This is a genomic window from Curtobacterium sp. APC 4022 (assembly GCF_030407555.1).
In the GTDB taxonomy this organism is placed as follows: Bacteria; Actinomycetota; Actinomycetes; order Actinomycetales; family Microbacteriaceae; genus Curtobacterium.
Map to the genome: position 1 here is coordinate 1 of NZ_JASDDD010000015.1, position 57671 is coordinate 57671.

51 protein-coding genes and 1 pseudogene are annotated in these 57671 nt (G+C 71.2%); 24 read left to right on the forward strand and 28 right to left on the reverse strand.

Annotated elements, in window-relative coordinates:
* The 15 genes from QL987_RS06870 to QL987_RS06940 form a co-directional block, all read right to left on the reverse strand.
* On the reverse strand, positions 1-1195 hold a 1195-nt coding region (locus QL987_RS06870; protein WP_290156898.1), incomplete at its 3' end, for a hypothetical protein.
* The gene (locus QL987_RS06875) at positions 1192-1968 is read right to left on the reverse strand and encodes a C40 family peptidase (RefSeq protein ID WP_290156899.1); all 777 of its coding nucleotides are present in this window, start codon (positions 1966-1968) and stop codon (positions 1192-1194) included. The genes QL987_RS06875 and QL987_RS06870, both read right to left, overlap by 4 nt.
* Positions 1965-2390: a flagellar FliJ family protein gene (locus tag QL987_RS06880; RefSeq protein ID WP_290156900.1), complete on the reverse strand. Its 426-nt coding sequence runs from the start codon at positions 2388-2390 to the stop codon at positions 1965-1967. The genes QL987_RS06875 and QL987_RS06880 overlap by 4 nt, the downstream gene beginning before the upstream one ends.
* On the reverse strand, positions 2390-3733 hold the full coding sequence (locus QL987_RS06885) for a FliI/YscN family ATPase (protein WP_290156901.1): 1344 nt from the start codon (positions 3731-3733) through the stop codon (positions 2390-2392). The genes QL987_RS06880 and QL987_RS06885 overlap by 1 nt, the downstream gene beginning before the upstream one ends.
* Entirely contained in the window at positions 3730-4350 is a 621-nt protein-coding gene (locus QL987_RS06890) for a hypothetical protein (protein WP_290156902.1), read from the reverse strand. Before QL987_RS06890 ends, QL987_RS06885 begins: the two co-directional genes overlap by 4 nt.
* Positions 4343-5380, reverse strand: coding sequence for a flagellar motor switch protein FliG (gene fliG, locus QL987_RS06895; protein ID WP_290156904.1), 1038 nt, complete (start codon positions 5378-5380; stop codon positions 4343-4345). The genes QL987_RS06890 and fliG overlap by 8 nt, the downstream gene beginning before the upstream one ends.
* Positions 5377-7053: a flagellar basal-body MS-ring/collar protein FliF gene (gene fliF / locus QL987_RS06900; RefSeq protein WP_290156905.1), complete on the reverse strand. Its 1677-nt coding sequence runs from the start codon at positions 7051-7053 to the stop codon at positions 5377-5379. Before fliF ends, fliG begins: the two co-directional genes overlap by 4 nt.
* Positions 7053-7394, reverse strand: a complete 342-nt coding sequence (fliE, locus tag QL987_RS06905; RefSeq protein ID WP_290156907.1) for a flagellar hook-basal body complex protein FliE — start codon at positions 7392-7394, stop codon at positions 7053-7055. The genes fliF and fliE overlap by 1 nt, the downstream gene beginning before the upstream one ends.
* Positions 7394-7789: a flagellar basal body rod C-terminal domain-containing protein gene (locus QL987_RS06910; RefSeq protein ID WP_111044204.1), complete on the reverse strand. Its 396-nt coding sequence runs from the start codon at positions 7787-7789 to the stop codon at positions 7394-7396. The genes fliE and QL987_RS06910 overlap by 1 nt, the downstream gene beginning before the upstream one ends.
* Positions 7786-8130: a flagellar basal body protein gene (locus tag QL987_RS06915; protein WP_221851975.1), complete on the reverse strand. Its 345-nt coding sequence runs from the start codon at positions 8128-8130 to the stop codon at positions 7786-7788. Before QL987_RS06915 ends, QL987_RS06910 begins: the two co-directional genes overlap by 4 nt.
* A 157-nt stretch (positions 8131-8287) precedes the next feature.
* Positions 8288-8683 carry a hypothetical protein gene (locus QL987_RS06920; protein ID WP_290156910.1) on the reverse strand — a complete coding sequence of 132 codons (396 nt, stop codon included), beginning with the start codon at positions 8681-8683 and terminating at the stop codon, positions 8288-8290.
* Entirely contained in the window at positions 8673-9155 is a 483-nt protein-coding gene (gene fliS, locus QL987_RS06925; protein ID WP_111073320.1) for a flagellar export chaperone FliS, read from the reverse strand. The genes QL987_RS06920 and fliS overlap by 11 nt, the downstream gene beginning before the upstream one ends.
* Positions 9156-9172: 17 nt before the next feature.
* Complete coding sequence (gene fliD / locus QL987_RS06930) at positions 9173-10573, reverse strand: flagellar filament capping protein FliD (protein WP_290156911.1); 1401 nt, start codon at positions 10571-10573, stop codon at positions 9173-9175.
* 122 nt (positions 10574-10695) lie between these two features.
* Entirely contained in the window at positions 10696-11910 is a 1215-nt protein-coding gene (locus tag QL987_RS06935) for a flagellin (RefSeq protein WP_290156912.1), read from the reverse strand.
* Positions 11911-12041: 131 nt separating this feature from the next.
* Positions 12042-12860 (reverse strand): sigma-70 family RNA polymerase sigma factor, encoded by an 819-nt coding sequence (locus QL987_RS06940; protein WP_111073685.1) that lies wholly within the window; start codon positions 12858-12860, stop codon positions 12042-12044.
* A 378-nt stretch (positions 12861-13238) separates the two neighbouring features.
* Between QL987_RS06940 and QL987_RS06945 the strand changes: the two genes are divergently transcribed.
* Genes QL987_RS06945 through QL987_RS06965 form a run of 5 tightly spaced genes read left to right on the forward strand, consistent with a single transcriptional unit; the run spans position 13239 to position 17354 of the window.
* Positions 13239-13724, forward strand: coding sequence for a flagellar protein FlgN (locus QL987_RS06945; protein ID WP_111073317.1), 486 nt, complete (start codon positions 13239-13241; stop codon positions 13722-13724).
* 2 nt (positions 13725-13726) lie between these two features.
* On the forward strand, positions 13727-15178 hold the full coding sequence (flgK, locus tag QL987_RS06950) for a flagellar hook-associated protein FlgK (protein WP_290156913.1): 1452 nt from the start codon (positions 13727-13729) through the stop codon (positions 15176-15178).
* A 2-nt stretch (positions 15179-15180) separates the two neighbouring features.
* Positions 15181-16065: a flagellar hook-associated protein FlgL gene (flgL, locus tag QL987_RS06955; RefSeq protein WP_290156914.1), complete on the forward strand. Its 885-nt coding sequence runs from the start codon at positions 15181-15183 to the stop codon at positions 16063-16065.
* On the forward strand, positions 16062-16454 hold the full coding sequence (locus QL987_RS06960; protein ID WP_290156915.1) for a flagellar assembly protein FliW: 393 nt from the start codon (positions 16062-16064) through the stop codon (positions 16452-16454). The genes flgL and QL987_RS06960 overlap by 4 nt, the downstream gene beginning before the upstream one ends.
* A 51-nt stretch (positions 16455-16505) precedes the next feature.
* Positions 16506-17354 (forward strand): hypothetical protein, encoded by an 849-nt coding sequence (locus QL987_RS06965; protein ID WP_290156916.1) that lies wholly within the window; start codon positions 16506-16508, stop codon positions 17352-17354.
* Positions 17355-17454: 100 nt separating this feature from the next.
* On the opposite strand, the gene QL987_RS06970 is transcribed toward QL987_RS06965, so the two are convergent.
* Positions 17455-18423, reverse strand: a complete 969-nt coding sequence (locus QL987_RS06970) for a beta-ketoacyl-ACP synthase III (RefSeq protein WP_290156917.1) — start codon at positions 18421-18423, stop codon at positions 17455-17457.
* A 61-nt stretch (positions 18424-18484) separates the two neighbouring features.
* Positions 18485-18877, reverse strand: coding sequence for a ChaB family protein (locus tag QL987_RS06975; protein WP_111073313.1), 393 nt, complete (start codon positions 18875-18877; stop codon positions 18485-18487).
* Positions 18878-18999: 122 nt separating this feature from the next.
* Here QL987_RS06975 and QL987_RS06980 point away from each other — a divergent pair, with 122 nt between their 5' ends.
* Positions 19000-19971, forward strand: a complete 972-nt coding sequence (locus QL987_RS06980) for an aldo/keto reductase (protein ID WP_290156918.1) — start codon at positions 19000-19002, stop codon at positions 19969-19971.
* Positions 19972-19997: 26 nt separating this feature from the next.
* Here QL987_RS06980 and QL987_RS06985 read toward each other — a convergent pair whose 3' ends face one another.
* Together QL987_RS06985 and zapE are read right to left on the reverse strand one after the other, a co-directional pair.
* A complete protein-coding gene (locus QL987_RS06985; RefSeq protein WP_290156919.1) occupies positions 19998-21272 on the reverse strand; it encodes an ammonium transporter in 1275 nt (424 codons plus the stop codon).
* 187 nt (positions 21273-21459) lie between these two features.
* The gene (zapE, locus tag QL987_RS06990) at positions 21460-22530 is read right to left on the reverse strand and encodes a cell division protein ZapE (protein WP_258376604.1); all 1071 of its coding nucleotides are present in this window, start codon (positions 22528-22530) and stop codon (positions 21460-21462) included.
* A gap of 148 nt (positions 22531-22678) precedes the next feature.
* Between zapE and QL987_RS06995 the strand changes: the two genes are divergently transcribed.
* From QL987_RS06995 to QL987_RS07045, 11 genes are all read left to right on the forward strand, one after another.
* A complete protein-coding gene (locus QL987_RS06995) occupies positions 22679-23590 on the forward strand; it encodes a sulfurtransferase (RefSeq protein WP_111073310.1) in 912 nt (303 codons plus the stop codon).
* Entirely contained in the window at positions 23587-24036 is a 450-nt protein-coding gene (locus QL987_RS07000) for a SufE family protein (RefSeq protein WP_221851947.1), read from the forward strand. Before QL987_RS06995 ends, QL987_RS07000 begins: the two co-directional genes overlap by 4 nt.
* Before the next feature lie 143 nt (positions 24037-24179).
* Entirely contained in the window at positions 24180-29591 is a 5412-nt protein-coding gene (locus QL987_RS07005) for a DUF6531 domain-containing protein (protein ID WP_290156920.1), read from the forward strand.
* Entirely contained in the window at positions 29591-30304 is a 714-nt protein-coding gene (locus QL987_RS07010) for a hypothetical protein (protein ID WP_290156921.1), read from the forward strand. Before QL987_RS07005 ends, QL987_RS07010 begins: the two co-directional genes overlap by 1 nt.
* Positions 30301-30858: a hypothetical protein gene (locus QL987_RS07015; RefSeq protein ID WP_290156922.1), complete on the forward strand. Its 558-nt coding sequence runs from the start codon at positions 30301-30303 to the stop codon at positions 30856-30858. Before QL987_RS07010 ends, QL987_RS07015 begins: the two co-directional genes overlap by 4 nt.
* Before the next feature lie 204 nt (positions 30859-31062).
* The gene (locus tag QL987_RS07020) at positions 31063-31830 is read left to right on the forward strand and encodes a hypothetical protein (protein WP_290156923.1); all 768 of its coding nucleotides are present in this window, start codon (positions 31063-31065) and stop codon (positions 31828-31830) included.
* Between the two features lie 180 nt (positions 31831-32010).
* On the forward strand, positions 32011-32382 hold the full coding sequence (locus QL987_RS07025) for a hypothetical protein (RefSeq protein ID WP_290156924.1): 372 nt from the start codon (positions 32011-32013) through the stop codon (positions 32380-32382).
* A gap of 159 nt (positions 32383-32541) precedes the next feature.
* Complete coding sequence (locus QL987_RS07030; RefSeq protein ID WP_290156925.1) at positions 32542-33396, forward strand: hypothetical protein; 855 nt, start codon at positions 32542-32544, stop codon at positions 33394-33396.
* On the forward strand, positions 33393-33803 hold the full coding sequence (locus QL987_RS07035) for a DUF6188 family protein (RefSeq protein ID WP_290156926.1): 411 nt from the start codon (positions 33393-33395) through the stop codon (positions 33801-33803). The genes QL987_RS07030 and QL987_RS07035 overlap by 4 nt, the downstream gene beginning before the upstream one ends.
* Before the next feature lie 38 nt (positions 33804-33841).
* Complete coding sequence (locus QL987_RS07040) at positions 33842-34237, forward strand: DUF6188 family protein (RefSeq protein WP_111073298.1); 396 nt, start codon at positions 33842-33844, stop codon at positions 34235-34237.
* A gap of 47 nt (positions 34238-34284) precedes the next feature.
* A complete protein-coding gene (locus QL987_RS07045; RefSeq protein WP_290156928.1) occupies positions 34285-35082 on the forward strand; it encodes a hypothetical protein in 798 nt (265 codons plus the stop codon).
* A gap of 182 nt (positions 35083-35264) precedes the next feature.
* On the opposite strand, the gene QL987_RS07050 is transcribed toward QL987_RS07045, so the two are convergent.
* Complete coding sequence (locus QL987_RS07050) at positions 35265-36458, reverse strand: alpha/beta fold hydrolase (protein ID WP_290156929.1); 1194 nt, start codon at positions 36456-36458, stop codon at positions 35265-35267.
* A 115-nt stretch (positions 36459-36573) separates the two neighbouring features.
* On the opposite strand from QL987_RS07050, the gene QL987_RS07055 reads away from it, so the two are divergent.
* The 4 genes from QL987_RS07055 to QL987_RS07070 all read left to right on the forward strand — a co-directional run bounded on the left by QL987_RS07055 (position 36574) and on the right by QL987_RS07070 (position 42024).
* Entirely contained in the window at positions 36574-37170 is a 597-nt protein-coding gene (locus tag QL987_RS07055; protein ID WP_221851915.1) for a DUF3000 domain-containing protein, read from the forward strand.
* Entirely contained in the window at positions 37163-38545 is a 1383-nt protein-coding gene (locus QL987_RS07060) for an HRDC domain-containing protein (protein WP_253462892.1), read from the forward strand. Before QL987_RS07055 ends, QL987_RS07060 begins: the two co-directional genes overlap by 8 nt.
* Positions 38546-38671: 126 nt before the next feature.
* Positions 38672-39883, forward strand: coding sequence for a thiolase family protein (locus QL987_RS07065; RefSeq protein WP_204607990.1), 1212 nt, complete (start codon positions 38672-38674; stop codon positions 39881-39883).
* 2 nt (positions 39884-39885) lie between these two features.
* Positions 39886-42024 (forward strand): 3-hydroxyacyl-CoA dehydrogenase NAD-binding domain-containing protein, encoded by a 2139-nt coding sequence (locus QL987_RS07070; RefSeq protein ID WP_290156932.1) that lies wholly within the window; start codon positions 39886-39888, stop codon positions 42022-42024.
* A gap of 139 nt (positions 42025-42163) precedes the next feature.
* On the opposite strand, the gene dxs is transcribed toward QL987_RS07070, so the two are convergent.
* From dxs to dut, 5 genes and pseudogenes are all read right to left on the reverse strand, one after another.
* The gene (gene dxs, locus QL987_RS07075; RefSeq protein WP_290156933.1) at positions 42164-44092 is read right to left on the reverse strand and encodes a 1-deoxy-D-xylulose-5-phosphate synthase; all 1929 of its coding nucleotides are present in this window, start codon (positions 44090-44092) and stop codon (positions 42164-42166) included.
* A gap of 174 nt (positions 44093-44266) precedes the next feature.
* Positions 44267-47104 (reverse strand): aconitate hydratase, encoded by a 2838-nt coding sequence (locus tag QL987_RS07080; RefSeq protein WP_290156934.1) that lies wholly within the window; start codon positions 47102-47104, stop codon positions 44267-44269.
* A 128-nt stretch (positions 47105-47232) separates the two neighbouring features.
* Entirely contained in the window at positions 47233-47997 is a 765-nt protein-coding gene (locus QL987_RS07085) for a DUF3159 domain-containing protein (protein ID WP_111073289.1), read from the reverse strand.
* Positions 47998-48037: 40 nt separating this feature from the next.
* Positions 48038-48757, reverse strand: a complete 720-nt coding sequence (locus tag QL987_RS07090; RefSeq protein WP_290156935.1) for a DUF3710 domain-containing protein — start codon at positions 48755-48757, stop codon at positions 48038-48040.
* Between the two features lie 122 nt (positions 48758-48879).
* Positions 48880-49308: pseudogene (gene dut / locus QL987_RS07095) on the reverse strand (dUTP diphosphatase); the annotation flags it as partial.
* A gap of 76 nt (positions 49309-49384) precedes the next feature.
* Here dut and QL987_RS07100 point away from each other — a divergent pair.
* Positions 49385-49849: a DUF3093 domain-containing protein gene (locus tag QL987_RS07100; protein ID WP_111073682.1), complete on the forward strand. Its 465-nt coding sequence runs from the start codon at positions 49385-49387 to the stop codon at positions 49847-49849.
* A 72-nt stretch (positions 49850-49921) separates the two neighbouring features.
* On the opposite strand, the gene QL987_RS07105 is transcribed toward QL987_RS07100, so the two are convergent.
* Complete coding sequence (locus tag QL987_RS07105) at positions 49922-50221, reverse strand: DUF4193 domain-containing protein (protein ID WP_110825450.1); 300 nt, start codon at positions 50219-50221, stop codon at positions 49922-49924.
* A 254-nt stretch (positions 50222-50475) separates the two neighbouring features.
* On the opposite strand from QL987_RS07105, the gene sepH reads away from it, so the two are divergent.
* Positions 50476-51501 (forward strand): septation protein SepH, encoded by a 1026-nt coding sequence (sepH, locus tag QL987_RS07110; protein ID WP_111073286.1) that lies wholly within the window; start codon positions 50476-50478, stop codon positions 51499-51501.
* Between the two features lie 115 nt (positions 51502-51616).
* Here sepH and QL987_RS07115 read toward each other — a convergent pair whose 3' ends face one another.
* The gene (locus QL987_RS07115) at positions 51617-52768 is read right to left on the reverse strand and encodes an alkaline phosphatase family protein (RefSeq protein ID WP_290156936.1); all 1152 of its coding nucleotides are present in this window, start codon (positions 52766-52768) and stop codon (positions 51617-51619) included.
* A gap of 43 nt (positions 52769-52811) precedes the next feature.
* On the opposite strand from QL987_RS07115, the gene QL987_RS07120 reads away from it, so the two are divergent.
* Positions 52812-55298: a DNA topoisomerase (ATP-hydrolyzing) gene (locus QL987_RS07120; RefSeq protein WP_290156937.1), complete on the forward strand. Its 2487-nt coding sequence runs from the start codon at positions 52812-52814 to the stop codon at positions 55296-55298.
* Between the two features lie 39 nt (positions 55299-55337).
* Here the strand turns inward: QL987_RS07120 and QL987_RS07125 are convergent, their stop codons facing one another.
* Positions 55338-57521, reverse strand: a complete 2184-nt coding sequence (locus QL987_RS07125; protein WP_111073284.1) for a DNA topoisomerase IV subunit B — start codon at positions 57519-57521, stop codon at positions 55338-55340.
* Positions 57522-57671 lie beyond the last annotated feature (150 nt).

Consider the following 57671-nt stretch of genomic DNA (forward strand, 5'->3'; position numbering starts at 1 on the left):
CGCGGACGGTGACGGGGCCGAGGGCCTCCGGCGTCAGCTGCACGGTCAGGACGTGCTCGCCGGGGCCGGCGTGCGCGAGGGTGAACAGGGGGCGTGCGAGCTGCTGGGCGACCGGCTGCGGTGCGGTGGCGGGCAACGTCGGGGCCGACGGGGCTGCGGTGGACGTGCTGCTGACGGTCGCCGTGGTCGCGGGGACGGCAAGGACGACGGGCGCGTCGACGGGCGCGTCGACGGTGCCGGGGCCGGCCGGGAGGCTCGCCCCACCCTGGTCCGCGCCGGCTGCGGTCGGGACGTGGCTGGCCGGGGTGGCGGCCGTCCCGGCTGCGGCTGAGGCGGCCTGCGCGCCCGGGAGCGCGGCGGCTGTGTGCCGGACCGCGGGGTGCTGGCCGGCCGCGGTCACGGTCACTGCTGCTGCTGCCGGTTGTCCGGCGGGAGCGGTGGGCTGGGCTGCGGCGGTGGCACCGGACGCGAGGGCGGCCCCGGTCGGTGCCGTGGCCGGAGTCCCGACGACGCCGGCCGCCGGAGCGGTGGACGAGGCGGCGGAAGCCGTCGCGGACGACGACGCGGTCGGGGCCGCCGGAGCCGTGCTCATCGCGGCAGCGACGAGCGACACCGTGTTCAGCAGGGCCGCGTTCGACAGTGCCGGGTTCGACAGGGCCGGTGTCGGCGTGCCGGTCCCGGCGACCGCGGTGTGGTCCGGTGTCTCCGCGGCCGCATCATCACCGGTCGTGGCGGTGGTCGCGGGCGCGGCGACCGTCCCCGCTGCTAGGTCTTGTTCGACGACACCCTGAACGGTGCCCGTGCCCTCGCCGGCCAGTGCGGCGGCGACGCCCGGCGTGAGCACGTTCGCGACGGACTGAGCGACGGGCTCCGTCGTGGCGGCGTCGCTCGTGACGGCGTCGTCGTCGTCCGTGGCTGCACCGGTCGCGGCAGCCCCCGGGTTCCCGGTCGTCGGCGTGACGAGTCCGGCGGCGCTGGCCGTCGGGCTCATGACCGTCGCAGATGGGGTGCTGTTGTCCCTGGTCGGCTCCGGTCGTCCCCGGTCGCGCTCGGCCGATCCGGACACCGCGGACAGCGCGGCTCCGAACTCGGCGCCGGACCGGGCCTCGGCAGCGCCGGAGCGCTCCCCCGCCCCGCGCGGCCGCATCACGGCCGGCACCGGTGTCAGCGGCGCACCCGTCAGGAGCGCGTTCATGCGGCGCTCCGGGCGAACAGCGACTGCAGCGCGGCCATCTGCATGTCGGTGGTGTTCGTGGCGCTCGGCGCACCGACCGAGCGGGCGACCTGCGCGGCGGAGGTGACCGCAGCCTCCTGGCCGGACGGCACGATGCGACGGATCGTGGCGATGTCGGAGTCCTTGTACCAGTTGTCGACGATCCGGACGTCCTTGCCGGGGTGCGGGGCGTGCAGGACCTTGCCGTCGCCGACGTAGATGACGATGTGTCCCTCGCCCTTGGGGATGATGAGGTCGCCGGGCTGCGCCTGTGCCAGGGACGGCACCGCGACGCCCATGTCGGCCTGGTCCGGCACGACCCGGGGCATCGTGACGCCCAGGTCCTTGAACACGGTCTGCACCAGGCCCGAGCAGTCCATGCCGGCGCGGGTCTCGCCGCCGAACACGTACGGCACGCCCAGGTACTTCTTCGCGGCGGCGACGACGGCGTCCCCGGTGGCTCCGCTGCCGGTGGCGAGGGTGCCACGACCGGCGTCGACGGAGGTGGCGGGTGCGGCGGTGGACGCCGCTCCGGCTCCCGTGGTCCCAGCGGCCGTGGCGGCGGAACCGTCGGCCGTCCCGAGCGCGGAGCCCGAACCGGCCCCGCTCTGGGTCGCGAGGGCGTCCGCGAAGGTGGAGGCGGCCGCGGACGACGCGGCGGCAGACCCCGCGGCGGTCCCCGCGGTGCCGCTCTGCAGCGTCTCGATCTGGCTGCGGATCTCACTGATCCGCGACAGCACGGCGTCGATGCTCATCGGTGTCCCCCCTCGGTGCGGCGACGGGCCGCGATCTCGTCGAGTGCGTTCTGTTCGGTGCGCAGGTCCTCGGCGGTGACCCGGGTGGTGTGCTGGCCCTCGAGCTTCTCCAGCCCGAGTGCCGAACGGCGTGCGGCGTTGTAGGTCTGCTGCGCCTGGTCGGCGTCGGCGCGGCGGGAGCGGACGACGGCGTCGAGTTCCTCGAGCATCCCTCGGGTCGCCGCACGGGCCGAGGCGACGGCGCTGAGCGTCGCCGCGTCGGTGATCGTCGACGGTTCGTCGTCCAGGGTGCGGCGTGCGGCCATCCGGGCGTCGGCGGCGTCGCGGACCCGGCCGTTGGCGTCGGCGAGGGTCGCGGCGGCACGGTCCTGCTCGGCGTGCCGCAGGCGCAGGAGTCCGGCGAGCGGGAAACGGCGGGCCATCAGAGCACCCCTCCGCCGACGCCGAGGGTGCGGACGAGCCCGGCCAGGCGCTCCCACGACCCGGCGGCGGTGACCTGCTCGGCCATGCCCTGCCGGAGGAAGCCGTCGATGGCGTCCTGGTGGTCCACGGCGGCGTCGACGAGCGGGTTCGTGCCGCGCTGGTACGCGCCGACGTCGAGCAGGTCCTGCGCGGCGCGGCGTGCGGCCATGACCTTCCGGAGCGCGGTCGCGGTCGCACGCTGCTCCGACGTCGTCACCTTCGAGGCGACGCGGGAGATCGAGCCGAGGGCGTCGACGGACGGGAAGTGCCCGGTGACGGCGAGCTTCCGGTCGAGCACCACGTGCCCGTCGAGGATGCTGCGCGCGGCGTCGGCGATCGGCTCGTTGTGATCGTCGCCGTCCACCAGGACCGTGTAGATCCCGGTGACGCTGCCGACCCGGTCGGTGCCGGCCCGCTCGAGCAGTCCGGCGAGCACCGAGAACGTCGAGGGCGGGTAGCCCCGGGTGGCCGGCGGTTCTCCGACGGACAGACCGATCTCACGCTGGGCCATCGCGACGCGGGTGAGCGAGTCCATCATGAGAACGACGTCCTGCCCGGCGTCGCGGAAGGACTCCGCGATGCGCGTCGCGACGAAGGCGGCACGGAGGCGCATCAGCGCGGGCTCGTCGGAGGTCGAGACGACCACGATCGAGCGCGCGAGGCCCGCAGGCCCCAGGTCGTCCTCCAGGAACTCCCGGACCTCGCGGCCGCGTTCGCCGACCAGGGCGATCACGTTCACGGCGGCGTCGCTCCCCCGCGCGATCATCGACAGCAGCGAGGACTTGCCGACGCCGGAACCCGCGAACAGGCCCATGCGCTGCCCGCGGCCGACGGTGGTCAGGGTGTCGAGCACCCGGACGCCGAGCTGCATCGGGGTGTCGATCCGGGTGCGGGCCATCGCGTTCGGGGTGTCGTGGTCGAGCGGCACCCAGGCATCCGCGGCGAGCGGGCCACGGTCGTCGATCGGCCGCCCGAGCCCGTCGAGCACCCGCCCGAACAGCCCGCTACCGGTCGGCACGAGCACGGGGCGGCCGGTCGAGCGGGCCGGGGTGCCGGCGGTGATGCCGGTGAGTCGGCCGAGGGGCATGCAGCGGACGCCGGTGGCGTCGGTGGCGACGACCTCGACGGCGGTCTGCGGGGCACCCTCGGCGCCGACGGTGATGACCTCGCCGACGTGTGCGTCGAGTCCGGCGATGGTGAGCCCGAGGCCGACGGCGCTCGTCACGGTGCCGACGCGCTGCGGCCGGGCGGCGTGGAGTGCGTCGTCGAGGCCGCGCGGACGCAGCAGGGTCGCGGCGGTCACCGGGTCCCTCCCAACGCGACACGGGCCCGGGCGAGGGCGGCGTCGATCCGTGCGTCGAGCAGTCCGTCGGGCAGGTCCACGACGGCGTCGCCGTCGCGCAGCGTCGGGTCGGCGACGACCGGCACCGGGACGGCCAGGTCAGCGACGGCGGCGGCGTCGGCCGGGCTCAGCCGGACCGCGGTCACGACGGGTGCGGCGGCCACGTCGAGCGCCCGCCGGAGCGTCGCCTCGGCCGCGGCCGACGGGCCGCCGACGACGGTGGGGTCGGTCCGGGAGGCCCGCACCGCGTACCCGACGACGGCCTCGGCCAGGTCGACGGCCGCGCTGGCGACGGACTCCTCGGCGGCGGCGAGCACCGGCGCGACCCGGTCCCGGAGCGCCGCGGCGGCCCGTTCGAGGACGGCGAGCCGGTCGACGACGAGCGACTCGAGGTCGGCGAGTCGAGCGGCGTGCTCGGCGTCCATCCGGGCGCGGATCGCCTCGGTCTCGACGTGCGCGGCCCGGAGCCCGGCGGCGTACCCGGCAGCGTGGCCGCGGACGTCGGCGCTGGCGGCGCGGCGGGCCAGGGCGGCGTCGGTGATCACCGGGAACGCCAGCGGGGCGAAGGGCTCAGTCAACGAGCTCGTCCTCCTCGGTGCGGTGGACGGTGATGACGCCCTGGGCCTCGAGCTCGCGGACCGAGCGGACGACCTCGGCACGCGCCTCCTCGACCTGCGACACCCGGACCGGGCCCATCGACTGCAGTTCGTCGTCGAGCAGTTCGCGGTTGCGCTCGGACACGTTCGCGCGGATCGTCTCGACGACCGGCGTGGGCGCCCCCTTCATGGCGGTGGCCAGGGTCTTCGAGTCGATGCCGCGGAGCACCTGCTGGATGTCGCGCGACTCCAGCTTCACGATGTCCTCGAAGGTGAGCATCCGCGAACGGATGTCCTCAGCGAGTTCCGGGTCACGGGCCTCCAGACCGTCGAGGACGGCCTTCTCGGTGGCGACGTCCGAGCGGTTGATGATCTCGACCAGTGGTGCGATGCCGCCGACGACCTCGACGCTCTCGCGCGGCGAGACGACGGCGCCGGCGCGTGAACGCAGGACGCCGGCGACGATGCCGACGGACTCGGGTGTGGCGGTGCCCATGGTGGCGAACGCCTGCGCGACGTCGGTGCGGACTCGCTCGTCGACGCCGGCGAGGACGGCGCTCGCCTGCGCCGGCCCCAGGTGGGCGAGCACGAGGGCGATGGTCTGCGGCAGTTCGCCCTCGAGCAGGGCGATGACCTGCCCGGGTTCGGCGTCGTCGAGGAACTCGAACGACTGGCCGGCGAGGTTCGACGCCAGCCGGTCCATCACGCCGGCCGCGCGCTCGGCGCCGAAGGACGCCTCGAGCAGACCGAGGGCGGTCTCCTTGCCGCCGCGACGGCTGGTCCGGCCGGTGCGGGTCAGGCGGTGGAACTCGCCGAGCGTGCGGTCCACGACCTCGTCGTCGACCCGGCGCATCCGGACGATCTCCTGCGAGATCTCCTCGGCCTCCAGCTCGGTGAACTGCTTCATCACCTCGGCGGCACGCTCGGTGTCCATCTGCATGAGGATCAGCGCGACCTTCTGCGCCCCGGTCAGCGGTCGGTCGGTGCCGGGCGCGGGGACGACGGCGCTCACACCGACGCCCGGTCGTCGAGCAGCCCGCGGAGGAGCTCGGCCGTGCGCTTCGGGTCGCGTTCGGCGAGGGCGGCGATGTCCTGGCGTCGACGTTCCGCGGTGATCTCGTCCGTGGTCAGGACCTCGGTCGGGGCGTCGTCGTGGGGCAGCGCCTGGAGCGCCACGGTCGGGGCGTCGCCGGCGGCGAGTCCGGTGCGGACGTCGGCGGGTTCGACCGCCAGGGGCAGCGGGAACGCCTCGCCGAACGCGTCGAGTTCGCCGAGGTCGACCTGCTCGCGCTGCTGGCGGCGACCGCGTCGGGTCAGGAAGACCATCAGGGCGATGAGGGCCAGGACGATCCCGACGACGATGCCGGCGGTGCGGATCGCCGACCAGAGCGCCTCCTGCTGGTCGGCCTGCTGCTGTGCCTCGAGCGCCTTCGCGGCGTCGTCGGCGGCGCTGGTGTCGAAGTCCATCATCGCGACCTTGACCTGGTCGCCACGGGTCGCGTCGACGCCGGCCGCGTTCGCCACCAGGTCGTTGATGCTCTGCAGGTTGACGCCCTGCACCGACTTCGCCTTGGAGTTCAGTGCGACGGAGATCGTCTGGCGGTCCATCGCCCCGGCCGGGATCTGCGTGGTCTCGGTGGTCTTGTCGACGGCGTTGTTCTTCGTCGCGGACTGGTTCTCGTACCCGCCGTCGCCCGTACCGGTCCCGGTCTTGGCGGTGCCGTTCGGGACGGCGATGTTGTCCGGGCCGAGGACCCCGGTCGCCCCCGCGCCGGCACCGCTCGCACCGGCGCCGTACTGCTCCTTCGTGGACGACTCGTTGAGCGCCACCGGGCCGGTCGTCGGCGTGGTGAAGGACTCGGTCGTGCGGGTGCCGGAGTTGTCGCTCATGGTGGCGGCGACGACGACGCTGGCGTTGCCCGCGCCGAGCGTGGTGTCGAGCAGGTCCTGGACCTTCTTGCTCGTCGCGGCGTCGTAGTCGGCGGCCTGGTCGGTGCCGGAGCCGGTCGCACCGGTGCCCACGGCCGACAGGGTCTGGCCCTTCTGGTCGACCACCGAGACGTCGGTCGGCTGCATGCCCTCCACCGCGGCACTGGTGAGGTGCACGATCGCCTGGACCTGGTCGGTGTCGAGCTGGGCCCCGTTCTTCGTCGCGATGAAGACCGACGCGGTGGGGTCCTTCTCCTCGGACACGAAGACCGACTTCTTCGGGATCGCCAACTGCACGCTCGCGGTCTGCACGCCGTCCATCGCGGAGATCGTCTTGGCGAGCTCGCCCTCGATCGCGCGCTTGTAGGTGACGTCCTGCTGGAACTCGGAGCTCGTGACGCCCATCGTGTCGAGCAGCGAGTAGCCGCCCTCGTTCGACGACGGCAGTCCGTTCGACGCGGCCTTCAGCCGCTCCGTGTAGACCTTCGACTGCGGCACGAGGATCGTCGCGCCGCCATCGGTGAGCTGGAACGGCACGCCGTCGGTGGTGAGCTGGTCGGTGACCGAACTGGCGTCCGCCGCGGCCAGGCCGGTGAACAGCGGTGCGTACGACGGCTTGCCGAGCCAGGACGCGAGCGCGATCCCGCCGAGCACGAGCGCTGCGACGCCGATGATCGCGATGGTCCGCTGTGCGGCGGTGAACCCCTTGACGTACGCGCCGAGTCGGCCGAGCACGTTCTGCATGCCGGCGGGCATCAGGCCTGCATCCGCATGATCTCGTTGAACGCGTCGACGCCCTTGTTGCGGACGGCGGCGACGAGTTCGAGGGTGACCTGGGCGCGGGTGGACGCGATCGTGGCGTCGTGGATGTCGTCGAGGTTGCCCGTGACCGCCTTGAGCGCGAGCGTCTTCGAGTCGCTCTGCAGCTGCTGCAGACCATCGACCGCGTTGCCGAGGGACGCGGCGAAGCCGCTGCCACCGGTTCCGTCGGTACCGGAGGTGGCCGAGGTGCCGATGTCGCTGCTCGTCCCGGAGACCGAGGTGAGCGCGTTCGTCATGGCGTTCGTGGTGACGCCGTTCACGCCGTCGATGGGCATCAGTTCTTCCCGATCTGCAGTGCCGCCTCGTAGGCGGTCTTGGCACGGTCGACCACGGCGGCGTTCGCCTGGTAGCCGCGCTGGGCCATGATGAGGTCCGCCATCTGCGTCCCGAGGTCGATGTCCGGCATCCGGACGTAGCCCTCGGCGTTCGCGAGCGGGTTGTCCGGGTCGTAGGTCACGCGTCCCGCGGCGCTGCCGAACGCGGCGCCCTTGACGTAGGCGCCGGAGACGCCGTTGCCCTCCTGGACCTCGACGTAGCGGGCCTGGAACGCGGAGTCGTCCATCGAGCGGACGGTGTTGACGTTGGCGATGTTGTCGGAGATCGCGTCGAGCCACTTCCGGTGCACGGTCATGCCGGTGCTCGCGATGCCGATCGCGTCGAAGGTCGTCACGAGTTGGTCCGCATCGCCGCACGGACCTGGGTGAGCTCGGAGTTCATCGCCTGCGTCGCGAACTGGTAGCGCAGCACGGTGTCGACGTTCGAGAGCGTCTCCTCGTCGAGGTTGACGTTGTTGCCGTTCGTGTTCGTCGGCTCGAGGCTCCGCGCGACGGTCGGCGCGGTGTGGCCGTTGCCCTCGACGACGGACTTCGCGAGCGCGTCCTCGAACTGCACCTTCTCGGCGTGGTAGTTCGTGGTGTTGATGTTCGCGATGTTGTTCGCGATGACGCGCTGGCGCATCGACAGACCGTCGAGTGCGCTCTGCAGCGCGGCAGACGTCACGGAGTCGAGCACGGATGGGTCCCCTCGTCGGGCGCCGTCCGGGGACGTCGCCGTGGCGGTGGTGGCCGATCCGTGGCCGGGTGGTCGAGCGATCCGTGCTCGACAGGGGCTATCGGCGGCGGTCCCGAGCGGTGTTAGCGCTCGCCCCGAACGGGGGCCGGTGCGCCGGCTACGCGCTCGCGTCGAGGTAGACGGCGGCCTGCGGGGTGCGCGTGGCGTCCACCGCACGGAGCGCGCCGAGGTGCTCGAGCGTCACCCGTCGGGCGTCCTCGACGGCGGTGATCCGGTCGCGCTGCGCGGCGAGCAGCCGGGAGGCACGCCCCACCAGGTCGCGCGGGACCGGTCCCAGCCCGGTCGGCGCGGACCAGGGGGTCGCGGTGCCCGCGGTGGTGCCGTCGACGGTCGTGTCGGTGCCGGTCGTGTCGGTGCCGGTCGCGTCGGTGCCGGTCGTGTCGGTGCCGGTCGCGTCGTCGAGGGTCGCTTCGAGGTCGGCGAGGGCCGCCTCCCAGCGGGCGTGCGCCGTCGTGTCCTCGGTGGACCGAGGTGCCTCGGCCTCAGGCGACACCGAGCGCCCCGCCCGCGGTGTGCTGCGGCGCGACCGGGGTCGCCGGCAACGCGGCCGCGGCGTCGTGCCACGCCTGGCGGAGCGGGTCCAGGATCCGGATGCAGTCACGGGTGGCCTGGACGTCGCGGTGCACGTTCGCGGTGATGAGCGACGTCGACGCGTAGTTGTAGACGGCGAGCAGTCCCTCGCCGCCGTCCCACACGTCGATCTTCAGCGTCGAGGACAGCTCCCCCACGATGGCCTGCGCGTGCAGGAGCTGCTCGCGGGCGGCGTCCCAGTCGGCGGCGACCTGGGCGCTCTCGGCCCGGTGCAGGTCGAGCAGCAGCCGGTCGTAGAGCATCGTGACGAGCTGGGCCGGCGTCGCCGACAGCACCGCCTCGTTCGTGTACTGGGCGCGGCGCTGGTCGGTGACGGTGCGCGGCTTCGCGGCCTGCCGGAAGGCGGCGGACCCGCTCAGGTCGAAGGCGTTCATGACGGTTCTCCTACGGCTCACTGGGACAGCGACGAGAGCTGACCGGCGAGCCAGCTGGACTGCGACTGCAGTTTGCTGAGGCTGGTCTCGAGCGCGGCGTACTGCGTCTGCAGCGTCGCCCGGCGCATCGTCAGTCGGTCGGTCCACGAGTCGATCTGCGTGTTGAGGTCCTTGACCACGGACTGGTTCCCCGCGATCGCGGTCGTGATGGAACCGGTGTACTTGTCGCTCGCGGCGGTGGCGGCGTCCGAGACGGCCTGCGCGACACCGGACATGATCGCCTGCGTGCCGACGGGGTCGGCGGCCAGGGCCTTCTGGAACGCGGCGGCGTCGAAGTCGAAGTCGCCGTCCTTCGAGATGACGATGCCGATCGACGACGGTGACTTCCCGTTGACCGGGGTCGACATCGCACTCGTCAGCCGCTGGACGGCCGACCGCGTGGTGGCGTCGCCGAGCAGGACACCGGCGGTGGTGCTCGTCGTCCCGCTCGTCGGACTGGTCGTGCTCGTCACACCGGTGTTCGACGAGTAGTACGACGTGACCGCGTTGAGCGCGTCGACGAGCCCGGAGGCCACGGCCTGCGCCTTGGTGCTGTCACGACCGACCGTCACCGTGGTGGGGTCCGTCGACACCTTCGACACCGTGACGCTGACGCCGGGCAGCAGGTCGGCGAACGTGTTCGTCCCACTCGTGATGGTCTGCGCCGCAGCCGTCCCGCCCCAGAGCGTCACCGATGCGTCGGAGGCCCGGGTGACGACGGCCGCACCGGGCTCGGCGAGCACGTCGGTCGCGGTGCCCGCGGTGACGTCCGCGGCGGTCCCGCGGTGCAGGGTGAACCCGTTCGCGGCGCCCGTCGCGGTGCTCGTCAGCTGCAGCCGGTAGAGCTTCGTGCCGCTGGCGTCGGTCCCCGCGGCGACCTTCGTGGCGGTGACCCCGGCCGCGGAGCCGTTGATCGCCGTCACGGTGTCGTCGAGCGAACCCGATGCCGGCGTCACGGTGGTGCTCGTACCGTCCGGCTTCGTGAACGTCAGCGCCGACGCGGTGTCCCCCCAGGACGACATCGCGGCGGTGACACCGACCTGCGCGGCGGCCGTCTGACCGACCGTGAAGGACACGGAGCCGGCGGTGGCGGTCGCACTCGCCGAGACGGTGGCGTTCGCGGCGCTCGACGACGCCGTGAACAGGTCGAGCGAGCCGGGCTTCGCGGCGGCCGCGGCCTTGGTGGCCAGGGACTGCACGAGCCCGTTGATGGTCTGCAGCGACGAGATGAAGGAGTTGGTCGTGGTGACCTTCGCCTTGAGCAGCGTCTGCGGGACCTGTTCGACGCTCATCAGCGAGTTGATGAGGTCGGTGGTCTTGAGCCCGGAGACCAGACCGTCGATCGCGAGCGAGCTGCTCGTCGCGGACGTGGTGGACATCGCTGGCTCCCCGGTGGTCGGCGGCTCGGAGGACGGGTGGACCGACCAGGTTCAGTCGGCAGGGGTGGACGCCACCACCGTGGAGCACCCGAACGGCTCCGCGGTGGTGGCGACCGGTGCGACTAGCGGAGCAGCGACAGGACGCCCTGCGTGCTCTGGTTCGCCTGCGCGAGCATCGACGTGCCGGCCTGGCTGAGGATGTTGTCGCGCGTGTACTTGACCATCTCCTCCGCCATGTCGACGTCGGTGATGCGGGACTTCGCCGCGGTGAGGTTCTCCTTGGCCACGTTCGTCACGTTGATGGCGTGGTCGAAGCGGTTCTGGATCGCACCGAGGTTGGAGCGAGCCGAAGAGACCGACGCGATCTGCTTGTCGATCGCGACGATGGCCGCCTGAGCGTGGTCTGCGGTGTCGAACTGCAGACCAGTCGTAGCGTCGCCGGCCTTACCGGAGAACGTGGCGGTGTCGCCGTCCAGCGGGCTCGTTTCGGCGACGGTGCCGCCGTCGACGGCACGAACGTTGACCCCAGTGGTGGCGCCGTTGGCGTCCTTCACCGCGGTGGCGGTGTAGGCCTTCGAGAAGTTCACGTCTCCGTTGAGAGCGGTGACGAACTGGTCGACGGTGCTGAAGGCGACGTCCTTGTTGTCCTTGTCCACGCCCGCGTTCAGCGCCCCGGTCGTGATGGTGGTCGTCGAGACCGGGTCAGTTCCGCCCTTCGGCGTGACCGACGAGGAGAACGAGAAGGTCTTGCCAGTGAGGTCGCCGAGCTTCGACGTGTCAATGGTGAACGCGGTGCCCTCAGACTGCGTCGCCCCGAGGCCGTCGACGACCTTCTGCACGTTGGCACCCGACAGGTCGACCGCGATCTGGCTGTCGCTGCCGGCGTTCGCGCCGACCTGGAACTTCAGCGTGCTGTTGTTGTTCAGCAGCGAGGTGCCGTTGAAGTTGGTCGACGTGGCGATGCGGCCGAGCTCCTTCTGGAGCTGCCCGACCTCGGTCTTGATGGCGTCGCGCGACGTGGCGTTGTTCGAGTCGTTGCCAGCCTGGACGGCCAGGTCGCGCATGCGCTGGAGGATCGAGTGGGTCTCGGTGAGGCCACCTTCAGCGGTCTGCACGACGGAGATGCCGTCCTGCGCGTTGCGGGCGGCGACCGTGAGGCCACCGACCTGGGACTTCAGTCCCTCGGAGATCGACAGACCGGCAGCGTCGTCGGCAGCACGGTTGATGCGGAGGCCGCTCGAGAGCTTCTCGAGGGACTTCGACAGGTCGTTCTGCGTCGCGTTGAGGTTCCGGTACGTGTTGAGTGCCGAGAGGTTGGTGTTGATGGACATACCCATGATGTGTTCCTCCGTGAAACTGGGCCGATCGTCAGTCCGTCCGTGGGCTGACATGTGTCCCTCTCGGCCGTGTGGCAGGAGGCGTTAGACGATCCGTCGGACGATTTCGCCGCCGTCGGACCGTCGGACGGTCAACTGGCCGCGACCCGCCCGACCGCGGTCGCGTCCTGCACCGCGCGGGTGATCCCGGCGGCGGCGTTCGTGGCGACGCGGGCGAGGTACGCGCTCCGTCGGGCCGCGGTGGTGCGGGACGCCGGCTCGGGTGCGAGCCCGCCGTCGCCGTAGTGCTCGGCGAGACCGTCACGGAGCAGGCGCATCGCTTCCGACCGCTGCTGCGAGACGGCGGAGTGGGTGATGCCGAGCTCGGCCGCGACGTCGGTGACGGTGCGGTCGCCGAAGTACACGGCCTCGACGATCAGGCGCATCCGGTCGGGCAGCGCCTGCACGGCGGCGACCAGGTAGCGACGCTTCTCGGCCTCGAGCAGGTCCTCGCCCGGCAGCGGCAGGTCGGCGGCGACCGTGTCGTGGACGGTCTCGTCGATCGGGCTGACGGTGCGGGCGGCGTCGGTGAGCGCGTCCACGGCGGTCTGGCGGTCGACACCCATCGCGTCGGCGATCTCCTGCGGGGTGACGCGACGTCCGAGACCGGCGGAGAGCGCCTCCTGGGTGGCGAGGGTCTCGCGGATGCGCTTCCGGGTGCCGCGGCTGGCCCAGTCGCCGGCGCGAAGGTCGTCGGCGATGGCACCGGTGATGCGGGTACGGGCGTAGGCGCCGAACGGCACACCGAGGGTCGGGTCGAAGGCGTCGGCGGCCTGCACCAGGGCGACGGAGCCGACCTGTCCGAGGTCGTCGCGGCTGAGGTGTGTGGCGCGGGCGCAGGTCTCGGCGACGATGTAGCCGACGAGCGGCAGGTGCTCGACGATCATCGCGTTGCGTGCGGTGCGGTCCATGGTGTTCCCCTGGTCGTCCTGTGTGGCTGACCCGTCCGTGGGCATGACGAACGCCGGCGTCGGGACCGCCGGGTACGTCGGAGAACCGCGGGGGTCCGTCCCCGCGGTGCGCTCATGCCTGGACGCGAGCCCTGGACACGAGTCGGGGTTGTCCCCCGGTGCTGATCTCGAACCTATCGGCTGCCTGAGTGCTCAGGGAGTCCCTCTCCGTACCCAGTGCGGGGGTGGGTACACCCCAGCCCTGTCCTCACTTCGGCGGACATCGGACAGTTTGTCCCCCGATCGGAGGACGTGGGCGCCGGCGCTTACGCCTTGGCCGTCCCCGTCGATAACTCCTGGTGACCGCAGCCGGCGGTCGCCTGATCCCGGAGGGAGCTGATGAGCGTGAACGACCTGTCCGCCGTCCTGTGGCGCGAACGCGAATTGCTCGAACTGCTCACGTTCAAGCTCGAGGAGGAGCAGCTCCTGCTCGCCGCCGGGCGCTCCCGGTGGATCTCGCACGCCAGCCGAGAGGTCGAGCAGGTCCTCGACCGGCTCCGCTCCACCGGTCTCGAGCGCAGCGCCCAGAGCGCCGCCGTCGCCGAGGAGTGGGGCATGCCCTCCGACGCTCCGCTCCGCGAGGTCGTCGCCGCTGCCCCGTCCGGCCCGTGGGGCGAGATCCTGGCGTCGCACCTCGCCGCGATGCTCGAGCTCACCACCCGCATCGGTTCGCTGCGGGACGAGAACGACCGCTTCCTCCGCGTCGCCGCACAGGCCACGCAGGAGACCCTCGCCGGCACCGTGACGGACGCCGACACCTACGACGCCAGTGGCTCCTCCGGCACGGCCACCGACGGCGCACGGCTCTTCGACGGGAACCTGTAGCGATGGTGAGCACCTTCGGCTCCCTGCAGACCGCGTACTCCGGCCTCAGCGCAGCCCGCGCCGGCCTCGACGTCACCGGCCAGAACATGGCGAACGTCGGAACCACCGGCTACACCCGGCAGCGGATCGTCCAGACCGAGGTCGGCGCCCCCGCTCAGACCGGCTTCGTCCGCGGCACCGCGGCGCTCGCGGGGCAGGGCGTGTCCGTCGACGCGATCGCCCGGCTGGCGTCCTCGACGCTCGACACCCGCGTCCGCTTCTCGGCCGGCGCCGCCGCGTACGCCGACACCCGCGCCACCGCGCTCGACCAGCTCGAGACCGGCCTGCACGAGCCCGGCGCCGACGGACTGTCCGCGAAGCTCGACGGGCTCTGGTCCGCCTGGAGCGACCTCGCGACGCACCTCGACGACCCGGGCTCGGCCAGCGCCCTGATCGGCGCGGCGAAGACCGTCGCGACCGCCCTGTCCGCCGGCTCGTCCGCGATCGACGCGCAGTGGTCCGCCACCCGCTCGGCCCTCGCCACGCAGGTCGGCCAGCTCAACGACGCCGCGAAGCAGGTCGCCGACCTCAACGGGGCGATCCGCACCGCGGTGGCGTCCGGCGGCAGCGCGAACGAGCTCCTCGACCAGCGCGACCAGCTGACCGAGAAGATCGCGACCCTCACCGGTGCGGCCGTCCGCGACAACGGCGACGGCACGGTCGACGTCGTCATCGGTGGGAACCCGCTCGTGCAGGGCACCACCGCCCGCGGCGTGACGCTCGACGGCCCGCCCACCCTCGGCGCGATGAACACGACGACGGGCACCGGGCAGCCGTCGGCCCCGTCCCTCAGCTGGGTCGGTGGGTCGGTCGGTCCGGTCGCCCTCGGTGGCGGTTCGATCGCCGGCGGCCTGTCGCTGCTCGCCCCGGCGAACGACGCCCACACCGGTGGTGCCCTCGCCGAGGCCTCCGCCGCGTACGACCGCGTCGCGACCGACCTCGCCACGACCGTCAACGCCCGGCACGCCACCGGCACGACCCCCTCGGGTGCGACCGGGACCGCGTTCTTCGCCCTCGCCGCCGGGGTCCCCGCCGCACAGGGGCTGTCCGTCGTCCCCACCGACGGCTCCGGCCTCGCGACGCGGAGCGCCACCGGCCAGTTCGACGCCTCGGTGCTCACCGCCATCGCGGGCATCGGCTCGGGTGCCGGAGGCCCGGACGCGACCTGGGCGACGTTCGTGACGGGGGTGGGCAGTGCCTCCCGGACGGCGTCGTCGGAATCGACGCTGACCGGACTCGCCCTGACCAACGCGCGCACCCAGCAGCAGTCGAGCGCCGGCGTCGACATGGACGAGGAGAACGTCTCGCTGCTCGCCTACCAGCACGCCTACCAGGGTGCGGCGCGGGTCCTGACCGCCGTCGACGAGATGCTCGACACCATCATCAACCGCCTCGGCCTCGTCGGGAGGAGCTGACCGTGATCACCCGTGTGACCACCCAGATGACCATGGCCGCCGCGCAGGCGCGGCTGCAGGCCGGAGCCGCGAAGGTCGCCGACCTGACCGACCAGGCGACCACGCTCAAGGCGATCCGGAAGCCGTCCGACGACCCGGCCGGCACCGCGACCGCCATGCAGGTGCGCAAGGAGCAGGCGCAGGCCGCCCAGCACGCCCGCAACGCGGACGACGCCGTCGGCTGGCTCGCCACGACCGACACGGCCCTCGCCGACGTCGGGAACGTGCTCGGCAAGGTCCGCGACCTCACCGTGCAGGCCGCGAGCGACGGCACCATGAACCCCACCGCCCGCGACGCCTTCGTCAAGGAGCTGCAGGGGCTGAAGGCCGACCTGCTCAGCACCGCGAACACGAAGTACGGCACCCGGTCGGTGTTCGCCGGGTCCTCCCCCGCCGGGGCCGCCTACGCCGCCGACACCACGTGGGCCGGCAGCGCGAGCACGAGTGTCACCCGCGCGATCGGCTCCGGTGAGCAGGTCCGCGTCGACACCGACGGCAGCGCCGTCTTCGGGACCGGTGGCTCGTCGGTCTTCGCACTCCTCGACGGCATCGTCGCCGACCTGCAGGCAGGCACGAACGTGAACCCACGACTCACCCAGATCGACGCCGCCCAGCTCGCCGTCCGCGGCGCCCAGGCCGACGTCGGCGTCCGACACTCCGCCGCGCTGTCCGCGCAGGACTCGCTGAAGACGCTGTCCACCACCCTGGAGGGCCGCCGCTCCGGTGTCGAGGACAAGGCCCTCGCGCAGGCCGTCCTGGACCTGCAGGTCCAGAGCACCAACTACCAGGCAGCCCTCGCCGTCACCGCGAAGGTCCTGCAGCCGACCCTGATGGACTACCTCCGATGAGCATCGACCTGACCTTCCCCGTCGCACCGTTCGGCCTCGAGCCGCTGCGCTCCTTCACGCTCGACATCGTCGACGGCGCCGAGGGCCTGTTCACCCTCGTCGGCTCGGGCACCACCGACGCCGGGGTGGACGCCCCGCGGCTGTACCTGCTCGACGCCGCGGTGCACCTGCCGGACTACGCACCGCTGCTGACCGACGAGCAGGCTGCCGGCATCGGCCTGACCCGTGCCGAGGACGCGATGCTGCTCGTCGTCGCGAACCCCGACGCCGCGGGCACCACCGTCAACCTGCTCGCGCCGGTCGTGGTGAACGCCCGCACGGGTGTCGGCGCGCAGTGCATCCTCGAGGACCAGGACCTGCCGCTCCGCGCGGAGCTCGCCCGCAGCTGAGGTACGTCGGCGCCCAGCGTCCCCGGGCACCCCACGGGTAGCGTCGATCACATGTCCAGCTCCCCGAAGGACCACGACGCGATCGTGCCCCTGCCGCCCGCGCCCGTGCAGTCCGCCACCACGCCCGACGGCCAGCGCGTCCAGACCGACGCCCCCGCCTGGAACGGCTGGCTCGACCGGGCGATCTCGGTCCAGCGTCCGGCCGTCGTCGCCCACGTCGCCCGGGTCCGTCGCCGTCACCCCGACGCCTCGCCCGCCCAGGTCATCGAGATCCTGGAACGCCAGTACCTGACCGCCGTGACGTCCGGCGGAGCCGCGGTGGGTGCCAGTGCGGTCATCCCCGGCGTCGGCATGATCGCGAGCCTCGGCCTGAGCGGCGCCGAGACCGTCGGCTTCCTCGAGGCCAGCGCGCTCTTCGCCCAGTCCGTCACCGAGGTGCACGGCATCACCGTCGAGGACCCCGAGCGCGCCCGCGCCCTGGTCATGGCGATGATGCTCGGCGCACCGGGCACACAGCTCGTCAAGCAACTCGCCGGCCAGGCCGGGGGCGGTCAGGGCCGCACCGCGTTCTGGGGCGAACTCGTCACGTCGTCGCTGCCGAAGTCCGCGATCAGCGGCATCGGCGGCAAGCTCCGGGCCTCGTTCGTGAAGCGCTTCCTGACCCGTCAGGGCACCTCGGTCCTCGGTCGCGCCATCCCCTTCGGCATCGGGGCGGTCGTCGGCGGGCTCGGCAACCACGCGCTCGGTCGCAAGGTCGTGCAGTCCTCACGCAGTGCGTTCGGCCCGCCGCCCGCGCACTTCACGGTCGTGCTCGAGGCCTCCGGCGGGAAGACCGCGAAGGAGCCGAAGCCGCTGAGCAAGCGGCAGCAGCGTGCCCTGGACCGCGGTCGCGGCCACTGACGCTGCGCGCACCACGTGACGGACGGGAGGCTCCCCACCAGCTGGTGGGGAGCCTCCCGTCCGTCGTCGCGCCGGTGAGCCGCGGTGTCCCGCGCCCCTGTCAGTGCTGACGCGTCGGCGTCATGACGACCTGACCGGCATGGGCGAAGCCGCCGCCGAAGCCGAACAGCAGCGCCGGCACGCCCTCGGGGAGCTCGCCGCGGTGCCAGGCCTTCGACAACCCGAGCGGGACGCTGGCGGCCGAGGTGTTGCCGGACTCGACGACGTCGCGGACGACGTACTTGCCCTCGCCACCGAGCGCGGCGACGAGGGGCTCGATGATCCGCAGGTTCGCCTGGTGGAACGCGAACACACCGATGTCGTCGAGGGTCAGGCCGGCTCGTTCGACGACGGCGCGGGCGTGTCCCTCGGCCTCGGTGATCGCCCACCGGTAGATCGAGCGACCCTCCTGCTGGAAGATCTCGGGATCGTGCGTGACGCGCACGGCGTCCTGCAGGTGCGGCACGCTCCCCCACGAGACGGAGCTGATCTGCGGCTCGTCGGACACGCCGAGGACCGCGGCGCCGGCACCGTCGCCGACCAGGACGCAGGTCGAGCGGTCGGTCCAGTCGGCGATCCGGGAGAGCGTCTCGGACCCGATCACCAGGGCGGTGTCGGCGGAGCCGGTGCGGATCGCCTGGTCGGCCATCGCCATCGCGTACTCGAAGCCGCTGCAGGCGGTGTTGATGTCGATCGGCGCGGGGCCGTTCGACATCCCGAGTGCTGCCGCGACCCGTCCGGCCGTGTAGGGCGAGCGGTCGCGGTGGGTGGTCGAGGCGACCACGACCAGGTCCACGTCGGTCGGTGCGAGCCCGGCGTCCGCCAGGGCGTTGCGCGCGGCCTCGGTCGCCATCGACGTCACGCTGTCGTCCGGACCGGCGATGTGCCGGGTCTTGATGCCGGTGCGGGTGGTGATCCACTCGTCGTTCGTGTCGACCATGGTCGACAGTTCGTCGTTGGTGAGGATCCGGTCGGGCTGGTGGTGGCCGAACCCGATGATCCGGCTGCCTCGGAGTGCTGGGATGTTCACACCCGGCACGCTACGCCTGTCGTCCAGCGGAGCATGCCGGACGCGGCATGCGGCGGCCCGGTCAGTCGCGCGCCTTCGCGGTGGCGCGGCGGTTCGCCTTCTTGATCGCGTCGACGAGTTCGTCCTTCGTCATGCTCGATCGTCCGCTGACGTCCAGGCGCTTCGCGACGTCGAGCAGGTGCGCCTTCGAGGCGTTGGCATCGACGCCCTCCTCGGTGGTGCCGGAGCCCCGCGAGCCGGCGGCACCGGAGTCCGACGGGCCGGCGGACTCCTTCTCCTCCCAGTGGTCGCCGACCTTCTCGTACTCGTGCTTCACGGCGGCCCAGGCGGTCCGGCCGGCGCGCTGCCCGTCGCCGTACTCGGCTTCAGCGGACTTCCGGGCGGCGCGGTAGACGTCCTGCGCGTGCTCCGGGGACCGCTGCAGGGTGCTGGGGAGGTCGTCGTCGGCGGGCATGTCGGGCTCCTTCACTGCTCGGGTGGTCTGCACCGATCTGGACCGGTCGGCGGTCGGTGGGTTCCTCCACCGGTACTCCCAGGGCCTGGCAGCCGGTCGAGGGACAGGCGTAGACCTGGGTGATGGACTACACACACCTCGGACGGACAGGGCTGTCGGTGTCACGGGCAGTGCTCGGCACGATGAACTTCGGACCGGAGACCAGCGAGGACGACTCGCACGCGATCATGGACCGGGCGCACGAGCTCGGCGTGAACTTCTTCGACACCGCCAACGCCTACGGCGGCTCGGTGGGCAAGGGCGCCACCGAGGAGATCATCGGGCGCTGGTTCGCCAAGGGTGGCGGCCGACGCGACAAGACGATCCTGGCCACGAAGGTCTACGGCGACATGACCGGCTGGCCGAACGGCGGCAAGCTCAGCGCGTACAACATCCGCCAGTCGATCGACGCCTCGCTCCGTCGCCTGCAGACCGACCACATCGACCTCTACCAGATGCACCACGTCGACCGGGACACCCCCTGGGACGAGATCTGGCAGGCGATGGAGATCGCCGTCGGCCAGGGCAAGGTCCTCTACGTCGGCTCGTCGAACTTCGCCGGGTGGCACATCGCCCAGGCGCAGGAGGCCGCGGCGCACCGGAACTTCCTCGGGCTCGTCAGCGAGCAGTCGATCTACAACCTGGTCGTCCGCGACGTCGAGCGCGAGGTCCTGCCGGCCGCGCAGCACTACGGCCTCGGTGTGATCCCGTGGTCGCCGCTGCAGGGCGGACTGCTCGGTGGTGTCATCGAGAAGACCGAGAACGGGTCGCGCCGCCTGTCCGGTCGGAGCGCCGAGTACGTCGATGCCCACCGCGACCAGCTGACCGCGTACGAGTCGTTCGCGAAGGAGCTCGGCCACACACCGGGCGAACTCGCGCTGGCCTGGCTGCTGCACCAGCCGGGCGTCACCGCGCCGATCACCGGCCCGCGCACGATGGAGCAGTGGGAGTCCGCGGTCCGTGCCGTCGACGTCCGCCTCGACGACACGGCGCTCGCGCGCCTCGACGAGCTGTTCCCCGGCCACGACACCTCCCCCGAGGACTACGCCTGGTGACCTGACCCCTCGTGCGGGAAAGCGTGTCAGCGGACGCCGACCGGGCTCTTGTCCTCCTCGTCGTAGAGGACGTAGCCCTCTTCGCCGTGGACCGCAGTGTCGATGCCGGCGACCTCGTCCTCGGTCTTGACGCGGAAGCCGATCGTCTTCTCGATGATGAAGCCGATGATGAAGGCCAGGACGAACGAGTACGCACCGACGGCGCCGGCGGCCGCGGCCTGCTTGCCGAGCTGGGCGAACGAGCCGGAGTAGATCAGGCCGGTGTCGTTGGCGAAGAAGCCGAGGAACAGCGTGCCGAAGATGCCGCCGACCAGGTGCACACCGACGACGTCGAGCGAGTCGTCGAAGCCCAGACGGTACTTCCAGTCGATGGCGAAGCAGCAGACGATGCCGGCGAGGAAGCCGAGCACCAGGCCCCAACCGGGCGTCAGGTTGGCGCACGCCGGGGTGATCGCGACGAGACCGGTGACGGCACCCGAAGCGGCGCCGACCGAGGTGGCCTTGCCGTCCTTGAGCTTCTCGACGAGCAGCCAGCCGAGGATCGCAGCGGCCGGAGCGGCGAGCGTGTTCACCCAGGCGATCGAGGCGATGCCGTCAGCAGCACCCTCGGAGCCGGCGTTGAAGCCGAACCAGCCGAACCAGAGGATGGCGGCACCGAGCAGGACGAAGGGCGGGTTGTGCGGCTTGTGTGCACCCTTGGCGAAACCGACGCGCTTGCCGAGCACCAGCGCCAGGGCCAGGCCCGCGGCACCGGCGTTGATGTGCACCGCGGTACCACCGGCGAAGTCGATGACACCCCAGGTGGCGGCCCAACCCGAGGTCAGGTTGAAGACCCACGAGGCGACCGGGAAGTAGACGACCGTGACCCAGACACCGGCAAAGACCATCCACGCGCCGAACTTGGCGCGGTCGGCGATGGCGCCGGAGATGAGCGCGACGGTGATGATCGCGAACGTGGCCTGGAAGCCGACGAAGGCCATGGAGGGGTAGGCCGCGTCGATCTTCGAGGCCTTCGCCTCTTCGAACGCCTGGCCGAGGCCGAGCTGGTTCCAGTCGATGCTGAAGAACCCGACGACGCCGGAGATCGCCGTGTGGTCGCCGGGGTTGGCGAACGCGATCGCGTAGCCGTAGAGCACCCAGAGGACGCTCACCAGGGCGATCGCTCCGAACGACATCATCATCATGCTGATGACGGACTTGGCCTTCACCAATCCGCCGTAGAAGAAGGCCAGGCCGGGTGTCATGAACAACACCAGCGCGGCCATCACCAACACGAACGTCGTGTTGCCCTGATCAAGCATGTGTGCACCTCTCGTGAGCTGTGCGGCTCTCGTCCGCCTCGGGTGCGACCGAGTCTGGCGACGGCGTGTTTCACCGGAGCGCTCGGACTGTTTCGCGGAGGTAACGTCACGGCGCGTTCTGTGAACGCTGTGTTTCGTGGACCGGTCAGCGCGGTGTGCAGGTGCTCTCTACGACGTGCGAGGACGGTCAGGAGGCTCGGGGCTGGGTCTCCGCGCGCGTCAGGGCCACGACGCGGCTGGCAGCACGCAGGTACTTCTTGCGGTACCCGCCCTCGAGCATCACCTCGGGGTACACGGTGTCGAGCGGGATGCCGGACGCGACGATCCGCACCTGCGCGTCGTACAGCCGGTCGACGAGCGCCACCCAGCGGAGCGCGTCGGTCTGGTCGGTGAACGCCTGCACGTCGGTCAGGCCCACCGCGTCGAGACCGTCGACCAGCGCGACGTACTTCGACGGGTGCACCGACGCCAGGTGGGCCACGACGGAGCGGAAGTCGTCCTGCGTGACGCGGGCCGGGCCTCCCGTCCCGGAACCAGACGCCGACGCGGTCACCGTCGCCAGCACCGATGGGACGTCGTCGACGACGGAGGCGGACTCGTCGACGGCACGACGACGGAAGTCGAGGCCGTCGATGCGCATCGTGTCGAACCGGTCCGACATCGCCTGGATCTCGCGGAGGAAGTCCTGCGCGGCGAACCGGCCCTCGCCGAGCGCGCCCGGCGGGGTGTTCGACGTGGCGGCGAAGCGGGTGCCGGACTCGGACAGCTCCTTGATCAGCCGCGTCATGACCATGGTGTCGCCCGGGTCGTCGAGCTCGAACTCGTCGATGCAGACGAGCGCGGTGCCGCGGAGCAGGTCGACGGTGCCCTGGAAGCCGAGTGCGCCGACCAGGGCCGTGTACTCGATGAAGGTGCCGAACGTCTTCCGGCCGGACGCTGCGTGGTAGGCGGCGGCGAGCAGGTGGGTCTTGCCGACGCCGAACCCGCCGTCCAGGTACACGCCCGACTTCACCGGGACCTCGGGCTCCTTGCGCTTCCGGCCGAACAGGCCGCGCTTGGCGGGCTCGGGCGGCGTCGCGACGAAGGCCTCGACCGCGTCCCGGACCTCGGCCTGCGACGCGTACTCCGGGTCGGGGCGGTACGAGGCGAACGACGCGGTGGTGAACTGCGGCGGCGGCACCAGCGACTCGGCCATCTGCTGCGGGGTCACCTGCGGGTCGCGGTCCACGAGGTGGGCGACGGGAGCGAGTTCGGGCAAGACGGCCTTCCGGTGCGGAGCGTGCGTGTCGTGTTCGTCGTGCGGTGTCACGGTGCGGCGGGGACTCGGCCCGCCCGCGTACCGTTGCCGTCGACGCGCAAGGACCGATCGTAGTCCGCACGCCACCGATCCCCAGGAGGTACCCCCGATGACCGCACCGGTCGACCCGTCCGAGAAGTTCCGCTCCTACGCGCACCCCGAGCGCCTGGTGTCCACCGAGTGGCTGCAGGAGCAACTCGACGCCGGAGCCGGATCGCCGGAGCTCGTCGTGGTGGAGTCCGACGAGGACGTGCTGCTCTACGAGACCGGGCACATCCCGGGCTCGGTGAAGATCGACTGGCACACCGACCTCAACGACCCGGTGCAGCGCGACTACATCGACGGCGAGGCGTTCGCCCGCCTGGTCGGCGGCAAGGGCATCGGCCGCGACACCACCGTCGTCATCCACGGCGACAAGAACAACTGGTGGGCCGCTTACGCCCTCTGGGTCTTCACGCTCTTCGGGCACGAGGACGTCCGCCTGCTCGACGGCGGCCGGGCGAAGTGGATCGCCGAGGGCCGCGCGATGACGACCGACCGGACGACCGTCGCGCCGGTGGAGTACCCGGTCGTGGAGCGCCACGACGAGCCGGTCCGTGCCTTCAAGGACGACGTCCTCGCGCACCTCGGCAAGCCGCTCATCGACGTCCGCAGCGCCCCCGAGTACGACGGCTCCCGCACCACCGCGCCGGACTACCCGGAGGAAGGCGCTCTCCGCGGCGGCCACATCCCCACCGCCGTGAACATCCCCTGGGCGACCGCCGCCGCCGCGGACGGCACGTTCAAGTCCCGCGACGAGCTCGACGCCGTCTACCGCGACGGTGCCGGCATCGGCGACGCGGACGAGGTCATCGCCTACTGCCGCATCGGTGAGCGCTCGAGCCACACCTGGTTCGTCCTGCAGCACCTGCTCGGCTACGACAACGTCCGGAACTACGACGGCTCGTGGACCGAGTGGGGCAGCGCCGTCCGCGTCCCGATCGTGCAGGGCTCGGAGCCGGGTACGCTGCCCTCTCGATGACGGACGCAGCACTCCCCCAGCCCCTCGCCGAGATCCGCGACGACTTCCTCGCGCTCTCGTTGAACGACCGCCTGCAGCTCCTGCTCGAGTTCTCCGACGAGCTGCCGGCCCTGCCGCCGCGTCTGCAGGGCCACGAGGACGAACTCGAACGTGTCGAGGAGTGCCAGTCCCCGGTCTTCATCACCGTCACGGTCGGCGAGGACGGCGACGCCCCCGACGTCGTCCGGATGCACGCCACCGCGCCGCGCGAGTCGCCCACCACCCGCGGGTTCGCCTCGATCCTGGCGCAGGGCCTCTCCGGTCTGACCGCCGAGCAGGTGCTCGCCGTGCCGTCCGACTACCCGCTCACGATCGGGCTGTCCGAGGCGGTCAGTCCGCTGCGGATCCGCGGCATGGTCGGCATGCTCGGCCGGGTGCAGCGGCAGGTCACGGCCGCGGTCGCGTAGCTGCCTCGTTCCGGACGGGCGCGGCCCGCTCAGCGGTGACGCGCCTCCCGTCCGTCGTTCCCGCCGTCTGCTGAGCGTTCCGGCGGAACGAGCGGTGCACGTGACAGGATGGGCCCGTCAACCGACGAGGGGAACGGGACGACATGGGGAAGATCCACGGCAACGACCCGACGGGGTACTCATACGGAGACGCCGACGGACTGAAGTCCGCTGCGACGGGGCTCGCGAACGCGATCAGCGGCCAATCGGGGTCACGGGCGTCGTACGTCACGACCGCGAGCCGGGAGTTCCGGGGGTACTTCTCCCAGGTCTTCGCGGACAACGCGGACGTCGCCTCCCGAGGGGCGTCCGAGCTCGTCGGCGCTCTGCAGAGCCTGTCCGGCTTCGTCGAGCAGCTGCGTGAGGCCGCGAAGCAGGAGGACGGCCGGCGGGCGAAGGCGAAGGCCTGGGCGGCGCGCAAGAAGGAGCGCGAGGACAACCTCTTCGTCGCCGCGACCCACGAGGTCGGGACCTGGTTCGGCGCCGATGACGACCCGAAGCCACCGGAGCCGGAGCCCGAGCCGCACCGCCAGGCCGACGCCGTGACCGTGAGCGGCCGGACCATCCCGGCCGGTGGGGGTGGCGGAGGCGGCGGCACGTCGTCGGCGGTGCCCGCGGACCTCCGGTCGTTCCAGTCCGGCATCCGGTCGTGCGACGAGTCACTCGCCGGCGCGGTCTCGACCTTCCGCAATGCCCTGACCGACTACGAGTCCGGCTGCAACCCGTGCTGGGGCACGCTGAACGCGCAGTCGCTCGTGACCGCCGTGAACGACTGGCTGACCGCGAACGGTCAGGACGCGGCCTGGGCGGGCACCGTCGCGGCGCAGTTCGAGGCTGCAGGCGGTGGCACCGGACCCGCCACGCTGTCGGACGCCTCGATCTCGGCGGCCCTGGCGGCGGCCGGCATCGACGCCACGCGCGACGACCTGACCATCGGCCCGTTCTCGGCGATGGGGACCCCGCCGACGAACGGCTTCGCCGACGACCCGGTGAACACCGCGACGGGCAACTTCCTCGAGCCGGAGACGGACCTGCGCTTCGGTGGGGCCGCGGCAGCGCTGCACGTCTCGCGGATGTACAACTCGCTCGACACCCGGGTCGGGTGGTTCGGCATCGGCTGGTCGTCGGTGCTCGACGTCCGGTTGGAGCTCGGCGACGAAGTCGCGTCGATCGTGCTCGAGGACGGACGCCAGGTCGACTTCCCCCGGGACGGCGACGGCTGGGGACGCGGGGTCGGCGAGGACCTCTGGCTCCGCCGTGAGGACGCCGTGCTCGTCGTCGCCGACAACGCCGGCGGTCGATGGACGTTCACGCCGGCCGGGCTCTGGCTCGGCACCGACCGGGGGCCGGGCACCGGCGTCTCGGTCGTCCGCGGCGCCGACGACCGGATCACCCGGCTCGAGCACGAACTCGGCCGCGCGGTCCACGTCGAGTACCAGGACGACCGCGTCGCCTCCGTCTCGGCGTCGGACGGCCGCCGTGTCGAGTACCGGTACGACGACGCCCGCCGCCTCGTCGCCGCGCAGGACGCGGTCGGCACGCGACGCTACCGGTGGGACGACGCAGGCCTGGTCGACCAGGTGACCGCGGCCTCCGGCGTCGTCGAGTGCGTCAACGTGTACGACGCGCAGGGCCGTGTGGTCGAGCAGCGCACCCCGTTCGGACGCACCGTCCGGTTCGCGTACCTGCAGGGCCGGGTGACCTCGGTGTCGGACACCGACGGAACCGCCACGAACACCTGGATCTCGGACCGGAAGGGCCGCGTCGTCGGCATCGTCGACGCCGACGGCCGCCGTCAGTCGATGTCGTACGACCCGCACGGCAACCTGGTGTCGGTCACCGAGCGCGGCGGCCAGACGACCGTCCACGGGTACGACGACCGTGGCCGACGCGTCCGCACCGTGACGCCGGAGGGCGCCGACCTGACGTACGGCCACGACGAGCAGGACCGCGTCACGACGGTCGTCACGGCAGGTGGCGGTGTCGTCGAGTACGAGTACGCCGACGCGGCGGACCGCAACCCGTCGGTCGTCGTCGACCCCGTCGGCGGTCGGACCGAGCTCGAGTGGCGCGGTGGTGTGCTCGTCCGGTGCACCGACCCGACCGGGGTGAGGGTCACCTTCCACCACGACCGGTTCGGCGACGTCGTCGGCATCGAGGACGCCGACGGCGCGGTCGCACGACTCGAGCGCGACGACGCCGGTCGTGTCGTCGAAGCCCGGACACCTCTCGGCCACCGCACGCGCTACCGGTACGACGCCACCGGGCTGTTGACCTCCCGCGAGGAGCCCGACGGCGGCGTGTGGCGGTACGAACACGGTCCGGGCGGTCGGGTCACCGCGACGGTCGATCCCACCGGTGCGCGGACCGAGCTGACGTACGGGCCGCACGGCCAGGTCGTCGCCACGACCGACCCGCTCGGTCGGGTCGTCACGAAGGCCTTCGACGCGCTCGGCAACGTGACGACGGCGACCCTGCCGGACAGGGCCGAGTGGCGCTTCGTCCACGACGCGCTCTCGCGTCTCGGCACCGTGGTCGACCCGGCCGGCGGCAGCTGGACCCGCGAGTACGACGCAACCGGGCAGGTCAGCGCCACCGTCGACCCCACCGGCGTCCGGACCGACACCGAGCGCGCACGCGTCGACGGCATCGCGGTCGTGCGGAACGCATTCGAGGACGTCACCGTCCGCACGGACGAACTCGGTCGGCCGCTGTCGGTCGAACACGCCGACACCTCCGCGGAGCTGACCACCTACGACGCCGCCGGACGCCCGGTGGAACTCGTCGACGCCGACGGTGGCCTCACGGTCATCGAGCGCGACCGGGCCGGTCGTGTCGTGGCCGTGACGACGCCCGCCGGGCGGACCAGCCGCTACGAGTACGACCGCTGTGGTCGTCCCGTCGCCGCCGTCGACCCGGCCGGCGCCCGCACCACGCTGACCTACGACGCCGATTCGCGGATCACAGCGCGCACGATGCCCGACGGGACCGTCGCGCGGACCGAGTACGACGCCGTCGGCCGTGTCGTGCGCTCCCAGGTGCCGGGTGTCGGCACCGCAGAGTACCGGTACGACCGGGTCGGTCGGGTCGTCTCGGCACGGGACTCCCGGTTCGGGCAGCGGTCGTTCCGGTACGACGCCGCCGGCCAGTTGACCGCCGCGGTGAACGGACTCGGTGGGGTGACCCGCTACGAGTACGACGAGCGCGGTCGACTCGTCCGCACCACCGACCCACTCGGTGGCGTGACGGTCCGGACGTACACGCAGCTCGACAAGGTGTCGTCGTCCACTGATCCCCTGGGACGAACGACCACCGCGACCTACGACGCGGCCGGGCGCCAGTTGACCCAAACCGACCCCGACGGCAGGACCCTGCGATGGGAGCACGACGCCGCCGGGCTCGAGGTCGCCCAGTACGCCGACGATGCACTGATCGCCCGCATCGACCGCGACCCGCCCTCCCGCACGGTCACGATCACCGACCACACCCGTGGCGGGGATCCGGTGGCCCACACGCTGGAGTACAGCCGGCTCGGACAGCTCGTCCGTCGCAGCACCGACTCCCGTGAGACCCGGTGGAGCCACGACGCCGACGGCCTCCGCACCGCTGTGTACTCCCCCGACGGCACGGTCACCCGGTACGACCGCGACGCCGTCGGACGTGTCAGCCGTCTCGAGCACACTGCCTTCGGCGAGGTCCGGTACGACCACGACCCTGCCGGACGTCTGACGGGCCTCCGGGCCGGTGACCGGCTGCAGTCCTGGCGCTACGCGGACGGCCAGCTCGTCGAGCACACGACGACCGACGCCGACGGGTCCGACGTGACCCGCATCGAGCGTGATCCCGACGGGCGGATCCTGTCGGTGGACGGCCCCACCGGACGGGCCGGGTACGGCCACGACGACGGGGCACAGCTGGTCTCCGCCGAACTCGTGTCAGCGGTGGGACCTGACCACCGGTCCGACTGGGTCTACGACGCAGCCGGACGGCTCGTCGAGGAACGCACCGATGATCGAGTCCGCCGGTTCCACCACGACGCGGCAGGTCAGCTCATCCGGGTCGAGGACGGTGACGAGTCCGTCACCTACGAGTACGACGGGCGCGGCCAGCGCACGCGCGAACTCCGGAGCGACGGCAGCACCACCGACTCTCTGTGGGACGCCCGCGGGTGGCTCACGGGCACCCGGACGCAGGGTCAGGATGGCTCAGCGTCGACGGACCTGACGGTCGATGCCCTCGGTGAACTCGCCGAGGTCGACGGTGTCCCGATCACCTGGGACACCGCGGCGGCCACGCCGACGCTCCTCGCGGTCGGCGAAGCGCCGGTCCTCCGCGCTCCCGGAGGCATCACAGGAGTCGGTGACGCCTGGACGACCGCCGGCTGGCGCAGCGCCCGTGCGGCCTCGGAAGCGGACCCGTGGCAGGTCCTCGCCGACGTCGGAGGCGCGTCCCTGCCCGCGGCCGTCGGTCTGGGCGCCGACGGCACCCTGCAGGTCGCCGGACTCGAGTGGATGGGCGCCCGCGCCTACGACCCGACCACGCGCGGCTTCCTCTCCGTCGACCCGCTCGCTCCGCCCGCCGGAGCCGCCTGGGGTGGCAACCCGTACTCGTTCGCCGGCAACGACCCGCTGCACGCCCTCGACCCGCTCGGGCTCGCGCCGATCACCGACGCCGAACTCGAGGCCTACGCCGCCAGCGAGCAGGGTCCCCTGGCCCGGGCCGCAGCGGCCACGGGCGAATGGTTCAAGGACAACTGGGAGTACGTCGCCGGTGGCGCGATGGTCGTCGGCGGTGGACTCCTCATGGCCACCGGCGTCGGCGGCCCGGTCGGCATGATGCTCATCAGCGCCGGCGCGGACACCATCATCCAGAAGGCCACCACCGGCGAGGTCAACTGGGGGCAGGTCGCTGTCAGCGGAGCGTTCGGCGCGGTGGGCGGCGGCTTCGGTGCGGCGATCGGCAAGCACTTCGTCGGCAACGCGGTCGAGGGTGCCGTCGAGAACGTCGCGAACACCGTCGTCAGTGGGCAGCCGGTCACGCCGGGCAGCCTGCTGCGGAACGCTGCGGAGGGTGCGGCGACGTCGGCAGCCACCGGCGGGGTGCTCAACAAGGTGCACGTGCCGAACGCCGTCAGCAAGCTTGAGGACGTTGCGCCGACGCCCACCCCGATCTACCGCGGGATCAACGAAACGCATCACGAGTACGCCGCTGCGACGGAAGGTGTCGCGTACCCCGGCCACCTGCAGGGCCACCGGGACGCAGCGGCCCACAACGCGGGAGACAGTCGCAACAGCATGATGACGAGCTGGAGCACGGACCGATCCGTCGCTGAGCGGTTTGCTTCTGATCCAACTGGGCAGGGCGTCCTGACACCCGGCGGTCGTGGGGTCGTCCTCAGCACCGATCTGGAGCCCTACGCGAGCCGCGTCGTGCCAAGTCCCGACAACTACAACGAGTCCGAAGTCCTCATCCGCGGAGTGGTCCGCGATGCGAAAGTTGAAAGGTACGGCGACTGATGAGCGTGTTGACCGTTCGGGACCTCGACCGGATCCTCGCGCACTCCACTGTGCCGGTTCCCCCGGAGGTGGAGTCGGTGATGGCTCGTGCTCAGAAGGACGACGAGGTCTTCGCCGACCGTTTCAGCGCAGCGGAGTTCGTCGCCATGGTGCGCTCCAAGTACCTGGCCCGCGAACCGAACCTCCAGGAGCTGATCGAGCCGCTCGTCGGCCTGGGCAGCACTCCGGTCATCTTCTGCCAGGTGGAGTCCGCCGAGGAGGTGGTGTCGTTCGTGCTCGGCGAGCACGAGAACGAGGTGCTCGCTGCGACCTACCTCGATCGATCTCGGACGGCGAGGACAACCTCGCTCGGAGACCTCCGCGGGCTCCTTCGGGCGTCGCCACTCCCGGCCGCAGGCCGCGCCCTGTCCGCGATCGAAGCGCTGCCCGACGACCGGGTCCTCCGCCTCGGCGAGACCGAGGCCTCCAGCATCGCGAGGACGCTCTGGACGAAGTACAACCTGGCACGTGAGAAGGGGGTCACGGTGGTCGGACTGGAACAGTTCACGAAGGACCTCTCTGATGCTGGCCCGACGGGGGTCCTGCTGTGCTCGGCCTGGCTACAGGACTCATTGGTGACCGCAGCCCTGGACCCGACTGCTCGTCGGATCGTCGGCGTGCTCTACATCACTGATTTCCTGCCCCCGGCCAGACGTGAGACCCCCGCTCGGTGATTGCCGACCTGGCCCGCAGGAGGAGACCCGTCTTGAACAGCGAGAGGCAGTTGTACGATGTGCGGCCAGGAGACGTGTTCGGAATACCTTTCCACGGCGGGAACTACCAAGTCGGGCAAGTCATTGACGAGCACAAAGGCGCGCTCTACGTCGTGGTGTTCGACTCCACGGTCGCCACCCCAAGTCCAGGGCTGGAAGCCGTCAGTGCTGCGCTTGGCACGCCGCCCCTCCTTGCGCGGATGACCTTCGACTCCCGCTTCCGACCAGGTATGTGGGAGATCTTCGGGAGCGCGACCCCAGACCGCCGGAGGTTCCTTCCCGCCTACTCTGTCAAGACGCCGGGGCAGCAAGGTGTGGAGGTCACCAGTTTCGATGGTTCCGCGAGAACCACCGTGACAGGCGATCTCGCCGACGCCATTCCACCCCTCGTGATCGACTCTCCGATGATCCTCGAGAAGTTCGTTCGCGCACTGCACGGGGAAGGACCGTGGCTACCGTTCATGGACGACCTGATCTACCGGGAGACACCGACTTCTGCAGAGCTGTTCGGCTGACGACCAGGAAGCCCTTGCGTATGGCAGGATCATCCACGATATCTCTGACGTCGCGACTGACCCAGATCTCGAGTGGGTGGCGCAGGGTAAGGCCGGGACGACCTCCATCGCGAACGGCATTCGGCACGGCGTCGTGATTCGAGTAGTCATCAGAAACGATGAGATCATTTCCGGATTCCCTACCAACACATCGAAAAACGCGCGATGAACGACCTTGACAATTACCGCAATCAGGCACTCCGCATCATCAGCGGACTCGAAGAGCGGCTCGGAATTCAAGCATTGGAAGATGCGCGCGATCTCGTTGAATGCAACGAAGCTCCTATCGGTCTGAGCATCGCAGCAGGGCTCATCGCGGAGCGCAACCTCACTGTTCCCATGTGGATCGTCGAGGACATCAAACGTCTCTTGCAAGAGTGGCCAGAGGAACTGGCTGAGCTTCCCGAACATTTCGAGGCGCATGGCTCTGTTCTCCTCCGCGGCGATGTGCACCCGAAGGGCCGAACACCTGATCGAGGGTTCCGTATGCTGCGCCTTTTCACTCTTGACTTGATCCAAAATGAAGACGTGGGTGTCGAACTCGACGACATTCTGGAGTCTCTGCACCTGCCCGAGCTTTACTGGACAGCAGAGGACATCTTCGTCAATGTCTCCCCCGGTTCCGGATTGGAAATAACTGAACTCGAACAGGTGTCGAGCACAGCCGGTCTCCCCAAGCCGGTACTCGACCCCGCCACGTTCACTCGTCTCGTCGCAGCCACGGTGCAGTTCATCGAGGGCGAGTTCATCGGCTTCGAGGCAGCAGATGTGGGTCAGCTCGACAAAGCCGTGATCGTCATCGATGTGGTGGACGGAGCATGGTGGACGGTGATCCTCGACCTGGACCGAGTCGAAGTGAAAGACCGGTTCACTTCGATCTTCGGGGAAGGAACACCGGCGGCGGCCATGTCCCGCCGTCCACACGACCCCTGAAGGAAGGCCCGTGGTCGTCTTCGACTGGGTCGAGAACACCCCAGCGCGGCGGTGAGACGAAGGCACCGGTTCCCCTGGACGGCAACCGAGGCAGACTTGACGAGTACATCATCCCGAACGGCATCGAGAAGGGCGTGAACCAACTCGATCGGGTCAGCGGCATCAATCCGGAGTTCTGACATGCAAGAAGTCTTTTTTCTCTCCTCCACGGACAGCAAGCGATTCTCGTCCGTCTTCCGGTGCGAAGTGGAACGACCGATCGAGCTCCCGAACGGTCGCCATGCACTGATGGTCAGCTGCGATCCGCCGCTGAACGGTCAGGAGCTCGGCCACCCGCTGGGCATCGGGGAGCTGTTGCTCTGGAGTCGCTTCGAAGACGAAGACCTCTGGACCTTCCCCGCCTTCCCGCACTTCGTGCAGATCTGTCTCCCTGACGTCGATCTGCCTGTCCGTGCCATGCCTCCGAGCATCGCATGGGGCGAGATCTACAAGACCGAGGCGGACGCGCACGCCCACAAGATGAGTGCTTGCTCGCGCTCCTCGACGAAGTGATCGAGTTGGTCGGCAAGCTCCCGTAGACTCGCGAACCGCGTTCCGAGGCAGCAGGAAGCGATCGGTGAGAGCGAGCGAATGAGGACCATGTCGTTCCGCAGGAGATCAGGCCACCCGGCAACCAGGAGACCCCAGCCCGACTTCGTGACGTACCACCGCTTGATCGGCTCACAACCGATGGGCGTCCTGACGTTCCGCAACGTCGTCAACGGGATGACCATCCCCCCGCTGCGCTGGCTCGTCACCGACCTGGACATGGTCGCGCTGCCCCACTCGGACCTCAACGTCCTCGAGTGGGAGCAGAAGCTGCGCGACAGCAGCGGCGACGGGCTGTGGATCACCGACGACGACATGCGGCGCTTCGTCCGGGACAACCACCAGATGATCGACGGCGAGTTCTTCGGCTCCCCGATCGACAGCACCACGACCGACGCCTCGCAGGCAGTGATCCGCATCGACTTCTTCGACAGCACGACGGTCACGGTGACCCTGGATCGTTCGGTGATCGGGACCTCCTGGGAGTTCGAACTGTTCCTCGGGCCCGGCGTTCCCGTACCGGGCATCGGGAGCCGCGACGAGGAGACCGCCGCCCAGCAGCGCCGCGCACAGGACGAGCAACGCCGCGCACAGGAGGCACGTGACGGTCAGCAGATCCGTGCACTCGTCCGCGCGTGCCTCCAGAACGCTCGGATCGACGAGGCGCCGGCGCTCCTCACCCAGCTCGACGCAGTGGTCGACGTCACGCCGTCCGGGCGGCGCGCGTGGGCGCTCGCGCTCGAACGCGACGAGGCACCCCGCGTCGACCTCCCCGATGGACCACTGCCGGAAACCCCCAGTTACCGGACCGACGCCGAGGCAGTCGGCGGCGAGTTGCTCATCTGGGTGCACGACGGCAGGATGCAGATGGTCGAGCTCCCGTGGTTCACCGACGCGATGCCGACCGAACTGCCGTGTGTCGATCAGCTCGTGTTCCCCGCAGAGCGAGACGCCGGCGACGGCGAGAGGACACCGTGACGAACACCACGTCGGCCCCCATCCAGCTGCACCTCGCTGGCGACACGGTGGACGCCGTCACGGTCGACACCACCGTCACCGTCCGTTTCTCGAGCGGAGCAACCCTCCGGTTCGAGACAGCCTTCTCGCTGACCGAGACCGACGGCACGCACACGTTCATGGAGCCGGGCGACCCGCCCTCGCTCCTGCCGCTCCTCGCTCTGCACACGAAGGTGGTGGAACGCGGCACCGTCACCGGCGCCCGCATCGCCGTCCGCTTCGCATCGGGTGAGGTGCTGGAGGGGTGGTCCCACCGCGACCGGCCGTCGTGGCACTGGTCCGAACCAGGACGAGCGCGCCTGGACATCGACGTCCTGACCGGCGGCGAGGTCGTCGCCCGCACGCTGCCCGGAGGGACGCCGTCATGAGCGCGGGAGTGGGTCACGACGGCCCCGGAGGAGGCTCCGTGACCGACGACCACAGGCTCGATCTCACCGGCGCCCGGGTGGACGTCCTGACCATCACCTTCCAGACCTCCATCGGGTTCTCGAACGGCACGACGATGCAGTTCGAGGCCGAGTTCGCGATCACCGGTCCGGACGGGGAACGCCGGCTCGTGGACCCGACGGACCCGACATCGCTCGCACCCGTCCTGGCCCTGCACGGCGACACGGTCAGGAACGCGACACTCGACGGCGCCGACCTCCGGCTCGACTTCGCATCCGGGACGGTCCTGCAGGCCTGGCCCGACGAGTCGTACGAGTCGTGGAACCACCACGGCGCCGGGCCGGAGCCCCGGATGATCATCGCCATGCCCGGCGGTGGCCTGGCAGTCGTCGACCCACCAGCAACGTCCGACTGACCAGTCGTGCCACGATGGGGTGTCATCGGACGAGGGGAACGGACGACGTGTTCGGCAAGCGCAAGAAGGACCAGCCATCGGGCTCCGAGTTCCACCAGGCTGACAGCGAACAGCAGCTCTTCGCGCAGCTCCTGGCCGAGACCAGGGCGGACCCCGAGAAGGTCTTCACCATCGACATGGTCGGCCGCGGCACACCCGGCCGTGACCTCGACGAACAGGTCGAACGACTTCGACGCTCCGGTGTGACGGCGTCGCATCCGCCAGCCACGGAAGCAGCAGCAGCAGACCGCTCGTCCGCACGCGCCGATCCGTCCGCCGACGAGCTGGTCCCACTCAGCCGCCAGCCGTTCATCGCCGAGACCGGTGACGTCTTCTTCATCCCGGACGGCGGCGGCAGCGTGCTGCTCGGGCACGTCCTCGCGACGCTGCACGACGCGGTCTACGTCGCGGTCTTCCAGCGCCCCGAGGACCTGCCGCGCCCCGCCGACCCGCTCGTCGTGCTCGCCACGCAGCCGGTGGTGGCCGGGCTGACCCTGCCGGCACGGTTCCAGCCGGGCATGTGGGAGGTCGTCGGCAACGTCGCCCCGGACACCGCCCGCCTGCTGCCCGCGTACACCTGGGGCACGGACCTCGACGGCGTGCACGTCACCGACTTCTCCGGGTCGCGTTCCCGACCCGCGACCGAGATCGAGGCGACGACGATCCCCCGCCGCGTCGTCGTGTCGCCGTACTTCATCGACATCGCCGTCCGCGCCGTGGTCGGCCTCGTCGACTGGCACCCCGACTTCGAGCACCTCCGCTACCGCTCCACCCCGCGGTCCGTCGACCTCTTCCCCGACCGCTGAAGCTGGTAGCCGCTGAGGCGGGCAGGCGCTGCAGACGGGCCGGTCGCGGCGCGCACGTCGGGTGGTCACCACCCGACGGACGGGAGGCGCGTCATGGCTCGTCCCGCGCCTCCCGGCCGACGTCGGTCACCGTACGTCGGGAACCGCGCGCACGTCACCGCGCGCACGTCACCGCACGCATGTCACCGCACGTCGGCCGCCGGCCGCACCACGTCGGTCAGCCACGCCCGGATCCGCGCGTCGAACCAGTCCGCATCGTGGTTCCAGAGCTTGGTGTGCCGCGCGACGTGGGCGACCTCGAGCTGCACCAGGTCCGGTCTGGCGGCGGCGAGGGCGTACGACGCCGATGACGGCACGAACCCGTCGTCGTCGCTGTGCAGCAGCAGGATCGGCACCCGCAGTTCGTCGGCGCGGGCGACCATGTCGAGTTCCCGCAGGTCGATCGGCTGGTCCAGTCCGGCGACCCGGTGGACGACGGGCGTGCGGAGGACCCACTGCGCCACCTTCCGCACCGGTCGGGGCAGCCGGAGCGCCCGGCTCTGCGACTTCAGGACCGCATGCCAGTCGACGACCGCCGACTCCAGGACGACGCCGCTGACGAGCCCGGCGAGGCCGGAGCGCACCAGGGTCTGCAGGACGACGGCGCCGCCCATCGACCAGCCCATGAGCACGACGCTCGTGGCGCCCTGCTGCGCGACCCAGTCCAGGGCTGCGTCGACGTCCTCCCACTCGGTCGACCCCAGGCCGTAGCGACCGTCCGGGCTCGGTGGTGCGACGCCGTCGTTCCGCCACGACGCCAGCAGGACCGAGTAGCCGGCGGCCCGGAACACGGGTACCGCACGGATCGTCTCGGCCCGGGTCACGCCCCGGCCGTGCACCAGGACGGCCCAGGGCGCGGCCGGGTCCTCGGCACGGACGACCCAGGCGGGGGCAGGGCCGTTCGGGGTCTGCACGTCGACGTCCTCGACCGGCACCCCGAGCTCCCCCGGGGTCAGGTAGAACCAGCCGCCCCACCGACCGCGTCGGGCGACGGTGGGGTCGCCGGCGTCGACGGCGATGACCCGGCGGGTGACGGTCGTGTCGGTGGTGTCGAGCACCTCGCCGACCCGCATGTGCCCCGTCGCACCACCGAACCACAGGCTGTACCGACCCGGGGACTCGGTGTCGGGACTGCGTCCCAGGGAGACGGTGCGTGCCTCCAGGTCGACGGCCGTGATCGGCACCCGCTCGGTGCGCTTGCGGTCCGGGGTGACCACGGCCCGGGCGACGGCGGCGACCGACCCGGCGACGACGGCGACCCCGACCGCGGCGGCGATGAGGCCGGCACCCAGCGCGAGGAGGCCGACGGACCGGACGGCATCGGGACGGCGGGCCATGCGGGCCTTCCAGGACGAGGACGACTCAGGACGAGGGCGACTGCGGGCAGCACGACTGCGGGGCGGACGGCGTGCCGCCCGTACCGGTGCTGGGTCCGGAGCCTAGTCTGCATCCGTGCCCGAATCCCGAGACCCCGACGCCGAACCGGAGGCGTTCGCGCGTCTCCGCTCGTTCGTGTCGAGCGGCAGGACCCGCACCGAGACCACGGTCACCGAGATCCCGTCGCCGAGTCGCATCGCCCCGTTCTCGCTCGCCCTGGCGGCGGACGTGTCGGGCGCGGTGCACGGTGTGGACTCCGACCTCGGCACCGGACGCTTCATCGCCCTGCACGACCCCGCGGAGCCGGAGGGGTGGGGCGGCGCGTACCGCATCGTCACCTTCGCGCAGGCCCCGCTCGAGCCGGAGATCGGCGTCGACGAGTTCGTCGCCGACGTCACCTGGAGCTGGCTCGTCGACGCCCTCGACGCGCACGGCGCCCGGTACGGCAACGCGTCCGGCACGGCGACGAAGATCATCTCGCGCGGGTACGGCGAACTCGCGGCACAGGGCGACGGTGCCCAGCTGGAACTGCGGGCGTCGTGGACGCCCCTCGACGACGACCTGACGCCGCACGTGCAGGCGTGGGAGGAGATCGTGGCGATGCTCGCCGGACTCCCCCCGGCCTCGGACGGTGTCTCGCTCCTGGCCCCCCGGAGGCTCGCCCGTGACTGACGCCGATCCCGCCTACGAGGACGCGCACGCCGCCGTTCACGTCATCGAGGAGCGCGACGAGTACCTCGACGCGGTCGCCCGACTGGCCGCCGGCACCGGTCCGGTCGCGGTCGACGCCGAGCGCGCCAGCGGGTACCGCTACTCGCAGCGGGCCTACCTGATCCAGGTGTTCCGCCGCGGGTCCGGTTCGTTCCTGTTCGACCCGATCGCGATCGGCGACTTCGCCGACCTGCAGGCCGCGCTCGTCGACGAGGAGTGGGTGTTCCACGCCGCGTCGCAGGACCTGCCGTGCCTCCGCGAGGTCGGCCTGGTCCCGACCCGGATCTTCGACACCGAGCTCGGCGCGCGCATCGCCGGGTTCCCCCGTGTCGGCCTCGGTGCGGTCGTCGAGCAGCTGCTCGGCATCACCCTGGCGAAGGCGCACTCCGCCGCGGACTGGTCGACCCGGCCGCTGCCCCAGGCCTGGCTCGTGTACGCCGCCCTCGACGTCGAACTGCTGCCGGACCTCCGCGACTCGCTCGCCGCGGTCCTCGAAGCAGCCGGCAAGGCACGCATCGCGGAGGAGGAGTTCGCCGCCGTCCTCGCCCGTGCGCCGAAGCCGCCGCGCGCCGAGCCCTGGCGCCGGCTGTCGGGCATGAACGTGCTCCGCGGTGCCCGGGCGCTCGCGATCGCCCGGTCGCTGTGGCTCGCCCGCGACGCGTACGCGCAGGAGACCGACATCGCCCCCGGCCGGACCATCCCGGACTCGGCGATCGTGGCCGCCGCCGCTGCCGCCCCGACCTCGCGTGCCGAACTCGGCGCGCTGAAGTCCTTCACGGGTCGCGCCAGCCGCTCCGAACTCGACCGGTGGTGGGCCGCCCTCGAGGAGGGTCGCACCACCGAGGACCTGCCGCGCCTGCGTGGCGGGAGCGAGCCGAGCCTCCCGCCGCCCCGTGCATGGGCCGAACGCAACCCGGCCGCCGACCGCCGGTACCGGGCCGCCCGGGCCGCCGTCACCGCGCGTGCCGCCGAGCTCGACCTGCCCGTCGAGAACCTGCTGACGCCGGAGACGCTCCGTTTGGTGTCCTGGACGCCGCCGAAGACCGTCGCGACCGAGACCGTCGGGGCGACCCTCGCGTCGCACGACGCCCGGCCGTGGCAGGTCGAGGAGACCGCGTCGGTCATCGCGCACGCGTTCGAGGTGGCTGCGGACCGGTCCGTCGAGGACCCGGCGGCCGAGGTCACGGCGACCACGGCCTCCCGTCCGGACGACACGACGGCGGACGCCGACGCGCTCGGCGCGACCGACGACCCGGATGCCGACGCGCAGACCGGCGACGCCGCGCTTGTCGCAGACGGACAGGCCGACGACGCCACCGGGACCACCGGCTCGTAGGAACCGCCCAACCGACGAGCCCCTGCCCAGCCGGGGGTACTAGCGTCGGAGCGTCGCCGGGCGAGGCCCGGCCGGTCGGGGTGACACGTCGCTCCGACCCGATCGTTGTGGATCTGGAGGCTCGCATTGCCGAAGACATCAGACGTCGTGTTCGTGGACGGTGTCCGTACCCCGTTCGGCCGCGCCGGTGAGAAGGGGGTGTTCTGGCGGACCCGCGCCGACGACCTCGCCGTGCACGCGATGCGTGGGCTGCTCGACCGGAACAGCTCGCTCGACGGAGCCGCCGTCGACGACGTCGCGGTCGCCGCGACCACCCAGCAGGGCGACCAGGGCCTGACCCTCGGACGCACCGTCGGGATGCTCGCCGGCCTGCCGAAGTCCGTCCCCGGCTACGCCATCGACCGCATGTGCGCGGGTGCGATGACGAGCGTCACCACCCTCGCCGGCGCGATCGCGTTCGGTGCCGCCGACGTCGCCATCGCCGGCGGGGTCGAGCACATGGGTCGTCACCCGATGGGCTTCAACGCCGACCCGAACCCCCGCTTCGTCGCGGAGCGCATGGTGGCCCCCGACGCGCTCGTGATGGGCAACACCGCCGAGCGCCTGCACGACCGTTTCCCCGCCATCACGAAGGACCGCACCGACGCGTTCGCCGTGCAGTCCCAGCAGCGCTACGCCGCCGCCTGGGGCGCCGGCAAGCTGCAACCGGACGTCATCCCGGTCGAGGTGAACACCGGTCAGGGCTGGGACATCGTGTCGGCCGACGAGCCGCCGCGTCCCGGCACCACCCTGGAGGCCCTGGCCGCGCTGAAGACGCCGTTCCGGTCCCACGGACGGGTCACCGCCGGCAACGCCGCCGGCCTGAACGACGGCGCGACGATGAGTCTGCTGGCCTCGGACGCCGGTGCGAAGGAGCACGGGCTGCCGACGAAGATGCGCATGGTCTCGTTCGCCTTCGCGGGTGTCGAGCCCGAGGTGATGGGCGTCGGCCCCGTGCCCGCGACCGACAAGGCGCTCTCGAAGGCCGGCCTGTCGATCGACGACATCGGCCTGTTCGAGATCAACGAGGCGTTCGCGGTGCAGGTGCTCGCGTTCCTCGACAACTACGGCATCGCGCAGGACTCCCCGAACGTCAACGCCTGGGGTGGCGCGATCGCCGTCGGGCACCCGCTCGCGTCGAGTGGTGTGCGTCTGATGACCCAGCTCGCCGCACAGTTCGCCGAGCGTCCGGACGTCAAGTACGGCATCACGACGATGTGCATCGGGCTCGGCCAGGGCGGCACCGTCATCTGGGAGAACCCGAACTTCAGCAAGTCCGCGGCACGGAAGGCGGCCTGACCATGACCACCACCCCGATCGACCAGCTGACTGCCCTGAGCGAGGACGAGGTCGTCACCCACTCGTACGTCAAGCACGTCGCGCTGCCCTCCGGTGGCACCCTCGCGCTCATCACGCTCGACAACGGCAAGGACTACAAGCGCCCCTCGACGCTCGGCCCGCGCACCATGCGTGAGCTGTCCGGCGTGCTCGACGAGCTCCGTGCCGCCGCGGCCGCCGGCACCGTCCAGGCCGTCGCGATCACGGGAAAGGAGTACTGCTTCGCCGCGGGCGCCGACCTGTCCCAGGCGGCAGCGCTGCCCTCCCGCGAGGTCGCGCACGAGCTCGGTGTGCTCGGCCACGCCACGCTCCGGAAGTTCAGCGAGCTCGGTGTCCCGTCCTTCGCGTTCGTCAACGGCATCGCGCTCGGCGGCGGGCTCGAGGTGGCGCTGCACTGCACCTACCGGGTGTTCTCGTCCGCTGCCCAGGGCATCGGGCTGCCCGAGGTCTTCCTCGGCATCATCCCCGGCTGGGGTGGCGCGACGCTGCTCCCCCGCCTGATCGGTCCGGAGAAGGCCCTGCGGGTCATCGTCGAGAACCCGCTGAAGAACAACCGTCTGATGGACGGGAAGGCCGCGGTCGACCTGGGCATCGGCGATGCGCTGATCCCCTCGGTGACGTTCCTGCCGTCCGCGGTCGCCTGGGCCGACGGTGTCGTGTCCGGTCGCACCAAGGTGGTCCGCAAGAACGAACCCGGCATGATCGAGAAGGCCGCCTGGGGCACCGTCGTCAAGGTGGCCCGCCAGCAGGTGACGTCGAAGATCGGCAGCGTCCCGAAGTCGCCGTTCCGCGCGCTCGACCTCGTCGCCGCCGCCAAGTCGGGGTCGCTCGAGGAGCGCTTCGCCGGGGAGGACGACGCCCTCGCCGACCTGCTCGCCGGGGACCAGTTCGCGGCGTCGATGTACGCGTTCGACCTGGTGCAGAAGCGGGCCAAGCGCCCGGTCGGCGCTCCCGAGGGCGTCGACGCGAAGAAGGTCACGAAGGTCGGCGTCCTCGGCGCCGGGCTGATGGCCTCGCAGTTCGCACTGCTCTTCGCCCGCCGACTCGGGGTCCCCGTCGTCATCACCGACGTCTCGCAGGAGCGCGTCGACGCCGGTGTCGCGCGGATCCGCCAGTCCGTGGACGAGATGCTCGCCAAGGGCCGGGTCTCGCAGGACGACGCGAACCGCATCACCGCACTCGTCAGCGGTTCGGTGTCGTACGACGCCTTCGCGGACGCCGACTGGGTGATCGAGGCCGTCTTCGAGGAGATGGGCGTCAAGCAGGAGGTGTTCCGGAAGATCGAGCAGGTCATCGCACCGGACGCGATCCTCGCCACGAACACCTCGTCGCTGTCGGTGGACGAGATGGCGTCGGTGCTGCAGAACCCGGAGCGTCTGGTCGGGTTCCACTTCTTCAATCCCGTCGCGGTGATGCCGCTGCTCGAGGTCGTCCGCGCTTCCCGGACGTCCGACGAGGCCGTCGCCACCGCACTGGCCGTCGCGAAGACCCTGAAGAAGACCGCGATCGTCACGGCCGACCAGCCGGGCTTCGTCGTCAACCGGGTGCTCGCACGCGTCCTCGGCGAGGCCATGCGTGGCGTCGAGGAGGGCACCCCGTTCGAGACCGTGGCCGAGGGCGCCGCTCCCCTGGGCCTGCCGATGTCCCCGTTCGAGCTGCTCGAGCTCGTCGGCCTGCCGGTCGGCGCGCACGTGCTCGACTCGCACCACGCCGCCTGGCCGGAGCGCTTCTACCCGGGCGACGGGCTGAAGCGGATCGCCGAGCACGGGACGATCCTGACCCGCGACAAGAAGGGCAACGCGACCGGGTACGACTCCGCTGCCGTGAAGCTCGTCGCCCCGTCGCGGAAGGACGCCCACCCGGTCGACGCTGCCGAGATGCAGCGCCGGTTCGAGGACGCCCTGGCCGACGAGGTGCACCGCATGCTCGAAGACGGGGTCGTCCAGCACGTCGAGGAGATCGACCTCGGGCTGATCCTCGGCGCGGGCTACCCGTTCCAGGCCGGCGGCATCAGCCCGTACCTCGACCGCAGCGGGGCGTCCGAGCGGGTCTTCGGCGGCACGTTCCACGAGCCGCCGATCGTCGGGCCCGCCTCCCGCTGACCCGGCGCCCGGGCGGCCGCTGCCGGTGCCTGGCGCCGGCAGGCTCCGCACAACAGGAACCGCCCCGAACCATGGGATCCCATGGTTCGGGGCGGTTCCTGTTGTGCGACGCCGAAGCGCGCCGGGCACGCGCCCAGCGTCAGCGCTCCGCGGACTCCCGCGACCGCGCCGGCTTCGCCTGGGGCACCTTCGTCCCCACGACCTGGTCGATGACGTCGCGGGCGATCGCCTGCGCCGTCAGTCCGGCATCGGCGAGGATCTGACTGCGGCTGGCGTGGGCGATGAACTCGTCCGGCAGCCCGAGCTCGTTCACACCCGTGTCGACCCCGGCAGCGCGGAGGTCCTGCCGCAGCCGGGTCCCGACGCCACCGACGCGGACGCCGTCCTCGATCGTGATGACGAGCCGGTGGTCGCGCGACAGGTCGATGAGCGACGCCGGGATCGGCACCACCCACCGCGGGTCGACGACGGTCACGCCGATGCCCTGCGCCTCGAGCAGCCCGGCGGCCTCGAGCGCGGTCGGCACCATCGACCCGACGGCCACGATCAACACGTCCTCCGACGCCTCCGACGCGTGCAGGACGTCCACCCCGTCCGCCGTCCGGGACACCGCGGGGATGTCCGGTCCGACCTGGCCCTTGGACCACCGGAGGACCGTGGGCGCGTCGTCGACGGCCACGGCCTCCCGGAACTCCTCGCGCAGGGTGACGGCGTCGCGCGGCGCGGCGATCCGGATGCCCGGGACCACCTGGAGCAGCGCCAGGTCCCACATGCCGTGGTGCGACGGGCCGTCGGGACCGGTGATGCCGGCCCGGTCGAGGACGAACGTCACCCCGGCGCGGTGCAGGGCGACGTCCATGAGCACCTGGTCGAACGCCCGGTTGAGGAAGGTGGCGTAGAGGGCCACGACGGGGTGCAGTCCCCCGTACGCCAGACCCGCCGCCGTGGTGACCGCGTGCTGCTCGGCGATGCCGACGTCGATCACCCGGTCGGGGTGAGCCTGCTGGAACAGGTGCAGCCCGGTGGGTCGGAGCATCGCGGCGGTGATCGCCATGATGCGCGGGTCCTCGTGACCGACCTCGGCCAGGGTGGCGGCGAAGACCGACGTCCACGACGGCCCCGAGGCCTTGTCGAGCGACTCGCCGGTCTCCGGGTCGATGTGCCCGACGGCGTGGAACTGGTCCGCCTGGTCACGGAGCGCGGGCTCGAAGCCGTGCCCCTTCTCGGTGATCACGTGCACGATGACCGGCGAGCCGTACCCCTTCGCCTGCCGGAGCGCCGCCTCCATTGCCTGCTGGTCGTGGCCGTCGACCGGGCCGATGTACTTGATGTCGAGGTTCGAGTACAGCGCCTCGTTGTTCGTGAAGCGCGACAGGAAGCCGTGCAGCCCGCCGCGGAGGCCGCGGTACACCGCACGCCCGGGCGCGCCGAAGTGGTCGGCTGCGGCGCGGCTCTTCTCGTACAGCGTGCGGTACTCGCGGCGGGTGCGGACCGAGCTGAGGAACCGGGCCATCCCACCGATCGTCGGCGCGTACGAGCGGCCGTTGTCGTTGACCACGATCACCAGGCGGCGGTCGTTCTGGTCCGAGATGTTGTTGAGCGCCTCCCATGTCATGCCACCGGTGAGGGCGCCGTCGCCGACGACCGCGACGACCGTGCGGTCGGACTGCCCGGTCTGCTGGAAGGCGCGGGAGATGCCGTCCGCCCACGACAGCGAGGAGGACGCGTGCGAAGACTCGACGATGTCGTGCTCCGACTCGCTGCGCTGCGGGTAGCCAGCGATCCCGCCGCGCTCACGCAGGTGCGAGAAGTCCTGGCGCCCGGTGACGAGCTTGTGCACGTACGACTGGTGGCCGGTGTCGAAGACGAAGGGGTCGTGCGGCGACTCGAAGACCCGGTGCATGGCGAGGGTCAGCTCGACGACGCCGAGGTTCGGCCCGAGGTGGCCGCCGGTCTTGGCGACCTCGGCGACCAGGAAGGTGCGGATCTCGGCGGCGAGTTCGGTCATCTGCGCGTCGGAGAGACGCTTCAGGTCGCGCGGGGACGTGATGCTGGCGAGCAGGCTCACGGGCGCTCCTTTCGTACGGCTGACGGCCCACTCTATGCGCGCGACCGGCACACGGACTGGAGGCGCGGTGACGGCCCGCCACGCGCCTCCCGTCCTCCGCAACACGCAACCAGGGCGGCTCCTCGCAACGGAGTACCGCTGCGTGGAGCCGCCCAGGTTGCGTGTTGCGAGGGGTCAGACGAGGGAGCGGAGGACGTACTGCAGGATGCCGCCGTTCCGGTAGTAGTCGGCCTCACCCGGGGTGTCGATGCGGACGACCGCGTCGAACTCGATCGGCTGCTTGCCGGCCGGCGAGTGCTCGGTCGGCTCGGCCGTGACGTGCACCGTCTTCGGCGTGGTGCCGTCGTTCAGCGCGGTCAGACCCGAGATCGAGATCGACTCGGTGCCGTCGAGCCCGAGGGAGTCGATCGACTCGCCCGCCGGGAACTGCAGCGGGACGACGCCCATGCCGATGAGGTTCGACCGGTGGATCCGCTCGAAGCTCTCGGTGATGACGGCCTTGACGCCCAGCAGGCTCGTGCCCTTCGCCGCCCAGTCACGGGAGGAACCGGAGCCGTACTCCTTGCCACCCAGGACGACGAGCGGGGTGCCCTGCGCCTGGTAGTGCTCGGACGCGTCGTAGATGAACGACTGGGCACCGTCGGGCGTGGTGAAGTCGCGGGTGTAGCCGCCCTCGACCCCGTCGAGCAGCTGGTTGCGCAGACGGATGTTCGCGAACGTGCCGCGGATCATGACCTCGTGGTTGCCGCGACGCGAGCCGTAGGAGTTGAAGTCCTTGCGGTCGACACCGTGGTCGGCGAGGTACTTGCCCGCCGGGCTGTCCGCCTTGATCGAACCGGCCGGCGAGATGTGGTCGGTGGTGACCGAGTCGCCGAGCTTCGCGAGCACGCGGGCACCCGAGATGTCCGAGACCGCGTCCGGCTGCATGGTCATGCCATCGAAGTACGGGGGCTTCCGCACGTAGGTGGACTCGCTGTCCCACTCGAACGTGTCACCGGTCGGGGTCGGCAGGTTCTTCCAGCGGTCGTCGCCCTCGAACACGGAGCCGTACTCGTGGGTGAACATCTCGGTGTCGATCGAGGCGTCGATGACCTGCTGGACCTCGGCCGTGTCGGGCCAGATGTCCTTGAGGTACACCGAGTTGCCGTCGGTGTCGGTGCCGAGCGAGTCGGTGTCGAAGTCGAAGTGCATCGAGCCGGCGAGGGCGTACGCGATGACCAGCGGCGGCGAGGCCAGGTAGTTCATCTTGACGTCCGGGTTGATGCGGCCCTCGAAGTTGCGGTTGCCCGAGAGCACCGCGGTGACGGCGAGGTCGTTGTCCTGCACGGCCTGCGAGATCTCGTCCGGCAGCGGGCCGGAGTTGCCGATGCACGTGGTGCAGCCGTAGCCGACCGTGTAGAAGCCGAGGTCCTCGAGGTAGGTCGTGAGTCCGGCCTTCTCGTAGTAGTCCGTGACGACCTTCGACCCGGGGGCCAGGGTGGTCTTCACCCACGGCTTGGCCTTGAGGCCCTTCTTCGCCGCGTTGCGGGCGAGGATGCCGGCGGCCATCATCACGGACGGGTTCGACGTGTTCGTGCAGGACGTGATCGCCGCGATCGCGACGGCGCCGTGGTCGATGGTGAACGGGTCACCGTCGGCGATGGCGACCGAGGTCGGCTTGGACACGGTGCCGGGCGCACTGGAGGCGTGGGCCGGGACCTCGGACGCCGGTGCGTCCTGCAGGTCGTCGACCGCGTGCTCGTCGCCGGGGGCCGCGGCCACCGGGTCGGAGGCCGGGAACGTGTCCGCGACGGCCTTGTCCTCTTCGGTGTGGTCGATGCTCGCGTAGTTGGCGAGGTCGACCTCGAACTGGTCCTTCGCGTGCGACAGGACGATGCGGTCCTGCGGGCGCTTCGGGCCGGAGATCGACGGGACGACCGTGGAGAGGTCGAGCTCGAGGTACTCCGAGTAGGCCGGCTCGACCGACGGGTCGTGCCAGAGGCCCTGGGTCTTCGAGTAGGCCTCGACCAGGGCGATCTGTGCCTCGTCGCGACCGGTCAGGCGCAGGTAGTCGAGCGTGACGTCGTCGACCGGGAAGATCGCGGCCGTCGAGCCGAACTCGGGGCTCATGTTGCCGATGGTCGCGCGGTTCGCGAGCGGCACCGCGCCGACGCCCTCGCCGTAGAACTCGACGAACTTGCCGACCACGCCGTGCTTGCGGAGCTGCTCGGTGATGGTGAGCACCACGTCGGTCGCGGTCACGCCGGCGGGGATCTCGCCCGAGAGCTTGAAGCCGACGACCTTCGGGATGAGCATCGACACCGGCTGGCCGAGCATCGCCGCTTCGGCCTCGATGCCGCCGACGCCCCAGCCCAGCACACCGAGGCCGTTGACCATCGTGGTGTGCGAGTCGGTGCCGACCAGGGTGTCCGGGTAGGCGTAGGTCTCGCCGTCGAAGTCACGCGTGTAGGTGACCTTCGCCAGGTACTCGATGTTGACCTGGTGGACGATGCCGGTGCCCGGCGGGACGACCTTGAAGTCCTCGAACGCCGTCTGGCCCCAGCGGAGGAACTGGTAGCGCTCCCCGTTCCGCTCGTACTCCAGGTCGGTGTTGCGCTGGAGGGCGTCCGAGCTGCCGAAGAGGTCCGCGATGACCGAGTGGTCGATGACCATCTCGGCCGGGGACAGCGGGTTGATCTTGTTCGGGTCGCCGCCGATCTCCGCCATCGCTTCACGCATGGTGGCGAGGTCGACGATGCACGGGACGCCGGTGAAGTCCTGCATGACCACGCGGGCCGGGGAGAACTGGATCTCGGTGTCCGGGTCGGCCTCGGGCTTCCACGATCCGAGCGCGCGGATCTGGCCCTCGGTGACGTTCTTGCCGTCCTCGGTGCGCAGGAGGTTCTCGAGCAGCACCTTGAGGCTGTACGGGAGCTTCTCGTGCCCGGGCACGGCGTCGATCCGGTGGATGGCGTAGTCGACACCCCCGACCGAGAGTGTGTCCTTCGAGCCGAAGCTGTTGACTGCAGCCACTGTGCCGCCTCCCTGTTGATCGGTGTGCCCTCATCCTCGCGGGCCGCGGGACGTCCCACCAGCAAGGTGAACCTAAACCCGGGGACTCCGTCGTGCCCGGATCAAAGTGTCTTGACGTCGAGACAACTCTACACCGCGGCGGGTTCGTCCTTGACGAAGACGGTCCGGACGAGCAGCCACGTCACCCAGAGCAGGGCCGCGTAGAGCGGGACGCCGGTGATGAGCTTGATGCCGGCGAGCAGTTCGACCTGCGCCGCCAACCAGAGCGGGATCTCGAAGGCCAGGCGGAAGGCGAAGAGCCCGGCCCACATCCACGTCGCAACGGTGAGCACCCGTCGCTTGGCCGGGTCGTCCCGCCAGTCGTGCCCGTCGTCGTCCCCCGGCACGAGCAGCCCGACGATCAGGCCGATCAGCGGCCGACGCATCGCCAGCGTGACGAGGATCACCGCCAGGAACACCGCGTTGATGACGATGCCGGGGATGAAGTTGCTCTCGGCGCGACCGGTCAGCAGGGCGAGGCCCGCCGAGATCGCGACGCCGAAGATGCCGGCGAAGGACATCATGATCGACTGGCGCTGGAGCAGCCGGAGCACCACGAAGACGAGCCCGATCACGACCGGGACGACGACGCTCGGCACGACCTCCTTCGTGATCGCGTAGACGATCAGGAAGGCGAAGCCCGGCAGCACCGACTCGGCGAGCCCGCGGACACCACCGACGGCCGTCAGCAGGGCCTTGCCGGAGGGGGCCTCCCCCGGGGCGACCTGCCCGATGCCCGCGTTCCGCACCGCGTCGCGCAGCTGGGCCTGCAGCGACAGCGGTTCGGCGCGCTCCTCGGCGAAGGGGTCCGGGGTGACCGCATCGGGACGCGAGCGGTCGTCGTGGTCCGTCACCGGGCCTCCAGGCTGGTTCGTGGGGTCGGCCGCAGCCGCGTCAGATGGTCGACTGCGCCGACTTCGGCATGTGCAGCGGGATCAGGTCGCGCGGCGGCATCGGCGTCGTGCCGCGCACGACGACGACGCTGCGGAAGAGCTCTTCGATGTCGGCGGAGTCGTCGGGCTGGTCGGCGGCCTTGCCGGCGATCACGCCACGGAGGAACCAGCGCGGGCCGTCGACGCCGACGAACCGGGCCGCACGGACGCCGTCGGTGACACCCTCGCCACCGACGACGGGCACCTGGGCGCGGAGTTCGGGGCCGAACGGGCCGTCGACCTCGGTCACGACACCACCCTGCTGCTGGATCTGCTCCGCGATCTGCGCGCGGATCTCGTGCCAGAGCCCGGTCGACCGCGGTGCGGCGAAGGGCTGCACCTGCAAGGTCGAGTCGTCGAAGTCGAGCCCGACGGCGACCACGCGCTGCGAGTCCTCTTCCACCTCGAGGCGGAGGTGCAGGCCCTCGCGCGGCAGGATCTTCACGCCACCCAGGTCGACGTACGGGCGGACCAGGTTCGCCTCGGTCTCGTCGAGGGGGCCGTTGTCGCTGCGGTCCAGCGGTGCCGACTTGTCGGTCGACTCGGTGGCCAGCACCTCGTCGAAGCCCGCGTCGGCGTCGTCGGCGAGTTCGATCTCGGGCGAGGGCCCGGCGACCTCGACGTCGTCCACCACGGCCTCGGCGACCTCGACCTCGTCGCGCTTGCGTCGTCCGATCCTCATGACCGCGTCCCTTCCAGACCCTGCTCGTGCATGTCGGCGGGCGTTCCCGCTCCGCCGTTCCGTTCGGTGTCCTGCTCAGCGTCGACGACGTCGGCGGACCCCTGGTGACCGGTGCGGTCACCGTAGCCCGACGACCCGAACCCGCCCTGTCCGCGGACGCTCTCCGGCAGTTCGGTGACCTGCGTGAACGTCACGCGGGGCACCGGCAGGACGATGAGCTGCGCGATCCGGTCCCCGACCTGGACCGCGTACGGCTCGGTGGCGTCCGTGTTGAGCAGCGCGACCTTGACCTCGCCGCGGTAGCCCGAGTCGATGGTGCCGGGCGCGTTCACGATGGTGATGCCGTGCTTGGCCGCGAGCCCGCTGCGGGGCACGACGAAGCCGACGTGCTGGTCCGGCAGGGCGATCGCGAGCCCGGTGCCGACCAGGCGGCGCTCCCCGGGCGCGAGCACGAAGGACTCGGCGGACACCAGGTCGGCCCCGGCGTCGCCGGGCTTGGCGAACACGGGGGCGGCGTTGCCGGTCCAGAGGACGTCGACTGCTTCGGTCACGAGACGAGGGTAGTGCAGACCGTGACCGATCCGTGACCTGCTCCGAGCACGCAGCGGCTCGTGGTCGAATGGAGGGGTGACCGTGTACCGCGAACGACTGTGGGCCCCGCCCGCCCTGTACCTGGCGACGGCGCTCGTCATCCCCGCGAGCCTCCTCGTCTTCCTGCCCATCAGCGCGACCGCCGGGGTCGCCGTGGCCATCGGCATGGAGCTCGGCGTGCTCCTGCTCCTGTGGGCACTCGCACCCGTCATCGAGGTGACGGACACCGAGTTCCGTGCCGGACGGGCCCACCTGCCCCGCTCGGTCGTCGGCGAGGTCGCCGGGTTCGACGGTGCTGCGGCGACGAGCCAGCGCGGACCGGAGCTGGACGCGCGCGCCTGGACCCTGTTCCGCGGCTACGTGCACGGGGTCGTCAAGGTGGAGGTCCGGGACGCCGCCGACCCGACGCCGTACTGGCTCGTGAGCGTCCGCGACCCGGAGGCCGTCACCCGGGCCCTGACGAGCGGCGCCACGCAGACGAACGGCACCGGACCGGCCTGACCGCGCACCCCGCACATGCGGAACGGCCCGCATCCAGCAGGATGCGGGCCGTTCCGGCGTTCGGTCGGTGTCTCAGAGTGCAGCGCACTCCATGCAGACCGGGCCGAGCTTCGTCTCGTGGTCGAGCTGCGAGCGGTGCTTCACCAGGAAGCACTCCACACAGGTGAACTCGTCGACCTGCGGGGGCAGGACGACGACGTCGAGGTCGACGTCGCTGAGGTCCTGGCCCGCGAGCTCGAAGCTGCCCGGGTTGTCAGAATCGTCGTCGACGACTCCCGACATCTTGTCGGGGACGCGCTCCTTGAGGGCCTCGATCGACTCCGAGTCAGAGTTGTCGTCGGTCTTCCGAGGGGCGTCGTAATCGGTGGCCATGCCCATCCATTTCTCGTATCGAGAGGTCGTCGCCGGATTCGGCGGCGACAGTTTGCACCACGGCCCGTCCGAGTGCAAACCGAGTACTCGAGCGGTGCGTTCTGGCCGTGCAACCCGGCGCGCATCCCGACCATTCCCGATGCCGGGGACGAGACGCGCGGCACGCCGGGTGCCTGCGCCGAAAGTGCTGCAGCGGCCTGCATACTCCTCGGGTACGAGGCACGACCGTACGCAGGCAGCGGAGGGCGGAACCCATGCAAGACGTGAGAGTCATCGGAGTCGAATCCGGGTCACTCCTCCTGGCGACCGACGGCGGGACCGAGTTCCGGCTGCCCGTCACCGCGTCGCTCCCGGGCCAGGTCCGGCAGGCGAACCCCGACTCCGGGCCGCAGAAGCGCGTCTCGCCGAAGGACGTGCAGGCACGCATCCGCAGCGGTTCCGACGCCGCCGACGTCGCCGCCGTCCTGGGGGTCGAGGTCGACTACGTCCGCCGCTTCGAGGGCCCGGTGCTCGCCGAGCGCGCGTTCGTCCTCGACGCCGCCCGTCGGGTCAGTGTGACCCCGGTCGACGACGCCTCCCCCGACACCTTCGGCGCGGCCATCACGGCCCGCCTCGAGTCCGGCGACGCCACCGACATCGCGTGGTCGAGCTGGAAGCACGTCGAGAACGGCTGGCAGGTGCAGGTCCGCTACACCGCGGCCGAGGTCGAGCACGACGCCCAGTGGCGCTTCGACCCGAAGACCGCCACGCTCGTGCCGGACAACGGTGACGCGCACCGCCTGTCCCACACCGAGGACGAGGGCATCGCCCCGCGTCTCCGCGCCGTCGAGTACGAGCGTCAGGACGAGGACGGCACCCGGTTCGACTCCGGCGCCTTCCACGTCGAGGAGCCCGCCGCCGAGGAACCGGCTGCCCCCGAGGCGGTCGAGCGCACCTCGCTGCGTCCGCCGCTCCCCCGCATCGGTACCTCGTACGTCGAGGAGCGCGCGCCCGGCAACGAGACCGCGGACCTGCTCGAGGCGCTCCGTCGCCGCCGCGGTGAGCGCGAGGCCGCGTCCTTCCCCGACCAGCAGGACGCCCCGCGCGGCACCTCGGTCGGACTCGTCGACCTGCCCGTGTCCCCCGTCGACGACTCGGACACCGCCCCGCAGCCGGAGGCCCGGCCCACCGCCGTCCCGGACGGCGACAGCCGCTCGGACCGCCGCAAGCGCAACCGCCGGGCGATGCCCAGCTGGGACGAGATCGTCTTCGGCACCCGTCCGGACGACGACACCGTCTGACCCGACCGACTCTGACAGGAGGCCCGTCCCACGTCCGTGGGGCGGGCCTCCTGTCCGTCTCGGGGCCGAGTCCCCGGGCCCGATGCGGTCGGGGCCGGCGCAGGACCGGCGGGTCCTACTGGGCGAACGCGCCCGCGAGGCGCAAGGGCACGAGCAGTTCGTCGTCGCTCATCGCCCCGTGTTGACCGATCATCCGGCCGGGCTCGACGCCGTCGCGGACCTCGCGGTCGTCGTTGAACGCCCACGACCCCTTCGCGACGAGCAGCACGTCGCCGATGCGCGGCAGGACGGCGTCGTCGACCGGGCCGAACCACCCGGCGGCCACGGCCTCGTCCCGGCTGGCCACCACCGCACGCTTGCCCAGGGACGCCCGGAACGCGTCCACCAGGGCCGGCACGTCCGTACCCGGTGCGACGGTCAGCTGCCGGCAGCGCGGGTCCCCCGCCACACCGACGACGTCCACCAGCAGGGCGGGGTCCATCGCGACGTTGCTGTGCGGCGGCACGTCGAGCACGCCGTGGTCCGCCGTGACGAGCACCCCGACGTCCGGGTCCACCCGGGCGTCCAGACGGGAGAGCTCGGCGTCGACGAGCTCGAGTGCCGCGGTCCACCGGTCGGACTGCCAGCCGTGCTTGTGCCCGATCGAGTCGAGTTCGGGGATGTAGAGGTAGACGAGCTGCCGTCCGCTACCGGTGGCGTCGAGCGCGGCGTCGATCCGGGCCGGGATCGTGTCGGCCGCGACGAAGCGCGCGCCGCCGAGGACGTTCGCCGTCATGCCGGAGGACCGGTAGCGGGTGGGCGCAACGACGACCGGGTCCACGCCGAGCCCGGACGCCGCGGTGAACACGGTCTCGGAGCGCAGCCACCCGGCGGGCACCTCGGTGTCCCACCCGCTGAGCAGGTTCATCACGCGGGATTCTTCCGGGTTCCAGCCGCTGTAGCCGACGACGCCGTGCTCGCCGGGCTGCCGGCCGGTCGTCAGCGTGGTCAGCGCCGCGGCGGTCGTGGTCGGGAAGCCGCTGCGCAACCGCTTCTTCGTCGCGGTGAGGAACCGGGCGTGGCCGGCGCGTGCCGCGAGGGCGTTCGCGCCGAGGCCGTCGACCAGGACGACGATCGCGGAACGGGCGGGGCGGAGGGTGATCCGGGCCTCCCGTCCGGTGTCCCGCAACCAGGCGTCGTCGGCGGCGCCCAGCGCGACCAGGCAACTCGGCAGCACGTCGGCGAGGTTCACGGCGGCGTCGGGGGCCGTCGGTACGCTTGTTCCCACCCCCAGAGTCTTCCAGATCGAGCTGGGTCGGCAGAGAGGTGTCATGGCACGCACGGACGTCGTCGGGCTGCCCGACGGTGAGCGCATCGAGGACGTCGACGTCTCGGAGGAGATGCAGGGGTCGTTCCTGGAGTACGCGTACTCGGTCATCTACTCCCGCGCCCTGCCCGACGCCCGCGACGGCCTGAAGCCTGTGCAGCGCCGCATCCTGTACCAGATGGCGGAGATGGGCCTGCGGCCGGACCGCGGTCACGTGAAGAGCGCCCGCGTCACCGGCGAGGTGATGGGCAAGCTGCACCCGCACGGTGACGGCGCCATCTACGACGCACTCGTCCGACTCGCGCAGCCGTTCACCATGCGCGTGCCGCTCATCGACGGCCACGGCAACTTCGGCTCGCTCGACGACGGCCCCGCCGCCGCCCGGTACACCGAGGCCCGCCTGGCCGAACCGTCGATGGCGATGACCGAGGGCCTGGGCGAGGACGTCGTCGACTTCGTCCCGAACTACGACAACCAGATCATGCAGCCGAGCGTGCTGCCGGCGGCGTTCCCGAACCTGCTCGTCAACGGCGCGTCGGGCATCGCGGTCGGCATGGCGACGAACATGGCGCCGCACAACCTGGGCGAGGTCGTCGAGGCCGCGAAGCACCTGCTGATGCACCCGCACGCCACCCTCGACGAGCTGATGGAGTTCGTCCCCGGGCCGGACCTGCCCTCCGGCGGCACGATCGTCGGGCTCTCCGGGGTCCGCGACGCCTACGCCACCGGCCGCGGCACGTTCCGCACCCGGGCGAAGGTCTCGGTCGAGAACCTCACTCCCCGGAAGACCGGGCTGGTCGTCACCGAGCTGCCCTACCTGGTCGGCCCCGAACGGGTCATCGAGAAGATCAAGGACGGGGTGCAGTCGAAGAAGCTCGTCGGCATCTCGGACGTCAACGACCTGACGGACCGCAACCACGGCCTCCGGCTCGTCATCGGCATCAAGTCCGGCTTCAACCCGACGGCCGTCCTCGAGCAGCTGTACAAGCACACGCCGCTCGAGGAGAACTTCGGCATCAACAACGTCGCCCTGGTCGACGGCTCGCCCCGCACCCTCGGGCTCCGCGACCTGCTCGACGTCTACGTCAAGCACCGCCTGTCGGTCGTCACGCGGCGCTCCCAGTACCGGCTCGCCCGACGCCGTGAGCGCCTGCACCTGGTCGAGGGGCTGCTCATCGCGATCCTCGACATCGACGAGGTCATCCAGGTCATCCGCACCTCGGACGACTCCGAGGCCGCGCGGAGCCGACTGCGGGACGTGTTCGACCTGTCCGAGGTGCAGGCCGAGTACATCCTCGAACTCCGCCTGCGCCGCCTGACGAAGTTCTCGCGCATGGAGCTCGAGGGCGAACGCGACCAGCTGCTCGCCGACATCGCCGCGCTCGAGGAACTGCTGGCGTCGGACGACCGGCTCCGAGCCCAGGTCGCGACCGAGCTCACCGAGGTGTCCGACAAGTTCGCCACGCCCCGCCGCACGCTCCTGACCGAGGCCGACGCCCCGGTCCGTGGTGGTCGGAAGGCCACGGTCGACCCGGAGTCGCTGCAGGTCGCCGACGCTCCTTGCCGGGTGCTGCTCTCGACGACCGGGCGCCTGGTCCGCGTCGACATCCCGGCGGCCGAGTCCGGCATCGTGCACGTGCCGAAGCGCTCGAAGCACGACGCCGTCCGTTCCACCGTCGTCAGCACCGTCCGCGGACAGGTCGGTGCGCTGACCTCGACCGGGCGTGTCGTGCGGTTCTCCCCCGTCGACGTCCCCGCCGTGCCGCCCGCGTCGGTGCGACTCGACGCCGGAGTCCGCGTGACCGAGTACCTGGGTGTGCCGAAGAGCGAGACCGTCGTCGCCCTCGTGTCCCTCGACGCCGCCGTCGCGGACTCCGTCGCCATCGGCACCGCCCAGGGCGTCGTCAAGCGCGTCGTCCCGGCTGCCTGGCCGGACAAGCCGGACTTCCCCGCCATCGGACTGAAGCCCGGCGACCACGTCGTCGGCGCCGCCCAGGCACCGGAGTCCGACGACCTGGTCTTCGTCACCTCGAACGCCCAGCTGCTCCGGTTCCCGGCCGGCGCGGTCCGTCCGCAGGGGCTCCCCGCCGGTGGCGTCGCGGGCGTGTCGCTCGCCGGTGGCGCCAGCGTCATCTGGTTCGGCTCCGTCGCCGTCACCGAGGACACCGTCGTCGCCACCGTCTCGACCACCTCGAGCGCCCTGCCGGGTACCGACGCCGGTCGTGCCAAGGTCTCGGCGCTGACCGAGTTCCCGGCGAAGGGCCGCGGCACCCAGGGAGTCCGGGCACACGCGTTCCTCAAGGGCGAGGACGGGCTCTCGGTCGCGTGGGCCGGCGTCGCGCCCCCGCACGCGGTCGGGTCGGACGGCGCCGCTCGGACGCTGCCGGACTGGCTGTCCAAGCGCGACGGGTCGGGCAGTCCGCTCGACGCCGAGGTCGTCACCATCGGTGGCAGTGCCGCCGCGGTGGACGGGACGCGCGGCGAGGCCTGACGCGGGCGTTCCGTCGTCGGGCGCTACGTCGGCGCCCGGTCAGGCGTCGATGCGCTCGCGGTCCAGGCCCTCGCCCGCCAGGATGAACTCCTTGCGCGGCGCGACGTCGTTGCCCATGAGCAGCTCGAACACCTTCGCGGCCGACTCAGCGTGCGACACGTTCACCCGGCGCAGGGTGCGGTGCGCGCGGTCCATCGTCGTCTCGGCGAGCTGGTCGGCGTCCATCTCCCCCAGGCCCTTGTAGCGCTGGATCGGCTCGAGGTACTTCTTGTTCGACCGCTCGAGCTTCTTCAACAGGGTCGTCAGCTCCTGCTCGGAGTACGTGTACAGCGTGTCGTTCGGCTTGCCGCGGTTCACGACCACGACCCGGTGCAGCGGCGGGACAGCGGCGAACACCCGGCCCTGCTCGATCATCGGGCGCATGTAGCGGAAGAACAGCGTCAGCAGCAGCGTGCGGATGTGGGCGCCGTCGACGTCGGCGTCGGACATGATGATGACCTTGCCGTACCGGGCCTGGTCGAGCTCGAACGTCCGGCCGGAGCCGGCGCCGATCACCTGGATGATCGAGGCACACTCGACGTTCGAGAGCATGTCCGACACGGACGCCTTCTGCACGTTGAGGATCTTGCCGCGGATCGGCAGCAGCGCCTGGTACTCGCTGTTCCGCGCGAGCTTCGCGGTGCCCAGGGCCGAGTCGCCCTCGACGATGAACAGCTCGGTGCCCTCGACGTCGTTCGACCGGCAGTCGGCGAGCTTGGTCGGCAGCGAGGAGTTCTCGAGCGCGTTCTTGCGGCGCTGCGTCTCCTTGTGCGCGCGGGCCGAGATGCGGGTCTTCATCTCGGCGACGACCTTCTCGAGCAGCCCGGCGGCCTGCGCCTTCTCGGTGCGCTGGGTCGACGTCAGGATCTCGGTCATCCGCTTCGACACGACCGAGTCGACGATGCGGCGGACGGCCGGCGTGCCGAGGATCTCCTTCGTCTGCCCCTCGAACTGCGGCTCCGGCAGCCGGACGGTCAGCACGGCGGTGAGCCCGGCGAGCACGTCGTCCTTCTCGAGCTTGTCCTGGCCGACCTTGAGCTTGCGGGCGTTCGCCTCGACCTGGGTGCGCACGGCCTTGACCAGTCCGGCCTCGAAGCCCGCCTGGTGCGTGCCGCCCTTCGGCGTGGCGATGATGTTGACGAAGCTGCGGAACACCGTCTCGTAGCCGTCGCCCCAACGCAGGGCCACGTCGACCTCGCAGGTCCGCTCGACCTCGGTCGAGACCATGTGGCCCTTGTCGTCGAGCATCGGCACGGTCTCCTTGAACGTGCCCGAGCCCTGGATGCGCCAGACGTCGGTCTTCGCGCCGTCGACGGCCAGGTGCTCGACGAACTCGCCGATCCCGCCCTCGTAGCGGAACCGCTCGATGACGGGGCCCTGCTCGACGAGCGCACTCGGCTCGGCGTCGGCATCGACGTCGGCGCCGGTCGTGGCCAGCGCCGGCGCTGGTGCCGCCAACGCGGCTCGCTCCGCCGCGGCCCGGATCGACGCCGGACGGGCGTCGGTGATCGTCAGCCCCAGGCCGGGGACCAGGAACGCCGTCTGGCGCGCCCGGTTCACCAGGTCCCCGGTGCTGAACGCGGCGTCCTTCGTGAAGATCTGCCGGTCTGCCCAGTACCGCACCCGGGTGCCGGTGACACCCTTCTTCACCTTGCCGATGACGCGGAGTTCGCTGCCCGACGTGAACGGCGCGAACGGGGCGTCCGGGCCGATGCCCTGCGCGTCGTCGAAGACGCCGGGCTCGCCACGGTGGAACGACATGGCGTAGGTCTTGCCGCCACGGTCGACCTCGACGTCCAGACGCTCCGACAGCGCGTTCACGACCGAGGCACCGACGCCGTGCAGTCCGCCCGACGCCGCGTACGACCCCGAGCCGAACTTGCCGCCGGCGTGCAGCTTGGTGAACACGACCTCCACCCCGGTCAGGCCGGTCTTCGGCTCGACGTCGACCGGGATGCCGCGGGCGACGTCGGAGACCTCGACCGATCCGTCCGCGTGCAGGATCACGCCGATCTCGTCCCCGTGTCCGGCGAGGGCTTCGTCGACCGAGTTGTCGATGACCTCCCACAGGCAGTGCATGAGGCCGCGGGAGTCCGTCGAGCCGATGTACATGCCGGGACGCTTCCGGACCGCCTCGAGTCCTTCGAGGACGGAGAGATGCCGTGCGGAGTAGTCGGAGCTCACCTGACGAGCGTAGCGATCGAGACCGACACTGCCGGGGCACACGGCCGGTGTGCCTCGGCCTGGGGACAACCCTTGCGCGCAGAGCGAACGAGGGGCCTCAGGATGCCGGGCATCCAGCCAGGACGTGTTGGAATGGGTGCATTCACCGCA

Bases quoted from the DNA above. Each gene is read 5' to 3' on its own strand.
- QL987_RS06965 (WP_290156916.1), top strand. From the start codon at position 16,506: ATGTCCAGCTCCCCGAAGGACCACGACGCGATCGTGCCCCTGCCGCCC.
- QL987_RS06995 (WP_111073310.1), top strand. From the start codon at position 22,679: ATGACCGCACCGGTCGACCCGTCCGAGAAGTTCCGCTCCTACGCGCAC.
- sepH (WP_111073286.1), top strand. From the start codon at position 50,476: ATGCAAGACGTGAGAGTCATCGGAGTCGAATCCGGGTCACTCCTCCTG.
- QL987_RS07050 (WP_290156929.1), bottom strand. From the start codon at position 36,458: ATGGCCCGCCGTCCCGATGCCGTCCGGTCCGTCGGCCTCCTCGCGCTG.
- QL987_RS07025 (WP_290156924.1), top strand. From the start codon at position 32,011: ATGCAAGAAGTCTTTTTTCTCTCCTCCACGGACAGCAAGCGATTCTCG.
- fliD (WP_290156911.1), bottom strand. From the start codon at position 10,573: ATGTCCACCACGTCCGCGACGAGCAGCTCGCTCGCGATCGACGGTCTG.
- QL987_RS07090 (WP_290156935.1), bottom strand. From the start codon at position 48,757: ATGAGGATCGGACGACGCAAGCGCGACGAGGTCGAGGTCGCCGAGGCC.
- QL987_RS07105 (WP_110825450.1), bottom strand. From the start codon at position 50,221: ATGGCCACCGATTACGACGCCCCTCGGAAGACCGACGACAACTCTGAC.
- QL987_RS06940 (WP_111073685.1), bottom strand. From the start codon at position 12,860: ATGGACCGCACCGCACGCAACGCGATGATCGTCGAGCACCTGCCGCTC.
- QL987_RS07000 (WP_221851947.1), top strand. From the start codon at position 23,587: ATGACGGACGCAGCACTCCCCCAGCCCCTCGCCGAGATCCGCGACGAC.
- fliF (WP_290156905.1), bottom strand. From the start codon at position 7,053: ATGCCCGCCGGCATGCAGAACGTGCTCGGCCGACTCGGCGCGTACGTC.
- fliE (WP_290156907.1), bottom strand. From the start codon at position 7,394: ATGCCCATCGACGGCGTGAACGGCGTCACCACGAACGCCATGACGAAC.
- QL987_RS06985 (WP_290156919.1), bottom strand. From the start codon at position 21,272: ATGCTTGATCAGGGCAACACGACGTTCGTGTTGGTGATGGCCGCGCTG.
- QL987_RS06945 (WP_111073317.1), top strand. From the start codon at position 13,239: ATGAGCGTGAACGACCTGTCCGCCGTCCTGTGGCGCGAACGCGAATTG.
- QL987_RS06980 (WP_290156918.1), top strand. From the start codon at position 19,000: ATGGACTACACACACCTCGGACGGACAGGGCTGTCGGTGTCACGGGCA.
- QL987_RS06975 (WP_111073313.1), bottom strand. From the start codon at position 18,877: ATGCCCGCCGACGACGACCTCCCCAGCACCCTGCAGCGGTCCCCGGAG.
- fliS (WP_111073320.1), bottom strand. From the start codon at position 9,155: ATGAACGCCTTCGACCTGAGCGGGTCCGCCGCCTTCCGGCAGGCCGCG.
- flgK (WP_290156913.1), top strand. From the start codon at position 13,727: ATGGTGAGCACCTTCGGCTCCCTGCAGACCGCGTACTCCGGCCTCAGC.
- QL987_RS06960 (WP_290156915.1), top strand. From the start codon at position 16,062: ATGAGCATCGACCTGACCTTCCCCGTCGCACCGTTCGGCCTCGAGCCG.
- QL987_RS06880 (WP_290156900.1), bottom strand. From the start codon at position 2,390: ATGGCCCGCCGTTTCCCGCTCGCCGGACTCCTGCGCCTGCGGCACGCC.
- QL987_RS07020 (WP_290156923.1), top strand. From the start codon at position 31,063: ATGAACGACCTTGACAATTACCGCAATCAGGCACTCCGCATCATCAGC.
- QL987_RS07120 (WP_290156937.1), top strand. From the start codon at position 52,812: ATGGCACGCACGGACGTCGTCGGGCTGCCCGACGGTGAGCGCATCGAG.
- QL987_RS07070 (WP_290156932.1), top strand. From the start codon at position 39,886: ATGACCACCACCCCGATCGACCAGCTGACTGCCCTGAGCGAGGACGAG.
- QL987_RS06935 (WP_290156912.1), bottom strand. From the start codon at position 11,910: ATGGGTATGTCCATCAACACCAACCTCTCGGCACTCAACACGTACCGG.
- QL987_RS07005 (WP_290156920.1), top strand. From the start codon at position 24,180: ATGGGGAAGATCCACGGCAACGACCCGACGGGGTACTCATACGGAGAC.
- QL987_RS06875 (WP_290156899.1), bottom strand. From the start codon at position 1,968: ATGAGCATCGACGCCGTGCTGTCGCGGATCAGTGAGATCCGCAGCCAG.
- QL987_RS07010 (WP_290156921.1), top strand. From the start codon at position 29,591: ATGAGCGTGTTGACCGTTCGGGACCTCGACCGGATCCTCGCGCACTCC.